Consider the following 57,671-nt stretch of genomic DNA (forward strand, 5'->3'; position numbering starts at 1 on the left):
TTATTCAAGGCAGCTTCATCTGCCGTTTCATATTTCACAAATTTATAGGTAGTTGACGGCAGGCTGCTCCAAGTCGTCTCCAATTGTTCAGCGAGCGCTTGCTCCTGTCCATACACCAGACCTATGCGAGTGGTTTCCTCAGATCCTGCCTTGTCACCCGTGAACATTTGGATCAGAAAAGGAAGATTAATCCCGATTGTAATGATCAGTGCAAAAATCAGGGTTGATACGAGAAACGACTTCGTTCTTACCTTATTCATAAACGTAAATCGGATAACGGTCCACATATTATTCATTAGATTCACCTACCGCCTTTATGAAGATTTGATTGAGTGTCGGCTCCTTCACTTCAAACCGATGGATCACGCTTTGCGACATCGCTGTATTCAAAATATTCTGGGCAGCGTCGATGTGGCTTATGCGGATGGAGTAACCATCCTCTGTCCGCTCAACAGCCGTTACGCCCGGCAGTGAATCGAGCCCCTGAACTTCACCAGAGGTGCCGAGCACCACTTCTTCTCGCGGATACTTGGATTTAATGTCCTTCAGGTTCCCCTTCACTACGGTGTTGGAGCGATGAAGAATGGTAATGTTCCTACATAATTCCTCAACATGCTCCATCCGGTGGGTAGAGAACAGAATGCTTGTGCCTTTGTCGCGAAGTTCTTTAACCGTCGATTTCAACAGTTCAACGTTCACCGGATCCAGTCCGCTGAATGCTTCGTCCAGAATCAGGATCTGCGGATCATGAACCACTGCTGCAATAAAGCCCATCTTTTGTTGATTACCTTTAGACAGTTCCTCAATCTTCTTATCGTAATAGTCAGGCACTTCAAAGCGCTCCAGCCAGTACTTCAAGCTCTTATCGGCGTCTTTGGCTGACATGCCCCGAAGCTGGGCCAAGTATGAAATCTGCTCGCTGACTTTCACTTTCGGATATAACCCGCGCTCCTCCGGCAAATAACCCATAATGTGACGAAGCTCCTTGTTGTAAGGCTTCCCGTTATACAAAATCGTTCCATCATCCGGGTAGATCAAGCCAAGCACCATCCGCATGGTGGTTGTTTTACCGGCACCGTTCGCACCGAGCAGGCCGTAGATTTCTCCTTCCTCAACCTGAAGCGAAATCTGGTTTACGGCTGTTTTGTCCGCATAAATCTTAACTACATCCTCTAATTGCAATCGTTGCATATTGTGAAACCCCTCTCTATCCTAGTTCTGCACGTTGGCAGGAATATTACCTTCAATCCATAGTCGAAGCACTTCATCCAGCTCCAAGGAACGGGCCCGAATAAACGGTATGCCTGCAGACTGGAGGATCTTTTCTACTTCCAAACATTCCGTCGTTATAAAAGAAATCGTATTCGCTGTCTCTTGTTTGCTGCTAAGAATACCAGGCAATTCCTCTACGATGGAAGCATCGCCTTGAATCCAACATTCCTTCCAATTGTCGAGCAGCGAATCCTTCTCCACCATACCCAGCAGCTTTCCATGATGGATAAGGATCACATAATCCGCCAGCCGCCTGATTTCATCCACCACATGAGTGGACAGCACGATGGTGGTATCCATAGATTTCATCACCTTGTGCAGCTGGTCGATCATCAGCTTCCAAGCGAAGGGATCCAGACCGGAAGAGGGTTCATCCAGAAGCAGGAGTTTCGGCTTCGGTGCAAGAGCCGCTGCAATCTCGAATTTGCGCCGCTCCCCTTTGGACATCTTGCGAAGTTTTACGCCCCTCGGGACATCAAATCGTGACAGAAGCTCATCGAAAAAGTAACCATCCCAACTGTCATACCAAGATGCTCGAAAGCTGGCCGCCTCATCCACCGTCATATGCTGTTCTTCTGAGCTCAGCTGTTCGGGAACGAACCCCATCTGTTTACGAATCGAGACGGGGAGCTCTCTCGGATGGGATTCACCGAACCAGGTGATCTCCCCTTCATCTGGAAACACGGTCTGCATCATCATGTTCAGCAGCGTGCTTTTCCCCGAGCCATTAGGTCCCACCAGCGCAACGATGTATCCTTGAGGTATCGATATTTGGATGGGTCCGATGGTTTTCGTTTTCCGCCGTTTAATGACATTACGAATTTCAATGATATGCGGTTCCATTGATTGCTAGCGACCTCCTCTTGCTTGGTATTTATCCCGAACAACTTCCATGAATAGTTCCTTTAATTCATCTTCATTAAACTGAACAGCAAGCCCCTTATCTACCGCAATCTTTAATGCCTCAACGACCGAATCGCGTTTATATTGTTCACGGGCCCGATCACCGACACCAGCAACAAAAGTTCCCGTTCCTTGTCTCGTTCGAAGCAGCCCTTCATTCTCTAGATCCTGATACACCCTGCGTACCGTAATGACGCTGCAGTTCAGATTCCCGGCAAATTCCCTGATGGACGGCAACAGCGTTCCCTCCTCGATCTGACCGCTGATAATAAGCGAGCGCAGCTGTGATTCAATCTGGTGATATAAAGGCTCTGCGCTATTTTCATTAATCTGAATCGGAATTCGCACCTTGTATCACCTCTCTTCTTCCTTGTACATAAGCGGCGAACCTCCGACACCAACGTGTATGTGTTCTATATAAATCATGTGAGATCCCTTGTCTGCTGCCGGGTGTACGTGAATTTACTCATGAGCAGCATGGCCGCCAGTCCGATGATGAGTGATCCCCACATGACCGGTGATATCAAGCTCCATCTGATGGATGCGTTAGCAATGAAATCGGTTAGGCTGTAACCCAGCAAGTTAAACAGAACGACGGATCCTGTGGTTAGCACCATCACCACAAGGGTGTTTCTGAAGTACGCCTTGCCGCTGCACATATGCTCCCAATAAATATAGGGCCCGGTCATTAAAAATCCGATGCCGATCCATGTCAGCATGAATGCGATATAACTCGGGATATCCATTGCGGATCTGATATGATCACCTATCGCATACATGACCCCAAAAAACACGATGCCGTTTATGGCATAAGCTATCAGGCTGTTTATAATGCGGCTTACGAAAATCGCGGAGGCCGGCACCGGTATGCTGCGGTAAAAATACAGCATCCGCGTATACGAATCCTCGCTCAGATAACGGAAGGATCTTCTGCTGAAGAGGTATCCCAATAACGGAGCGTAAAGCACCAATATGAAGTCAATGAACGGGTTGCTGCGCTCATACAAATGTTCAAACTGATTGTCTATGATAACGCTGGCGGCAAATCCCATGTATACCATGAAGAGAATGGTCCATAAAATCTGCAGCTTGTCGCTTGCAAAATCCTTCTTTACGATCTTCATTGCATTATGGAGTACTTGTTGCAACGCGCCTCACCCTTTCCCTCGTATATACAATCAATTTCTATACAATCAATTTCGTAATCATTGCAGTTGTGCACTTCCACTGTGCTTAGTGTGATTACTGTGCTCACTGTGTATATCTTTATATACAGTATATAGTCTGTATCTAAACAGTGTCAATAGAATTTGTAAATATTTATGATTTTCCTGGTTGATGGCAGCGACCGGAGTGGATACACTCCCACACTTCATCCTGCAAATGAGTCACCCCGCCCGCCTCCATAAAAAAAACACCCGCCAGATCTCTCTGACGGGTGTTCTCCCACACTTACATTCCAAATATGACTTTCCATACAGGCTGAGTATGACCGCCTGGATACAACAGATACAGCAAGGTGTACACGGCCACACCGGTAATTGCTGTAAAGAACCAAATAATGGACGTAACTCTGCCCCATTTACGGTGCTTGGAATATTTTTCCTTGAGTCCAAGAGTCAATGTCGTAATGCCAAAGACCGCAGCGACGGTAGCCAGCACAATATGGAAGATCAGGAATACCTGATAATAAGGCTTCAGTTCATCCGGTCCGCCCCACGACGTATTGCCAATGAATATAGTGCGCGATGAATAGATGATAAAGAAGATCACCGCTGCCACCGCTGCCCAGATCATCACTTTTTTGTGAGCTGCGCGTTTGCCTTTAATAATAAGTCCCCAACCGATAGCTACCAGCACGGCGCTTATCACGATAAACGTAGTGCTGACCGTGGGAAATATAAAATACCAATCCATATGGATCCTCCTTCATTAATCCTTATTAAGCTTGATTCAGGTTACCCGAAGGCACCTCACCAGGCAAAGGATCGTCTTCCTGATTCTCTCGTTTGTACCAATGGAAGAACACATAGGCCAGCATCGAAGCGAAGATGATCTCCTGGAAGAATTTCATGATAATCCCGCCAACACGCTGGTCAATGGCCGGCTCCAAGTAGCCGAAAAATTCGGGTCCTCCGAATTGGCTGAGTAATGCTGAGGTGTCACCAGACACACAATAACCCATCGCATTCGCCCATACAACCGGGTCACTATATGTAGCGTACATCGGCTCGTTTGCGAAAATAATGAGCCCACACGCCGGTGTCAGCAATACCATATTGAGGAAGATATACCCCATCTTCATAAGCCCCGAGGACTTGTCCTTCTCCGGAATCGGATTCAATATGGCCCACCACATGAGCAGTGAGGCAATTAACAGAATCAGATAGTACAACCGATGCACCCAGAAATTCAACATGACAAAGTCATGGATTACTGGAATGTGATAAAACGAAAACAAACCGTTAAACACTACTGCTGCCACAATCGGATGCGTGAGGAAGCCTAGCTTCTTAAATGGATTTATCCTGTCGAAAGCACGCCACAGCCAAACCGGAATGCCCAGAATCAGGAGTGGTGTTGCCATGAGATAAGACATCGCCATACTCACCATATGGAACGAGAACATTGTATGTCCAAGCAGATTAACCGGTCCACCTTGGGCAAGATAGAACGTAATCATCCCCGCAACAAATAAAGATTTCCGCCCAGCCGAAACCGGAGCACTTCCCTGGAATCGATGGCTCAAGGGACCGGTCAGCAAGAAATAGCCAGCAGTCAGGAGCAGCATAAACGCCAGGAACATGGGGGTCCATTTATCTGCAAAACTAAAATATTCTAAGCCCAGCATGCAAAAACCTCCCCTAAACGGGTTAAATTCTGTCGAAATTGTGACACCTTCCTACGACTTAAAAAAAGAGGGGGCTGAAGTAGCCCACCTCTTTTTCATTTTACCACCAAACCCAGAACAGTGCCATGACAATACAGGTACTTGCTACGAAGAAGCCGCCAATCATGAACAGGATTGGCATCAGATGCCCTTTGTCCTTTAAGTGCATCCAGTAACCCATTTGTACGAACACCTGCAGCACAGCCATAACCAGCAAGATGATGATCGTAAATGCTGTGTTGATGCCACCGGCTGCGACGGCTGCGAAGGCAATTGCCGTCAGCACGATGGAGAAGATAAATACTACAATGTGTTTCTCAGGGCCCTCCACGCGATGGCGGTGTTTAACTGTCGGCCCCTCATTAGCATTAGATGATTGGTTCGCAGTCATTCCTTAGCCCACCTTTCCAAGAAGGTATACGACCGAGAAGATGAACACCCATACAACGTCGATAAAGTGCCAGTACATGGCAGAAACATATACCTTGGGTGCTGTAACAACGGTTAACCCTTTTCTGTACAGCTGAGCAATCAACAGGCTGATCCACACGACCCCAAAAGCAACGTGAGCACCGTGGAAGCCAACCAGCGTATAGAATGCAGACGAGAATGCACTCGTCTTCATATTAAATGATTCATGTACAATATACTCGTAGAACTCATAAATCTCAAGGCCAAGGAATCCAAGACCCAGTGCTACGGTTACGATGAGCCACAACTTCAGCTTCTCGATATTGTGACGGTGGAGCGCCTGAATGGCGAACACACTGGTCAAGGAACTGACAAGCAATATCAGTGTTGCTGCTGCCGTAATCGGCAGCGAGAACAGCTCAGAAGCCGTTGGACCTTCATTGTTCTGGCCGCGAAGTGCCAGGAATGTTGCAAACAACGTACCGAAGAGTACAGCCTCTCCACCAAGGAAGAGCCAGAAACCAAGAACCTTATTACGGCCTTCGAGTGTTGCCTTCTCCGGCTCGTGAGGAAGTTCGCCGTTTACATGTTCAGCGTGACTCATGCTTTCCCCTCCCCTTCCAGTTCTTCAACTTCGATGTGATATCCATGATCATCGTACAGGGAACGAGCGATCATTGCAGCGAACGTAATCAGAAGACCAACAATCAGAACAATGTATTTATTGAAGATTAAGCTCATGAACGAATTCGAGAAGTCCTCCGTGCTAAACATGAAACCAAGACCCGCGATAAACAGACCCAGTGACATCACAAACGGAAGGATGCTTGGCGAAGGCATATGGATCGGACCAACCGGCTCGGATGGTGTCATCTCTTTATTGCCTGCCATCTTCTCTTTCCAGTAAGCATCGATACCGCGAACGAGCGGAATTTGCTTAAAGTTGTACTCTGGTGGTGGAGAAGGAATGCTCCACTCGAGCGTACGGCCATCTTCCCATGGATCCGCTGCTGCACCCACCGGTTTTCTTGAAGTTGCAACAACGTTGGCCAAGAAGGCCAACACACCGATACCCATCAAGATTGCACCGATGGTACTGATGAAGTTGAGTTCATCGAAATTCTGATTCGGCAAGTACGATACAATCCGCCGCTGCATACCGAGCAAACCAAGGAAATGCTGTACAAAGAATGTCATATGGAAGCCGATAGCGAACAGCCAGAACGTCCATTTGCCCAGCGTTTCGTTCAGTACGCGACCGAACATTTTCGGCCACCAGTAGTGCAATCCGGAGAACAGTCCGAATACCAGACCACCGACGATTACGTAGTGAAAGTGAGCTACAACGAAGTACGTATCATGGAACTGGAAATCTGCAGGAGCAGATGCCAGCATGACACCGGTAACGCCACCCATAACGAAGGTTGGTACGAAACCGATCGCGAACAGATTGGCACTGGTGAAACGGATTTGACCGCCCCACATCGTAAAGAGCCAGTTAAAGATTTTGATACCCGTAGGAACCGCAATCAACATCGTAGCGATGGAGAAAAGTGCATTTGCTACAGGTCCAAGACCTGTCGTAAACATATGGTGAGCCCAAACCATGAAGCCCAAGAAGGCAATCAGGATGGTTGCAAATACCATCGAGCTGTATCCGAACAAACGTTTACGAGAGAATGTCGGGATAACCTCTGAGATAATACCGAATGCCGGCAAAATCAGAATGTATACTTCAGGGTGACCAAAAATCCAGAAAATATGCTGCCACAATACGGGGTTACCGCCGCCCGCAACATCAAAGAAATTGGCACCTAGCAAACGGTCAAAGCTGAGCAATACAAGGCCTACTGTAATTGCAGGGAATGCGAACAGGATCATAGCCGATGTAATGAACGCCGTCCATGTAAACATTGGCATTCTCATGAAGGACATTCCAGGTGCACGCATTGTAATAATGGTTGCCAGGAAGTTGATACCGCCGATCAACGTACCCAAACCTGCTATCTGCAGCCCGATGGTATAGAAATCCACACCGTGTGTAGGCGAGTAGTCCGTTGAGGATAGCGGTGGATAAGATGTCCATCCCGCATCAGGCGCACCGCCCATAATCCAGCTAAGGTTAAGCAACAGTCCACCGAACAAAAACGTCCAAAACCCGAGTGAGTTCAAAAATGGAAACGCAACGTCCCGCGCACCGATCTGAAGCGGAATGACCGCATTCATCAAGGCGAAGATAACTGGCATAACACCCAGGAAGATCATCGTTGTTCCGTGCATCGTAATTAATTCATTAAATACTTGAGCCGATACCAAATCGTTCATCGGCTTGATCAGCTGCAAGCGAATGAGAATCGCTTCAATACCGCCAATCCCGAAGAAAAAGCCGCCCGCTATCAGGTATAATATACCGATTTTCTTGTGGTCAACGGTTGTTAGCCAATCCATTATCCCCGTGTAGCGTTTGACGCTATGGCTATGAGCATGAGCGTGAGCCAAGGTTTGTACCCCCTTTTAAAGTTCCTGCTGTATTAATAATCCAACTTATAATTGGCTAAGTAATCGGCAATTTGCTCGATTTCTTCATCACTGAAGCCGAGATCCTTCGGATTAGGCATCGTGTTACCAGGTTTTACAGCCTGTGGCTCCATCAGCCATTCCACCATGTTGTCTTTTGTCGGCTTTGTCCCTGGATTGCCGCTTATGTCGTTCAGCAAGATACTCGCTACCGTCTCACGTGATCCAATGCCAGTCAAGTTAGGACCCATGGCTCCGCCTTGATCGCCAACAGCGTGGCAGGAGAGACAGTTGGTCTTAAATTTCTCAGCAAGCGCAGCGTCTGCAGGAAGCACGGCAGGTGCTTTCATTGCAGTGACCCATTGCTCAAACGTTGCATCATCAACCGCTTTCACACGGAATTCCATGAAGCCATGGGAAGGGCCGCACAACTCTGCGCATTTACCAATGTATGTATCCGCTTTGTCAGCAACCAGAGTCATGTAGTTAACGCTGCCTTCTGTGTTCGTATCCATCTTGCCGCCGAGCGATGGTACCCAGAAGGAGTGAAGCACATCATTCGTTTTTAATTGGAAGGCAATTTTCTTGCCTACAGGAACAACCAGCTCTTGAGCGGTTTTCACACCGTGGTCCGGATAAGTAAACTCCCACCAGAACTGGTGAGAAGTAACTTCCACCTTAACTGCTTCCGGATCGTTCCAATCGTTCGCTCCGTACGCAAACACCTTTTGAATAGTAGGAACTGCAAGCACGAGCACCAAGAGCAGCGGAATCGCCGTCCAGATAATCTCCAGCTTATGGTTCCCTTCCACTTGTTCAGGAATTTCATCTTGTCCTTTTTTTCTACGGAACTTAACAAGCACGTATGCGGCAATTCCAAATACCACAACCATTACGACGATCATAATCGAAATGGAGAGCTTAATTAAATCCAGTTGACCTTGTGCTACCGGACCTTGTGGTCTTAAGACCGACAAATCCTCTCGGCCGCAGCCGGATAACACCAAAGCAAACATGGCCATCAAAGGAAGAAGACGCTTTACAGCCTGCCACCGTTTCATCATTGATCTACCCCACTTTTCCGATTTTCGTAGACTACCATCCGGCGCAAACAGCGGTAATCTACCTGCACAATCACGGATGAAGTAATCCTGTCAATTAAAGCAATCACTTATTAAATATAAGTTCATGGGTTGCTTTTGTCAATCATTCACAGGGAGTTCACAAATTGTTCGAAAAGTCGTCAAAGTCGCGCCGTTACTGATTTTGCAATCGCTTTCAAACTCGTTTCACACTCCCGTGACCCATGATTCGACATTCTGCACAATGCCTCAGCGACAGTCTTTATAGCTATATATACAGTCATTTCCGTCTTTTTGAATCTGTATGCAGCGGCTGTGCAGGAGCTACATTCACCCCTGAATCTCCATGCTAAAGGAGGTGTTCCAGGCAAGCTGCATCATCCCCGCCAGGAATACCTCCTATTATTATGCTATATTTCTCTGCACTTTAATCCGTCAGAATGACAGGCCCTTCACGTGTGATAGCAATCGTATGCTCATATTGAACACCTATTGATCCGTCCGCGCTGGATATGGTCCAGCCATCATCTCCCCAGAACACTGCACCTGTGCTCCCCAGAGTGAATACCGGTTCGATGGTAATGACCATACCTTCTTTAAGCTTCAATCCCCTTCCAGGAACTCCATAGTTCAGCACATCAGGCGGCTCGTGTATGGCACGGCCGATTCCATGGCCAACCAGCGATTTTACGATCCCGTACCCTTCCCTTTCGGCAACCTGCTCGATGGCATGACCCACATCACCCAACGCAGCGCCGTGACGCGCCGCCTCGATCCCTCTAAACAGCGCTTCGTGCGTATGCTCCATCAGTTTTCTTACCTTGGGAGAAACCTCGGCTACCGCATAGGTCCATCCTGAATCCGCCAGCCATCCGTTCTTATTCACCACCATGTCGATGGTCACCACATCACCCGCCTCCAGCGGCCGCTGGTCGGGAAATCCATGACAGACTACATCATTAACCGATGCACAGGTTGCGTAGGGAAATCCTTTATACCCCTTTTGCTCAGGGACAGCTCCGTTCTTCTCCAGAAACTTCTCCACCCTGGCATCAATCTCGCTTGTCGTAATCCCTGGTTGTATGATCTTAGCTATTTCACGGTGGCACGCAGCCAAGATGCGTCCCGCCTCGCGGATATATCCGATTTCTTCCTTTCGTCTCAGCTGTATCCTCACATCTGCCACTCCCTTATATCCTTATCGGATCGACTGCTAACAATATATGAAGGGACAGATGCAAAATACCCTCAAAATAGTGGACTTTGCACGGAAGTTCGAGCCCGATGTCTATCATCGACCGCAAACGCAAAAAAACCGCCTTCGGGACATTTGTCCCAAAAACGGTTTAACCATATTCTCTAAATGGTTCATATTATTAGTTGATAACAAGATGAACATGCTTGTGATATTTCTATAGATATCAGGTGCTTATTACAGGTTACGAAACGGAGGAATTCAGCTTGCCAAGTTCATGCTCAACAACAAGTGTAAGCTCTTCTTCATAGCCCCCCATAATATGGTACTTCCGGACATACTCCTTTACAAATTTTTTCGGATCTTTAGGCCGGAAAATTCGTGTCATTTCCCGCAGACTTTCCTTAACCTCATTGTGACCTTTCGTTGCCATGATGGATCCCTCCCAAAACGTGTGGAATAAAATTACTCCGTTTAAAGAGAATGCCGAAAAGATCTACCTCATTAAGTTGAAGCCATATTGCAGTTCTAACGGTGATGATTAGGTTGATATTCAGCAACTTACCAATGCACCTGACACTATACATACCCTTACAGCATGCAACTGAATCATTAATATATTATATCATATTCTTCTGTTTGTTTCATCTTTCCCAAAAAATGTTTTTTTGTACGATGAATTTCATGGCTCATCAATTACGCCCGGAATTGGTTAAGATACATTCATACGATCCATAAAACGCAATCAAATCGCAGATTTTTATGACCATGCAATTAGCTATTATCATAAGATTCCAACATAAGGAGGCCCTTCCTATGGCAGAAACACGCTCTATCCTGCACTCCCCTTATTCTTCCGGCTCCCCGATTCCTAGTGCGGAACCGCAAGACTTGGGGCTCCAGCATGAGATCCTGGATCAGGTCGACAAGATCATCCAGAAACAATATCCGAAAATGCGCAGCTTTCTGCTGCTGCATAGGGGCAAGCTCGTATATGAACGCTATTATGGCGGGCACAGTGTTTCTTCGCTCAATGATCTCAGGTCAGCCACAAAGAGTTTTACATCCATATTATTTGGCATTGCCCTCTCGCGCGGCGAATTGCCCGATCTGAATTCATCCATTAAAGACATCTTCCAGCGGTATATTCCCGAACGCGCTCATCCTCTCCTGCACAAGGTTTCCCTTCATCATTTACTGACTATGACCTCAGGCTTTGCATGGCAAACGGGCAAGAAGCTGGGAGAGCCCCTCATTCACCGCTTCCACCGCAACCGGAAATGGACGAGCTTTGCGCTTTCCCTGCCTGTGGTTGAGCAGGAGATGGGGCTCTTTCAATACCGGAGCACGGATTCACATCTGCTCTCCGTCGCCATTAGCGAGGCCACGGGAATGGATGCTTACGCCTATGCCAGGCAGCATCTATTCGGTCCCCTGGGCATTCACCATGCTGCATGGTCTCCAAGCCCTGAGGGCCACAGCATGGGTCACGTCGGGCTCTATCTCACGTCAAGGGATATGGCCAAATTCGGTTTATGCTGCCTGGACGGAGGACGATGGGAAGGTGAGCGTCTCATTCCGGAATCATGGCTGGAGCAAGCACTTACTCCCCAAGTTAAGGGCTATCCTGCTTTTGGCGATTATGGATTCCAGTGGTGGAACGGCATGCAGAACGGTACGCCCTTTGCACTCGCACACGGCCATGGTGGACAGCAAATCTATCTTTTTCCCAAGTTGGATACGGTCGTTGTATTTACTGCCGATAGCAAGGTCAGCCGCTGGAAGAATCCTCGCGTGCTGCTGGAACGCCATATCCTTGATGCTATCCAATCCAAATCCTCACCATCGTCGGATGACTCTAACTAGTTTGTTAAATTGGGCGGCATATTTAAAGAAGCGACCATTATTTTCAAGCCTGTATTTGACTTTCATGCACCTTTTAGCGGATAGTACCTTCTCTTTCTGGTTACTTTATGCGATATGAATCATTTCTAAAATCAAGCCTGAGAGGAGCATGCGACATGTCCGGTAAAGACAAAGATCTCCATCCGATTTCAAACGAAGAGGTTGAAGTGGACGGAACGTACACCAATGAATGGGGTCGGGAGGAATATTTGAAGCGCGGCGAGGAGTTCCCGTTTGATCCGCAGAAGGGCTCTACGGAGTGGAGACTGGCTGAATATGATTTTGACAACCATCATCAAGGCAGAACAGACGAACGTCTGGTTCCAAAAGAGAAGGGCCCGGATAAACAGGTGAATGCCGAATCTCCGCTGCGCCATGATGTCGAAGTTGATTAATCCCTTGTATACCGGCAGTGTACAGAGATGGTTCATCAAGTCCTGACCATAAAGGGTGATACCACATGCGAAAATCGAAATGGGTTCTGCTGCTTATCCCCATTATAGCCGTGGGCGCCCTATGGCTTGCAGCTTATATCGGGAAGCCGGAATACGCCTATGTACCGCCTGAACACAAGTTGGAAAATGCACCACAGCTCCAGGCCCAGCAACTGGGCTTCATTCGCCAGTATGATCTCTGGGGCAAAACACTTACGGTTCCCGGTTCTGCCCTTCAGGACCAGGATCCTCGCTTATCCGCGGCTAACGGAGCTATCGAAATAACGAAAGACATGCTTGCTCTGGGGCGCCGCACCCTTTATGAGGAGACCTTTGGTAATGAGGTATTCTTAACCGATATTCTGGGGATTGTTGATGGCCCAATGAAGCTGGGTAAAATCGCCAAGGCTATCGCTGAGCTGAAGGGAAAGGGCACGAACAATTTACAAATCGAGCTTGATCAGGATGTTACAATTGGTGGCAAATCCTTCCGCAAGGGAGATAAGATTGACACTGGCTTTGATGTGGCCAAAGGAGCTTATGCCCCGATCGGTGTCAAAATAAAATATGACAAGGGTAAAGCCCGTATCGGAGTCACCTGCATGGCCTGTCATGCTACCGTCAACCGCGAGACGGGAATGGTGGTGGAAGGCGCACCGAACTCTGATCTAAACTTGGGTTTCATGCTGGCGCTGGCACCTAACAGCTCGGCATATTTTACCCATACGGATGTCACGAAGCTCGTGGATTTTATTAAGAACGAGAACCGTACCGTCATCAATTCCAAAGGAAAACCCGAGGCACTGCCCGATCCAGCAGCACTGGAAAAGGCGGTTGACGACAATCTCATGAAATGGGCACCCGGCAATTTCGATACTACCGTTGATCTTATCAGCGATGTGACCCAAATTCCCGATATGTTCACGAAGGGTGATCATCCGTTCAGCTGGAGCGGCTTCGCTATTGCGGGCCCTTTCAAGGGGCTCAGCACCTTCAGCAACAATGTGCATGCACAGAATACGGATACCTTGAGCCAAAGCGAGATCAGCGAGCCTTTATGGGGGATCGACAAGGAAATCTATGTGGGCACCATTTTGCAAAATGCAGCTCATCGCAAGTTCCGCTACGACCCAAAGAGCGGGCTGAAGCCAACCGAATTCTTCAACCGGCTGGACCCGAATCCCGGCACCCCCGGTGTCAATGAAGTAATCAAGATTCCGAACTTCCCGAAGGTTTCGGCAATTGCGCCCAATGGACTGTACATCAGTTCGCCCGGATTTCATGCCGGGGAGCAGGTTAATGCCATGTCTGCCTATCAGAATAAGGTGCGTCCGCCAGACACAGATTCTTCGGCAGCCACCAATGCCAAGACCATCCATCTCGGAGCGGAGGTATTCAAAAAAGCACAGTGCATCTCTTGCCATGCAGGTGATTTTTTCACGAATAACCGGATTCTGCCTGCTGTCGAAATCGGCACTGAGCCTGCAAGGGCCAAAGCCTTCCACACCACGCAAAACGCTTTTGGCGAAGCTGAGTTCTATCCTCCCAACACTCCCGTACCCCTCCCTTCGGATGCGAAGGTGGTCAAGATTCCCCTGGACGGAATCGACCCGAAGCAGATCGAGCTGGGCTTCGGCCATCATCAATCCGGAGGCGGTTATAAGGTCAAGGGGCTGATAGGGCTGCGCTGGTCTGCACCGTATTTGCATGATGGCGGAGTGGCCGTTGGCCCGGAGCTGGGACAAATTGGCGTAGCCGAAAGCGTTATGAAAGGCATTCAGCCGGATCCTTACAACAGCCTGAAGGCCCTGATCGACCGGAAGCTGAGAATGCAGGTCATTGAAGCGAACCGCAAAGATGCACGGCTAAGGGACACCCACATTACGGGTCAGGGTCATGAATATTGGGTGGACGAAAGCAGCGGTTTTACCAAGGAGGAGCAGGATGCTCTCGTGAAGTATCTGCTGCAATTGAAAATGAAATAATATCGGTGCACAACCATCATACTTTGTCCAATCGCTTCATAAGGTAAGGTATAAAGCTTGCCCTACCCAGAACCGGTTTTTAAGACAAGGAGTTGATGAGATGTCCCCTTTCAAATCGTCCACAGGGCTTCCCGAGAATCTGGCCGCAACACTCTGTTATCTTCTTCCCATGGTCGGAGGAATTCTGTTTCTTTCATTAGAAAAAAGAAGCCGTTACGTCATATTCCATGCCCTTCAGTCCCTGCTGGCCTTCGGCATCCTTGCCGTCGCCCACCTGCTGTCGAGCGCGGTGCCCATCATCGGCCTCCTGGCTTCCGCCCTCCTCGCACTGGTTGGCGTGCTGATGTGGCTGGTGCTTATGGCTAACGCCATTCAGGGAAAATGGTTCAAACTGCCCTGGATCGGCAATTTTGCCGAGAAACAAATGCAGCGTATCTGACGTGAGCTGCTCCATTACGACTGGATACATTATTGCATATGTGAACAACAAAAAAACGGCCTCGCTCCTGCATCTGGAGCGAGGCCGTTTTGGTTGTTCGGGACCGCTGCTGGGAACGCTGTTAGAGAGCAGGCTGAATTCGACCCGTATGCTGGAGCGAAGTTGTTCTTAAGTTCGGGACTTTTTTTAAATTGACCCTCTTAAGGGTGCAGTTCACCCTTTATCCGTGCTAGTGCTATAGGTAAATATGGCGTAACGGACCTAGTAGACGTTATTTTCAAAAAGCGAGCATGTTTTGAGATGTAACGGACCCTGGAAGCGTTATTTGACAACTAACGGTGGGGATCAAGCCCATATGGACACTTTAACGACTACTGTGTCCGTTAGAGTTGAGGAAGTGGCGATATCCTGTAAATAAGGGATATGAGGTCCGTTAGCTAATAGCTCCTGATTCGAGGGGACATCAACTATCATATTAGTTACTATTCATGCAGCAGCGATCACTTTAGTTACTATGCAGAACAAGCAGCATTCTATTGTGTTAGTTACTTATTACATTCAGATCACAACAATCCATCATTAGTTACTATTCATGCAGACACGCCGCAGCTATCACTTTAGTTACTATGCAAATCAAGCAGCATTCTAGCGTGTTAGTTACTTATTACATTCAGATCACAGCAATCCATCACATTAGTTACTATTCATGCAGCAGCGATCACTTTAGTTACTATGCAAATCAAGCAGCATTCTAGCATGTTAGTTACTTATTACATTCAGATCACAGCAATCCATCACATTAGTTACATTCATGCAGACACGGGGCAGCCATAGCCCCCAACCCATCATTCAAAGAAACCCACGGGTCCGCATAACACCGGGTAACGGTAATAACCAAAATAACCGTGAGTAATATTGAAGAGAATCACGGATAGCGACTCGCCGTCGCTATCCATCTGTAATGCCGGTGCAGCGATCCCGTCAGTCCATAATAAAAGGCAGAGCAAGATATGGAATCTTGCTCTGCCCTCTTCTTTTTGAAACCCGAGTTATCCAGCTGCTTCCACAGGCACTCCTTATGCGGCATGCCCTTCCGCAGTATCACCTTGCTCTGTACGAGTAGGCTTCGTATAGTTCAACCCGTTAAATATCAGGTTCAGCACGATTGCTGTCAAGCTGCCTGCAACAATGCCGTTATCTGCAAGAATACGGATGCTGTCCGGCAAATTAGCGAAGAGATCCGGTACAGTCGTCACGCCAAGTCCCATACCCACAGAACAAGCGATGATGAACAGGTTCTCATGACGGTTCAAGTCAACCTGATCCCCCAGCATGCGAATACCGGAAGATACAACCATTCCGAACAATGCAACCATGGCCCCACCGAGCACAGAAGGAGGTACCAGTTGAGTCAAAGCCGCAATTTTCGGAACAAACCCGATCAGGATCAGCAGACTGCCTGCTACAACAATCACGTCCCGTGTCTTCACGCGACTCATCTGGATCAAACCAACGTTTTGAGAGTAAGTGGTGTAAGGGAACGAGTTGAAAATACCACCTACCACAATAGCGATTCCTTCTGCACGGTAACCGCGCGAAAGATCTTTGGAGGTAATATCTCGGTCTACGATTTTGCCAAGCGCCATAAATACACCCGTGGATTCCGCCACACTGACAATCGCCACGAGAATCATCGTTACGATCGGAACGATTTTAAACTCCGGAGTTCCAAAATAGAATGGCTGCGGAGCACGGAACCATCCCGCTTCACGCAGTGGCGTCAGATCCAGGCCCCCGAACATAGCAGCAGCAATGGTACCGATAATCAGACCAAGGAGGACGGAGATGGAACGCCAGAACCCTTTTGCAAAACGGTTCATAATAATAATGAAAACCAGCACCCCAAAGCCAAGGCTAAGGTTCAGCATACTGCCAAATTCTTCGCCGGCATTCGCACCGCCCCCTAGATCCGTCAAAGCAACAGGTATCAGCGTCAAACCAATGATGGTTACAACAGAGCCTGTAACGACAGGCGGAAACACCTTAATCAGCTTGCCAAACAGACCGGAGAACAGAATTACAAATAAACCGGAAGCAATGATCGCTCCGTAAATAGCCGACATCCCGTGCTGCTGTCCGATAATGATCATCGGACCCACCGCCTGAAAGGCACAGCCCAGCATGACCGGCAAGCCGATGCCGAAATACTTGTTGCCGAACACCTGCAGCAGAGTTGCCACCCCGCATGCAAGCAGGTCGATGGCGATCAAATACGTCAGCTGCTCCGTCGTTAAACCGAGCGCCCCGCCAACGATAAGCGGTACGATAATAGCCCCTGCGTACATTGCCAATACATGCTGCAGACCCAGTGAAAAGGTTTTACCCGGATTCCGATTCTTATCAAAGATCGGATCTTGCACCGCTTGTTTCTGCTGTTCCATGACTTCTTAATTCCTCCCAATAAATTGTTGGCTTGGTTCTATGCGAATGTCACTACACCATCATCAAGTGATGCAATACGTACAAGCGATTCGACCCGGTAACCCGCTTCAGCCAGCAATCGCCCTCCGGGTTGGAACGCTTTTTCGATGACGATACCGATGCCTGCCACTTCAGCTCCCGCCTGCTCAACGATGCGCGCAAGTCCAAATGCCGCCTCGCCATTCGCAAGGAAATCGTCCACGATCAGCACTTTATCGCCTGGCTTGATAAATTTCTTCGCTACCGTAATTTCATTCGTTTCCTGCTTGGTGAAGGAGTACACTTTCTCCACGAATATATCCTCACGGAGCGTCAGCGACTTCTGCTTCCGTGCAAAGATGAGAGGCACTTCCATCTCAAGCGCGGTCATAATGCCGGGTGCGATGCCGGAGGATTCGATGGTCAATACACGCGTCACATTCGCTTCCTTGAACAACCGTGTAAATTCCTTTCCAACCTCTTTCATCAATACCGGATCCATCTGGTGATTCAGGAACGAATCCACCTTCAGTACCTGTCCGCTTAATACAATGCCTTCCTCTTTCACTTTGTTCTGCAGTAATTGCATGATGCTCCCCCTTAAATTTTGTTCACATTCCAAGCAAGAAAAGCCCACTTCCTCCTCTCACCGAAACGCCGGGAAAGAAACAAGTGGGCATAAGCAACAAAAACGCACCGTTAGCCAACCGGTCCATTGACCTGGCTTGTCCGCTGCTGCTGCCATAACCCGTAGTCCAATCATTTCCGGTGATCGGGTAGAAACATGCAGGCCTATTCCTGCACCTATACGAGAAAAGTATGATATCCAAATATCTTAGAATGCTTACGTATAAATGTTGAATTTCCGAATGGTTGAATTTCCGAATGAATGAAGTATAACGCATTCCGTATGAAAAAATAAAGTGAAAATTTACGGAAATTAAAAACGTACGCTTCCTGAACTGAAACCTGCAAATGAAAAAGCCACCCTCGGGTGGCTTCCTCAACAGCTTTTCTGCTGCGGTCATTTATTCAAAGGTAACATGGATCTGTACGATCTCGGAACGAGAGCCCAGCCGAATCGGCGGTCCCCAGAATCCATAGCCTGAAGAAACGATGGAATGCATCTGTCCTTTTTGCAGGTACCCCCAATCATTCTCGAACAAGGCCTGGGTAATCAAATGTGCCGGGAAGACTTGCCCGCGATGCGTGTGGCCGGAAACGGTCAAATCAACGCCCTGCTCCTGAGCCTCGCCCAGCGCATTGGGCTGATGATCCAGCAGAAAGACAGGCTTGGACAAGTCCGCACCCTCCATGATCGAGGATAACGCAGCTCGGTCCTGATCCTGTTTGTCACGCCTGCCTACAAGCGTTATGCCCTCCACCGTCTGCTTCTCATCATACAATACGGTCATGCCACTCTGTTCAAGCGCCTCGATCAACTCCGGAATTTCCCCTTCGAAGCGATCATGGTTCCCTAGCGATGCATACACACCGTAAGGTGCCTGGATGCCAGTCAGAATCTGATCAATGCCTTGGTGCAAGTACGCATCCAGATCGTCATCAATAATATCGCCCGGGAATAACACCATATCGGGCTTCAGGTCATTGATTTCCTTCACCATTCGCTCGGCATGGGCCTTGCCTGACAGTACGCCGAAGTGCATGTCGGATGCCATGACGATATTCAGCTGCTGAAGTGCGCCGGCGTCCTTGGCTACGTGAATGTTATAAGCCCGCACCACTGGACTATATGCATTAAAGGAGCCAAAGCCAATCAGAATGACCATCAACAAAAGCACGATGGAACCAGCAACCTTCTCCATGCCGTCTCTCCGCAAGGCCGTCATTCTCAGCAGCCATAACGTGATATGCATTAACGGTAGCAGAACGATCAACACATAGAATATAGCCATCCAGTAGGAGCCGATAATATTCAGCACCGTAAGGTTACCGAGAAACCGTCCGGATATAAACGATGTCGATACCACGGTCAGCACGGCAATATACACCATTTTGAGCGCAAGGGAGGGGCCGGGTTTCATCCAGCTCCATACGCTTCGCCCGATATAATAAACCAATAAGCCATAAATTATAATCGCTACAATTCCTACAAAAATAAACATCGTCATCCCCTTCCGTAACATCCATTATAACAAGTGGATTTTATAAATCCCAGCGGACGCCGCGGAAGGGGGAATTTCCGATCTATTTAGTTGGGGTACTGATGATGAATGACCCGTATTTTGCAGTTATAGACCTGTTCTTTGTTTAGGGAGCAGCTCATTCAGAAGCGACTTAAGATTGCGATCTTCCGTATACCGCTCTTGACCCAGATCCAGCTCGTTCACCCGGATATACGTATAGGTTTCGGCACTATTCTCCGGTCTAAACAGCAGCTCGTCATGGGGATCAGGCACCACCTGGTATTCCATTTCATGAAACATGTCGAGCAGCTGCTGGCCTGTAGGACTCTTGCCTTTATCAACAAAAATCAATCCCCGCAGCTTCTTAGGCCCTTCCTTGTGTCCGACTGTAAAATGAACGATGCATTCCATGCTCATTCATCCCCCTTCTCTTGGTTGTCGTGGTTGTCGAATAAATCTGTCTCTCTCATGATCTCCTGTCATCTCAACCTTCATTCTAAAACCCATACCGAATCTTAAGCAAATAAACGCCAAGAACCTTCCCGGCGTTCATATCCTAATATGTCTACTTCATTGTATGATAAAAAATGATAGCCATCTGTGAGAAAAGTCACTTCTGGTCAACTGAATATCGCAGGCCTTTGCTCAGGCTGTGTTGCGGCTGGCTTCGTCTACGATTTCTGTGGCGTCCACTTCCAGTTCCTCCAACACATCCGAATGTGTCGAAGTGATGCTCTCCTCCGTGGATTCAAGGTCTGCTTCTGCATTCAGATACTGGCTTTGAATGAGGCCAAAATGATCTCCATAGCGCTCTTCCAGCTGTTCGCCCATATCCTGTTCAAGCTGGAACAAGACCATCTCCTGGGTAAAATGATGCAGCAGCAGCTCTGCCATTACCGGATGCTCCGTGATCACGGCCCCTGTATCATAATCTCCTCCGCGCATGCCGAGTATGCACCATTGCCGGTCTACCACAAACGAAAATTTCCGGCCGCCCCCTCGGCGCTCCGCAAGGCCGTTCCATCCTGACCATGCCAGCGTTCTAGAGAGCCCCTGGTCAGGTCCGTCACAGGCCCACAGAACCTTGACTCCGCGCGCTTCGGCCTCAGCTAGCGGTTCGCGCAGAAGTGCGGCTTCCTCACGCCATACGTCAACTACAATCTCTCGCTGGGCCCGCTTTAATTCCCGGGCTAGAACATCCAGCACGGCTTGGTCGCCTTCCATGCTAAGGAAGGGAGCTGCCGTTCCGCTGCCCCGCGGCAGGCTCTTCTCCACAAAAGCCAGTGATGCTTCCACGCGCCCGGATATCATCCGCGTCAATTCCTCCGGCTTCAGCGAACGGTAACGAACAGGTTCTCCGCTCATACGCTCCAGTGCCCCCTGCCGCTCCAGGCGCTGCATGGCTGCATATACGTTAGAGCGCGAGGCTCCCAGGCGTTTAGCGACCTCATAACCACCCGCAGGCCCATACTCGGCCAGGTCCACCATAATCTTCGATTCAATCTCCGTAAATCCCAAATTGCGCAGATGATGCAGCAATTGTTCCATAATATTAGTCCTCCCATAGATGCTCGAACGCTTGCTCATTCATATATAAAAGTCTTCTCTCGCGCGCAAGGGCATGATCGTCCGATCCCTACATCTTAAATCTGTTCAGCGCCGCAGCGCGGGCACCATTTGGAGCCCTTTGGCAGGTCGACACTGCAGATTTGACATTTCACCATATCGCGGGTTTCCTCATCGTCGCCTACATAGTCCTGACTTTGGTTATTCTCCTGCCAGAAGCGTATCCTGCGATCAAGCTCCAGCTGTCTCTCCCGCTCACGCTCAAGCTCCTCCCAGTGACGGCGCTCCTTCTCCTGCTCTTCCTGCTCCAAGCGCAGCTGATCTCCATCTACCGCCGGTTCAGACAACTCGATATCCTCAAGCTCACGTCCACGATCGCGATCATGTTCCGGCTCTGGCTCCGGCTCATACGAATCGACCTCGTATGGATCCGGATTCTGACGGTATTCATAGGAATGAAGCTCTTCCCGTTCCTGCTGTTCTTCGGCAGCTGCATATTCATGATCATCAAACAACATGCTCTTGCGCTCCTGCTGCTCTTTAGGTTCTTCCGGAGCCGATTCTTCCGGATTCATCAGATTAGCAAGCTTGTTCCCGCAATAAGGACAGAAATTGGCATCCAGCGCAACGACCCGGCCGCATTCGCAGACACGCTCATTCTTGAGCACCGCAATCCGGTTCCGGATCGCTTCGATTTGTTCCTGCAAACCATCGCAGGTCTGGGCGAGCTCCACCATTTCCTTTTCCGCGATGGTCATATCCTGCAAGCGGTAGCCTTCATAGAAAACTTTACCCATCTGCAAGTAATAGGAACTCCGCTGTTGTTCAATTTCCGCAATTTGGCTGTTCAGTTTATTCACTTCCACCACGTGCTGGGCTTTTTCAGTTGCACGATTGGCACCATCTTTTAGCTTTTGCAAAATATTCATTCATGAATCCTCCTCTTTCGCATATCCCGAGTCTTTCGACAATCGTCGGCTCATTGCCATATCTCTTCATTATGGTTATAAACGATTTGTAGTTAGCCATAAACCGGCTATCCCATGTTTCTTTGCAGTTCACAGACTAAACCTCGAGCCATCATATGATCTCTTATCGTCCAGTATACTGCCGTCATGGTTATACTATCATACCAAATTCCATGCCTCATGTGAAAAAGGAAGGGCCTTCCAATCCTCTCTCTTGATTCATCCACGTCCTGAACGTGTATATGATTAGAAAAATGCACCGCACCCTAAAGGATACAACTTGCCTCTTAGCCACACCCTATTTCCGTGCAGCGCATGCTGCCGAAGTCTGGAGGGATATTATTATGACAAACGATAAGAAGACCTATTATGTTTCAGTCAATCACAACCTGATCCAGGATGTGCCGAACGATTCGAATGAATATGTTGTATATATGGATGATGAAGAGGTTTCGAAGCTGCGGGGGCTGCTCCATGAGGTCAGCAGCAGTGACCGGTACGCTTTTAAACGCACCTTTGTCCCTTATAAATCAGCAGATCATGATGACGCCGCGGAGGAATACGATGAACGAACGATAAACCTCTATATCTTTCTCCATGAACATGGGGATGAAACCACTCGCAAAACCATCGAGGATATGAACATCATAGGCAAGCTGAAGGATACCGGTTACGATGATCCTGGTTACGAAGACTCGCCACTGAATAAATAGCCGTTAAAATCCACTCAACACGAATGAATCCCGGAGCAGCTGCTCCGGGATTCATTCACGTAACAAGAACATTGCCCGGCCTTCCTCAGGTCCTGTTCTACTTTATAGATTTGCAGGGCGGGGGACAAGGATAAAAAGTCCCGTTTATCCTACGACTATTAGCACAGCTTACAGTTTAATGTTCGCCTCATCGAAGTATTCCTCCAGCGTCAAGCCGCTATCGGCGATGTCAGGCGCCAAGTCCTTGCCAACATAACGAATATGCCACGGCTCGTACACATAGCCCGTAATGTCCTCGGCCCCGTCCGGATATCGGATGATATATCCGAATTCAGGCGCGCGGCGTGCCAGCCATTGGCCTTCCTCCGTATGTCCGAATGCTTCCTCCAGCGCATTGCCTGCGCTTGGACTGGACACATCAATGGTTAGACCCGTTTGATGCTCGCTCGTACCCGGCACTGCGCTAACACGGTTAGCCTCTGCCTCCCCTTTGGTACGAACGTTATTCTCATATATTGTTTTCTGACGGTCATAAGAACGGTATCCCGATACGGCGCGAAGCTCAATACCGTCCGCTTTGGCTGCATCGAACAATTCTTCGAGTGCATCCGCCGCTTCTTTTCTCAGGTTCCGCTTCTCATGCGGCTCATCAAAAGAAAATGGAACATTCGGCTCCACGAGATCACTGGGTTCATAACCATCCGGCAGGCTGCGCTGTTTATTCACAACCACCGTCACGGCCTCCGCATTCGTTACGACTTGCTTGCCATTGCTCTCCTGAATGGTGGCCTGAAGTGCATTCTCGCTGCGCTTCGCCATCACCGGATCTGCTGGCTGATTCTCAGGCGATGTCTCTCCGTCACCCGAGCCGCCTTCAGGAAGCGTATTTCCTTCCTGACCTTCCGCAGGCGATTGCAGCTCCTGCCCCTGCTCCTTGCCGGAACCCGCATCATCCGATTGACACCCCGCCAGAATGGCCCCTGTCAACAGCAGCGATGACAGCATCACGCTTGTAAATCGTATTCCTCTTCCCGACAATGCATTCATCTCTGCTTCTTCCTTTCCCACAGTTTGTCCTGACTTCATTGTACCTTATCGGGAATCAGCGGGACAAACGAGCGGCTGGCGAATCATGGCGGATATACTCCGATTATGTCAGTTATACGGCAGCTTATCGCGTTTTACGGCACCATCCTTAGCAAATCCCATCCAAATTTATGATGGATTCCCCAGCTAAGGCAACCTCAAACTGCGGCGCTTCTGCTCGGCTTGCTTGGCCGCCCCGCGGGCGATCAGGCCGAGCGCCTTGGAAGCGCCGCGGACGCCGGGCAGCAAGCTTGTCCAGTCCCCGACTGGGCCAAGCTGATCTGCCGGAGGCGGCGGTGACAGCTGTACCGCCAGCTCGCCAAGCTGAGGGCCGGGCCGGTGCAGCCGGCCCTCGGCCGCGGCTTCGGCCACCCATTCGCCGGGAGAAGGGCCAGACGGTCCCTTCTCCTTCGCGCGCGTGGCCGTCTCTGCGGCAGAGCCGCTTGCCGGCGGGGCTGCTTTGGCCCAGGCAGCGAAGACGCCGGCCAGCACCGCTTCCCGCGGCAGCCCCAGCAGCGTCAGCTGCTGGAGCGGCTCTGCCGCGATGTGCGACGCTGCGGCAGCCAGCAAGGCCGCAGCGTGCCCGCATGCCGACTGGCCGCAGGTGCAGTCGGCAGCAGCGGCGAGCGCAGCGCCCGGCAATGGCGAAGGTGCCAGCTCATCGAGCCAAGGGGCACCTTTGCCTGCGAGCAGGCGGTACAGCGCCTGCGGGTCTTCCTGAAGATAGGCCAGTACCGCCTCACGGGCAGCAGCGTCCAGCATTTTTACATGAACGCTGACTTCGCAGTCATCTGGTGATTCTTCGGCTCGCTTCACCTTACCCTTGAGCAGCCCCGGTTCGAACACCAGCTCCATCGGTTCGGATGCTCCTATCGGTTCCATAGCCCACACCTCCTGCAGCCCATCCTTATACTTCAACAGGCTGATTATTACGCTCTATTTAATCCAGGTTACATCCAATCCTGCTCCTGCAGCTCAATAAGCTGGCGGAGCTCGCCGTCTGACATTTCCGTCAGCCACGTTTCTCCTGATCCGACAACCTGTTCGGACAATGCCTTCTTCTGTTCAATCAGTTCATCGATGCGTTCCTCCAGCGTTCCTTGAGAAATCAGCTTATGCACCTGCACATTGCGATGCTGACCGATCCGGAATACACGGTCCGTTGCCTGATTCTCAACCGCCGGGTTCCACCATCGATCATAGTGGAGCACATGATTCGCACGGGTCAAATTCAAACCGACACCGCCGGCCTTCAGCGACAGAACAAAAAACTCCGGTCCTTCGCCTGCCTGAAATGCCCGGACCATCTCATCCCGTTCGCGTTTGGGTACCCCTCCATGAAGAAAATACGGTCGTTTCCCGTATTTGCGACCAAGCATGCTGACCAGCAGCTCCCCCATACCAACATACTGGGTAAAAATCAGCGCCGATTCGCCGACATCTGAGATGCTGTCGAGAATCTCGAGCATGCGTTCCATCTTGCCGGAGGACTCTGCGCGTACCGCGCGGCCTTCATCCCGTCGAAGCAGCTGCGGATGATCACATATCTGCTTCAGCTTGGTGAGGGATGAGAGCACAAGCCCCTTGCGGGCCATGCCCGTCCGGCTCTCGATCTGCCCCATCATGTCATCGACGACCGCTTGATACATCGCACCCTGAACCTCGGTCAGCGGACAATATGATTTCAATTCGAGCTTCTCCGGCAGATCCTTGCGAATATCCGGATCACTTTTCAGTCTGCGCAGCATAAATGGAGAAACGAGTTTGTGAAGTTCACGGAATTTCTCCTGCTGTCCCTCGCCCGGCGCATAGCGCTGACGAAAGTTGTTAAACGATCCCAAATACCCCGGATTGAGAAAATGGAATATGGACCACAGTTCGGCCAACCGATTTTCCACCGGCGTTCCCGTCATCGCTATGCGATGAGGTGCAGACAATTTCATGACACTCTGTGCCTGCTTCGTACGATAATTCTTAATATATTGAGCTTCATCAAGCACTACACTCGACCACTGGATTGCGGATAAATCACTGCCGTCCCGGCCCGCCAAATGATACGTGGTCAACACGACATCATGATCAGCTGCCTCCTTTAGGAAATCTTCCCCGCGCAGACGGCGGACGCCATGGTGCACATGCAAGGTGAGACCAGGGGCGAACCGCTGAATTTCCCGCTGCCAATTGCCCAAGAGCGAAGTCGGACATATGATCAGCACCGGACCGCCTGCGGATTCGGTTTGAAGACGCTCGAGCAGGCAGGTAATGACCTGAACCGTTTTTCCAAGTCCCATATCATCCGCGAGGCAAACCCCGAATCCCAAATCGCGCATCACGCTAAGCCACTGATACCCCCGCTCCTGATACGGTCTTAATTCCCCGTGCAGCGAGGAAGGAATCGGCCGGGAAGGCAGCTTGCGAACCGTATCTCCATCCAACAAGGATGAGAGCAGTCCTGTCGTCTCCACTTCCTCGATGAACAAGCCCTTCCACAGGCGTTCCCCATCCATATCTGCGCTAAGATGCATCCATTCTGCAAGCTCCATCTCGCCCTTCTCATGGCGTTTCATGAAGCGTAACACCTGATGGATTTCCTTCAGATCGACCTCGACCCATTCACCGCGAAACTCCACATAAGGCAGATTCTGTTCGGCAAGAGACTTCAATTCTTCCCGTGTGAGGGATTGACCTCCCATCGCCGCCGATATCTGAAAGCTGACCAGATGTTCCATGCCCAGCACAGGCAGGGGATGCGCTTCGCCAGGCAGCCTGGCCTCGGGCATCATTTTGAGAGATAAGCCGACGCGGCGCCGGCCTTCCCGGCTCCAGCGAGATGGCATTTGAACCGTGATACCGCTTGCCGTTAGCTTGGGAACCGACTCCTTCATAAACGTGGACAAGCGCTCGAGCGTTAGTGTTACGCTATCCGGAGCGCGTCCATACAAGCCTTCGGCCAGCTCAGGCGCCAGCTCTGCGGCTTCTCCCAGCTTCATTAACAGCTGGAGCTGAATCGAAGTATACATACGGCCGCGGATCACTTGATCCGGCTCCGGGTTCCCCCAGATGCTGCGAACAGGCATTAATAAACCTTCATCCTCCTGGCTGCGTACCCAGAAGGAAACCTTCCAGTCCTTCCGGCTGTCTTCGAGCGGCGGCTCGAGCCGGAGTCCAAGCGCGAACGTTCCGTTCTCGGGAGGCTGATCCTCCCCTGTAGGGTAAGGGAACACCGTTCCCCCAACACGTTCCACTGCTTCCTCCAGTTCACTGACTTCCTCCGCCGTGCCTTGAATGGGAATATCCCGGCTGACCGTCAGCAGACCGTTCCACCACAGCTCAGCCAGTGGAGATTGTCCCCGCCGGTAGTTCGCCAGATAGGTCCGCAGCTTATCCTCCGAATCCTGGACAGCGACTCTGGCCTGGCTGTCGATGATTCCGCACAGGAAGGAATACAGCACAATGGCCCCTGCTTCCTCCCGGGTAGATGGATCGCTCCCGGCAAGAGCAGCTGGCGTCCCAATCCCGATGGGCGGAATATTCGCCGCAAGCAACAAAAAGCGCGAAGTATCCTCCGCAGACAGCTGCGGCTTCCATACCGCTTTTATATTCTGCATCGTTGTCCGGCGCCTTCCTGCTGAAGGCACCTCCGCTGTACCCGGTGCAAACTTCCCTTGCAGGAGCAGCTCCAATGCAAACCTGCTGGCTTGTACCCAATACTCCATCTCTTCACCGATAGTCAGACCCTGAGCCTGATAATACTCGGTGTCCAGTGAGAGAAGCATCTGAAATGCGTCTCCCGGTGAGAGTGCGAGCCCTTCCATTGTCCGTCCGCCAAGCGTCTTCCGTTCCGGACGCCGCGTGCTTTTCGATCCGAGGACTTTGGACGGATATCTGAGCTCGGCAAGCCGGAGGGAAGCGTTAGCAAAGGGACGGGTTCCATCCGGTCTGTGAAAGGTACGGACCACGCGGCTCCATGCATCCACTCTGGGCTCCGAAGTCTCACCGGAAAAACAAAAGAATACGTCACCTAACCATACGCCATAGAGCGGTTGATTCATCGTTGTCTCCCGTCTTTTCCTGCTTTATAGATATTATTACTATCTTATACGATAGCTGCATAATTTCAAAACGATCAGGAATTTTACTTACTCTAAAATAACATCATCCTTTATCATACCATGTATTGGCTATTGCGTTGTGATCTATGTATTGCAGAATTCTTCTATTATATAGGTTCAGGAAATATCCTAATTATATAAGTTTGTGAAAGATCCGCCTTCTTATACAGTACAGATACCCTCATCATCAAAAGGCAGGATTTCGAATCGCGGGTAATTTTATGCGACCCCTTTTGCCTGACACTCGTATGTAGATCATACTTTTTCAATTTTGGGAGGTTATTCATATGAGCAGTGTTGCTGGTGTCGGCATATTCGGTATCGGAGCTATGCTGGTAATGTTATTATTCTTCGTTCTTCACATTGTCATCTGCGTATGGGGTTACAACGATGCCCGGCGGAAAGGCCGCAGCCCGGAGTTTGCGCTCCTGGTTGTGCTCGGATTACTGTTCTTCCCCGTTGTTGGTTTAATTATTTATTTACTGATTCGAAATCATTATTAACAATGCCACTTGATGACTTGGTTGGTGATAGCTCCCCGCGCTTCCACCCTACCTGATCTGGCCCTGCTCATTGGCTGTTAAGCTCTCAGATAGACGTAAGCTGCAACGGACTAAGAAGACGTTAATTCGTAAAAAATGGCTCTCGTGAAATTCTAGCGGACCTAAGCGACGTTATTCCGGGTAAAAAGCGGCGTTTGAAGAGGAAAACAACACATTAACAGCTACTGAGTCCGTTAGAACTGAAAAAAAGCCCAAAAGGGTAAAATAACGGCTAGGTGGTCCGTTAGAGTGGAAACAAACCAAAGGGATGGAATAAGCCCGGCTAGATAGCACCGTAGCGTGGAAGCAAACCAAGGTGATGGAATAAGCCCGGCTAGATAGCACCGTAGTGTGGAAGCAAACCAAGGTGATGGAATATGCCCTGCTAGATATCACCGTAGCATGGAAGCACACCAAGGTGATGGAATATGCCCTGCTAGATAGCACCGTAGCGTGGAAGCAAACCAAAGCGATGGATTAACCCACCAGATAGTCCGTTAGTGTAGACTGCTATTTAACTTCCACTACTGCGCACGCATGATCCTCTGCCAGTCAGTCAATGCGAGGCTCTTCATTCTTAATCAGATGCTGCTCGCTCGAATGAAACTTGATTACACATGCCATTGTGCTCAATAACCGAGCCCTGGGCTCAGGAATAGCCCCCATTGTTACTCTAATTTTCATTCCCTCATATGCCGCTATTGGTGCAATCTTGTCCTTGACTCGTTTATTTTAGTTTTCTTCGCATCCAAAAACCAAAAAAGCGTTGCAGGGCTGAGCCCTGCAACGCCTTTTCAATGGATTTAACCCTCAATGACCAAGGTCATCGTCATTATTACTTCGCTTTCAGGCTTTCCCACGATTTCTGAATGCCTTCAAACAATTGATTCTTGTCCACATTGCCGGCTACGTATCCTTGCATCTGGCTTCCGAACTCATTCATGCCGCCATCCGGGAATTTATTGAACTCCCAGCTGAGGGCTTTGTTCTCTTGGCTGTATTTCATCACATCGTTACCCAGGTCGCCAAGCGTCTCGCTGTTCGCTTCAATGCTTGTCAGTGCCGGAATGAATTTAAATTCTTCCGTAATGTAACGTTTACCTGTCTCGGAAGTCACGAGCCAGTTCAAGAATTCTTTGGCTTCATCCTTCACTTTGGACTTATTGTTCACTACCCAGTTGTTCGGCACGCCGATTGGGAGTTTATCGTTCTCTTCCGCATTATCGTTGATTGGCATTGGCAGAAGGCCAATGTTCAGATCCGGGTTGATTCCGTCGATTTGCACTTGCGTCCAGTTCCCGTTCTGCGTCATCGCTGCTTCGCCACTGGCAAAGGTTGTGATCTCTGTATTGTAGTCCGTTGTCAACGGGTTCTTCTGCCCATATTGAATCGTCAGGTCGAACAGACGCATCCATTCGTCAAATTTCGCGTTGCCTACCAGCTTCTCCGTACCTTCATTCAATCCTTTAACAAAAGCATTAGGATCTGGCTGATGCGCAAACGGAATGTTCAGCAAGTGGTTTGCCAAGATCCATGTTTCCTGGTAACCATTGGCGAATGGAGTAATGCCAGCCGCTTGCAGTTTTTTAGCCGCTTCCTCAAGCTCGGTAATGGTCTTAGGAAGCTCGGTGATTCCTGCTTTTTCAAACAGATCTTTGTTGTAGATGAACCCGTAACCCTCGATGGTCATGGGTTGACCGTACAATTTGCCGTCTTTGGTCATCGGCTCTTTAGCCACGTCAACAACGTCTTTCACCCACGGCTGATCTGACAAGTCTTCCACGTTCTCGAACCAAGTCTCAAGATCGCGATATCCGCCTACGTTGAAAATGTCCGGCTCATCGCCAGAAGCGAATTTGGCCTTCAGTGCTGCACCATAGTCGGAGCCGCCACCAACCGTTTGAATGTCCAGCTTGATGCCGGGATGCTCTTTCTCATACTCGGCCTTCAGCTTGTTCAGAGCCTCGGCTATTTCTACTTTGAATTGGAAGATCTTAATCGTTTTTGTTCCACCCTCAGTTCCGCCTTCAGCGCCTTGATTCTCCTCTTTGTTGCCTCCGCACGCTGCAAGAAGCGTGGAGAAAGCCAGAACCATGACCAGGAGCAGCTTACTGTATTTCTTCATTGGTGAATCCTCCCTTTTGTCTTCTCTAATCAATTGGTTTACATCGCTTGATGATAGCGTTTACTTTTTCAGTATAATCAACCTTTTTTCGTAAGATCAGGTATTATATTGATCTATCAGGGGGAAGGAATTGACCGATTGACTCCCGCTTATCCCTTCACCGCTCCCTGCGTGATTCCCTCAATGATGTATTTCTGCATAGCCAGGAAGAAGATAATGACCGGCATGATCCCCAGCACAAGCGCCGGAAGCGCCAAATCCCACTGCTTTGTATATTGCCCAAAAAATGCGAAAGTAGCAATCGGAATGGTCCGGAGCTCCGCGGACTGCAGAATCAGGGATGGAAGCAGGTAGTCATTCCAAATCCACAAGGTATTCAGAATGATGACTGTAACAAACATCGGTTTCATCAACGGAAACACAACCCGGAAGAATACCCCATAGCCGCTCGCTCCATCCACCGTTGCGGCTTCTTCAATCTCTACGGGGATCGACTTCACAAATCCATGGAACAGGAAGACACTCAGCGGGACCCCGAATCCAAGGTAACAGATAATCAAGCCGTACAAGCTGTTATTAATGCCGAGCGTAGCCGTCACTTTCACGAGCGGGATCATGATCGACTGGAATGGAATAACCATGGCTGCAACAAACAAGGCAAACATGAGCTGATTAAAACGCGTGTTGCGGCGCACCATTTGATACGCAGTCATCGCGCTTAACATCGCCAGCAGCAGGTTGCTTACAACCGTAACGACCAGCGAGTTCCAGAAGGCCAGCGGAAAGTTAGTAATGTTCCATGCCCGTGAATAGTTACTCCATTCAAACGCGGTCGGAAGACCCGCGGAATCCGTCAACAACTCGCCAAAGGTTTTGACGGAGTTCACAAACAGGAAGTAGAACGGGACCAGGAAGAGCAGTGCCACGATGATCATAATGATCTCGGTGGCCAAGGTGTTCAGCCGGTATTTTTTCATAGTCTCCATTAAGCCTCAACCTCCTTGCTCTTGGTGAATCGAACCTGCAGACTCGTGATGATGGCAACCACGATGAAGAAGATGACCGCCTTCGCCGTTCCGAGTCCGAGACGGTTATTCGTGTATGCCTCGTTGTAAATATTCATGGCCACCGACTCCGTAGAGCCAAACGGTCCGCCCTTCGTTAGGGAAAGGTTCAGGTCAAACATCTTGAATGACCAGGAAATCGCCAGGAACAAACATACGGTAACAGCTGGCATCACCAGTGGTATAATGATCGATCGCAGCACTTGTCCTCTGCTTGCGCCATCAATCTCGGCAGCCTCCAGAATATCCTTGGGCACGTTGTTGAGCGAGGAAATGTAGATAACCATCAGATAGCCCGCCGTCTGCCATACGAAAACGATTACAATTGCCCAGAACGCAGTTCCTTTTGTTCCGAGCCATGGCAGGTTGAAGAATCCAAGATTCGTGGCATTACCGATAGCGGCAAACCCTTTTACAAAAATAAACTGCCAGATGAAACCAAGCAGCAAGCCGCCGATTACGTTAGGCATAAAGAAAATCGTCCGCAGCACATTCCGTGTCTTTAGCGGTTTGGTCAGGAAATACGCAAGTAAAAATCCGAGCAGATTCGTAAGGATGACACCCAGCACCGTAAATCGGGTAGTGAACCAGAAGGCATCACGGAATTTATCATCATTGGTAAAAATGGTAACAAAGTTATCAAAGCCGACCCAGTCGATTTTGCTTGACACGCCATTCCAGTTCGTGAAGGAATAATAAAGCCCCAGCAGGAATGGAATGATCATGATCAGGATGAAAAAAATAGTGGAGGGTCCCACGAAAAGAAACTGCTGAAGCAGCGCCGAAGATTTTTTTCGATTCATCCCTTGATCTCCCCTTTTCGTTAAGTTTGTTGTATGATGTATAGCCATTATGCGGTAACCTGTTAACAATAAACACGGAGAATCATGAACCGTTAGGTGTAAAATATTGACCATACGCGCTTATGCCCATTCGATCATATTCGATAATCCAGAGGTGATCCATCATGAAATATCGCAGCATCCAGACCCGTCTTATCCAGTTCATGCTTGCAGTCACAACCATTCCCCTCCTGCTGTCGCTCTTCATCACGTTTACGCATACACGTGAATCAGTGAAGGAACAGACAGTGAATGAAAATGTTCGGCTGAATTATCAAGGAGCTACCAACCAGATGAACTATTTACGCGGCATTGACCGGGCATCGCTCTCCGTATATTCCGATCCCCATTTTCTGCGCAACCTTGCCCTAGACCCCGATAATTACCGGGTAATTGCCGAGCTGTACGCAACCTTGCAGGCTATCCAAACCGGCACACAGGACGTCCATCAGATTTATCTTCATAACGATTTGACGGGACAGTCCACCCAAATATCAAGCAACCTGCCTCGCAGGGAATTTCGGCAGGCTCCTTACCGCACCATAGAGCAATTTGGACAGGGCAATACCGCCATCGAGCCTGTACATCAGGTGCACAGTTACGGGTTTCCGCCGCGGCCCGCGGATATCCTGGATTTTGAGGTCATCACCTTCTATCGATCCATAACCAACGTACCGTCACCCGACCAATATGCCCTCATGGCCATTGATGTGAAACTTGACAGTATTTTGGCCATTTGCGATCAACTGTATGCTAAAGAAGAAGAACAGTTATACTTGATTGATGACAATGGCAGCATCATATATAGTCCGGATCCGGCACAAAGAGGCCAATATTTGAACGATCCGGAGCTGATGAATGTAATCGCTCAAGCGGACAAGGGATATTATGACGGCAACGATGCGATGATCATTTATGAAAAGCTTGATCTGCCTTATGCCCCCTGGACACTGGTGAAGCAGATTCCACACCAGACCCTGTACAAGAACTCAACGGAATTAACAAGCATCAACGCGATTATTGCAATATTCGCGCTATTGATTGTCATATTCGGTACGTTATGGATTTCTATTCGAATTACCAAGCCCATCAAGCAGCTCACAAGTTATATGAATCAAGTAAAAACAGGGCGGCTTGACGTGAATATCGATGTGACAAGTCCGGATGAGATCGGTGTTCTCTCCCGCCGCTTCCGGAACATGATGGATACTATCAACAACCTAATCCTTCGTGAATACAGACTGGAGATCGCCAATAAAACCAATCAGCTGAAAGCACTGCAGGCCCAGATTGATCCGCATTTTCTCTATAATTCGCTTCAATCCATCGGCACCTTGGCACTCCAGCATAATGTACCGCGAATTTATTCCCTGCTCTCTTCGCTGGCGAACATCATGCGTTATAACATGCGCAACAGCGAAGCCAAAGTAACATTGCAGGATGAAATCAATCATGTACGGCTCTATCTTGAGCTGCAGAAGCAGCGGTTCCGGGATCAACTGGAAGTGATATGGGAGCTTGATCCGGAGAGCCTAACAGCTCCGGTTCCGAAAATGATCCTGCAGCCGATTGTAGAGAATTATTTCAAACACGGCATGAATACCCATGCCGGGGTCGGCCTCGTATCGATTTCTTCCCGTATATCCGAGGATAGCCGCTTAATCGTTGTGATCGAAAATAATGGTTCCTCGATCGATGAGGAGGAGCTTGCCTTGATTCGGAGCAAACTCGCCGCCGCTTACGATCACTATGATCGTAACGACAACGGGAACGATTCTATCGGGCTGTTGAATGTATTGATGCGATTGAATCTCTACACCAACAACAATGCTGAATTAATAATAGAGAACGCGTTGCCACACGGCGTCATTGTTACGCTCAATATCAACGCATGGGAGAGTGAACAGTAGAATGAGAGTATTGATTGTAGATGACGAGCAGCATGTACGGGAAGCGATCGGGCTTCTGGCTGACTGGGAGCGGCATGGTATAACCGAAATCGATCAGGCCGCTGACGGCGAGGAAGCCGTGAGATTAATTGAGGAGACCAGCCCGCAAATTGTTATGACCGACATGCGAATGCCCCGTAAAAACGGACTGGAACTTCTGACCTGGCTGCATAGCACCAAACCGGACATCAAGGTGCTTGTCATTAGCGGCTATGACGATTTTGAATATGTACGACATACGATTCGCTCCGGAGGCATTGACTATATCCTGAAGCCCGTGGAGCCGGACAGCTTGAACGAGGCGTTAAGCAAAGCGGTGCATACCTGGCAGCTAGAGGAAGAGAAACGGCAGCGCATCACCACTCAAAATATTGAAATGAATCAGATGACCCCGTTCTATATGGACCGCCTACTTTCGGATCTCGTGAGCGGATACGGGAACAGGGAAAGCGTCGTCTCCCAATTACGGAATCGGATTAGGCTGCCCGAGGCCGGTACTGTATGCAATGTAGCGGTGCTCAGCGATGTTCAATTTGACGAAGCCTTGCTGTCGAAATTTCGCAACAGGCGGCACCTGCTCTCTTTCACGCTTATCAATATCTGCAATGAGCTGCTGAAGGATCAGGGGGTTGCCTTCAGACACAGCGATAAGCCCGGCGAAATCATCCTGCTCTGCTGGCATCCGAGGCTTCCCTTCAACGACCTGCTGGGGAGGATTAATGACGGCTTTTTCTCTACCCTTCGCAGGCGCTGCCATTTCGGTGCGGCGGAAGCAAGCGCCTTTCCCAATGATCTCCCGAAGGCTTATCAAAATGCCGTCCAAGCCTTGTTCAGCCGCAATCTGCTGACGGGAACATGCCGAATACACCGTGAACGCGCCGTCGACAGCGAAGGCTCACGGACGCTGCGGCTCTCTTCCTATGAGGAGAAGTTCAAGCTGGCCGCTCTTAGCGGAAGCAAGGAACGCATGGAAGCTGCCACGGAGGAATGGCTGCAGGATGTACGCGATCGGGATCTTGTATCCCCGGAGCATCTGCTCCGGTGGAATTCGGAATGGGACTGGATACAGTATCACTGGACAGAGAGTGAGGTGAAAAGCACGCAGGAGCCGATCGAAGACGCTGAAATCTCGCAGGATCTTCCATCCGCTCTGCCCTTTGGCGAGGAAGGAATGATCTGCTGGGATCGCTGGCGTGAACAGATCAGCGGCAGGCTGCATGCGGCATCCAGGGTGCTTACCCAGATCCATTCAAAGGATAACCATATCATCCATGACATCGCCCACTATCTGGAGCATCACTATCACGAGGAGATCTCGCTGCAGCAAATCGCGGGGAGATTCTTTCTGAGCAGGGAATACATTTCGCGCAAATTCAAACAGGAATTTGGCGTAACGCTATCCGATTTTCTCGGTCGGATTCGCATCAACAAAGCCAAGACGCTGCTGCTTAACCCCCAAATCCGGATTGCTCAAATCGCGGAGATGGTCGGTTATCAGGATGAGAAATATTTCAGTAAAGTGTTTAAAAAAATGGAAGGCTTCACGCCGAACGAATACCGTAAGAAGCATATGAATTAACGAGTTGCCTGCTGCCTCTCTCGGGAGGCACTGGCTCGATATCGATTCTTTTGGGTATATTCTATATATTCCAGACTGATACCAGGAGGAGATCGTATGTACCGCAACAATCCATACCGCTGGTGGAATCTTCTGTTTTTTGCCGGGGTTATCACCGTGAATGTGTTATCGGGAATTCTGCCGCTTGGCGGCAGAACAACCGGGGAAATATCGGATATGTATTATACGGCGATCACTCCCGCGGGTTATGCCTTTACGATATGGTCCGTCATCTATGTGCTGCTGCTCTTTTTTGTCATCTACCAGCTGCGCCGTGATACCGGAACCCGGGATACTGTCAGATCCATCGGACCATGGTTTATACTAAGCTGCGTCTTCAATATGGCATGGCTGGTATTGTGGCATTATCTGTATATCGAGTGGTCTGTCATTGTGATGTTATTGCTGCTGTTAACCTTATGGGTACTCTATGTCCGCACGCACTCCATAAGCTATCCAGCAACAGGGGAGAAGCTGTTTCTCCAATTACCGTTCAGCCTTTATATCGGATGGGTGTGTCCTGCCTTTATCGTGAATGTTGCAATCGTGATTCAGAAGAATGGCTGGAGCTTTCTGGGTCTGAATGAGACCCCCTTGGGGATTGTCCTGCTCTGTATCGGGGCTCTGCTCGCCATTCTCATCGGCCTCCGTTACCGTGACAGTATCGTACCGATGGTCTTTACGTGGGCATATATCGCCATTGCAGCCGAGCATCGGGAGACGGACGCCATCTTGATGACAGCCTTTATCCTTTCTGTTGTCTTGTTCGTATATGCCGTATGGCTCTTCTTTACACGAAACCGGAGAAGGTCACGGTATTAAGTGAACCCCCCTCGCTAAGCAGTTAAAGCGTCTTGCTACCAATAAATCGAGGGTAAGTGTCATAACTTGGGTTGAATTGATCAAGCCAAGGGGATTCCATTTCGAGAGACCTATTCAAGCGATCTTAGAATTTCTCCAATAATCCCCTTGGATTGATGAACACCGGAATCGATGTTTGTCATAATGATGCTGCCCTTGCCTTGATACGGCTTCGCTGTCAACAGGCATTGGAATCCCACACCCCAACCAAGTGACGATATTTCAACTTCCTGCTCACTCCCATCCAGAAAAACTCCAAGCCCTGTCCAGTCTCTGCCACCTTGAGGAGTAATCCATTCTTTTGCCTTGCCCTTAGAAATCCCTAGTATACTCTTGCTCTTCAACGAATTCATCAATTCGATCACCAGAACGGCCAGATCGGCTGGCGTGGTCCAAAACCCTGAAGCTGCTGGGTATGGATACATGGGGTACTTGCCTTCAACTAATCTCCCGTTTTTGTGGTGACCGCATGACAGCTGTCCATTCATTGATTTGTAGGAAGACGGATTCATTTTACTATTTCTGATATGTAACGGAGCAAATATAAGTTCATCTAACAGTACCTGAAACGGCTTTCCAGATACGTCCTCTATTACTTGTTGGATGATGCAGAAACCTGTATCGGAGTAAGCAAATTCACTACCAGGCTCATACGTGACATTAATCGCTTCTCTGCAATAGGCTGACCTTCCCTCTAACAGCTCCACCATTGAAGGTGAACCCTGTACGGAATTCCACACGCCAAAACTATCTTCAGGATCCAAGATCCCTGATTGATGACTGAGTAATGTTCGAAGGGTCACTTTATGATGTTGCGTACATTCGCTCTCAGGAACCTTCCAGGAAGAGAGTTTAACATTAACATCTTCATCTATATCCACAATTCCTTGATCAGCCAACTTCAACACGAGCATGGATGTAACAAATTTACTAATGGAGCAAGCGTTAAACATAGAATGGCTAGTTACCCTGCGATCGGTTCCCGCTTCCAGAATACCGTAACCTTCCGTCATACGAATGTGACCCTCCTGAATTCTTGCCATACTCAATCCTGTCACCTGATATCGTTCCATCCATTCACGTATATTCCTGTTGATATCAGACCCCATTCCCATGGTATTCCCCCATTCCATCTATCCTCTTACTAGATTCCAATCCATTATAGAACATACGTTCCTTAAAATCAAGATTAATGGGAATTAATTCATAAAACCAAACAAATAGGAGCTCTGCCAAGGTAGGCAGAGCTCCTATCATAGAATTGCTTATTTCTTAACAGCGATAACTTCGATTTCAACCAGTCCGTCCTTCGGAAGACGGGCAACCTCCACGGCACTGCGGGCAGGATACGGCTCTGCGAAGAAACTGCCGTACACTTCATTCACGGCGGCAAAATCATTCATATCCTTCAAGAACACAGTGGTTTTAACCACCTGTTCCAGGCTTGTCCCGGCCGCTTCAAGAATCGCCTTCACATTGCTAAGGGACAGCTTGGTTTGCTCCTGTACCCCTTCGCCGAATTCACCTGTCTCCGGGTTCAGACCAAGCTGGCCTGATGTATACACCAATCCGTTAATTTCAACAGCCTGGCTGTAAGGCCCGATGGCTCCTGGCGCTTGGTTCGTCGATATGATATTTTTACTCATCGTTCATCACCCTCTCTATGTATTCCTATCTGTGTACATTGTAATCTGCCACGGTGACTCTGGCAAATCTAATCAGCTGCCTCGCCAAGTACATGAATGACTTCGTTGGTGTAGATATGATGGCCTTTCATATCCGTTAGCCCTATGTTGACCATTGACTTGGCTACCTTTACCGCCGGAATGGCGCGGTATGGAGCGAGTTTCGGACCTCTGAACGCAAAATCGAAGGCTGTCATGAGAACCGAAGCGGCTCGCTCCCCAAACCGCTGCTCGGGCCTGTCACCCAGCAATAATGACGGTCTGAACAGATGCAGTCCTCGAAAACCGATCTCGCCCAATCTTTGTTCCGTTTCCCCCTTGGTCCGCAGATAGAAATTACGCACCTTCGGATTGGCTCCAGCGGAGCTGACCGCCATAAACTGTCTTACGCCATGCCGCTTAGCCAGCTCTGCGGTTTTGATGACATAATCCACATCCACTTTGCGGAACTCCTGCTGGGAACCGGCCTTCTTAATCGTTGTCCCCAAACAGCAATACACGCTATGGACGCCGGAAAAAGCATCGCTGTATCGATCCAGCCGATCCCACTCCACCAGGATGGGCTTCAGCTTGGGATGTGTAACATCCGGAAGCCTTCGAACGAGCACGCGCACCTCGTCAAGCTCCTCACGGCGCAGCAGCTCGTCGGTTACCAAACGGCCTACAAGTCCCGTGGCTCCGACCACAAGGGCAATCATTCCCACCTCGAGTCTCCCTCCTTCCGTTCATGATATTAAATATAAATTAGATGAAGGATCACCCGCAAATCGCCACTCTTCTATGGAGAACGAAGAACTCTCCGCCCAACCGTCAATGCGATCAGCACCATCAAGACGCCCACTGCGGTTTGAAATCCGTATTGAGATACCCAGTCCGGCGCATTTGCGATCCCCTTAAATATAAAACCTCCCAGCACAGGGCCCAGGAAAGAAGTAAAACCCGTTATCGCCGAGTATACAGCAATAAACATCGGCCGTTCGCTTTTTGGCGTATCCCCAATCATAAAGTTGAAGGCCAGCTGGTTAAACCCGCCTACTCCGGCACCCAGCAGCATATGCGACAGCAGCAGCACCGGAATAACCGGCAGGACTGACAGCAGTCCCCATGACAAGCATGAGCCTGCAATAAGCGGCAGCGTCCAGTAGAGCAAGGTTCTGTTGCTAAAGCGCGCGTTCAAATTCCCCCACACATAGAAGCCGATCATCATGACCATGGTTTGTGCAACCGTCATGATGGAAACGACCGAATACGAAATATGCAGAACATCTAGCATGGCGTATGAATATAGCGGGACAATCAGCGTCTGCAGAAACAACCAGGCTGCCAGAAATAACGTTGACCTAATGAAGGTGGAGTCCGCAAGTGGCTTTCGGATCATCGCTTTAAACTGACGCTCACTCGAATGCTCGAATGGAGGGTCCGGATACAAGAAGAATAGGGACAAGTTCGCGGAAATTGCAATCCATGAAATGATAAACAGAATTAGGAAGCCCTCGCTGCCAGGATAACGGTCCAGGATCACCCCCCCGACAAACAGGGTCAAGGCCCCCAGCGCATTCAAAATCGTATTGCGTATGCCAAAATAACGTCCCCGTACCTTCGCTGGCACCATATCGCTAATGAGCGAAGTCCAGAGCACGCCGGATACGGTATTGGCTATAAAGGCGGCCATGTACAAAACCATAAACACCGGAATCCACCAGCGTTCCGGGAAAATAAACGGAATAACGCCCGTGGCCCCCCATAAGATGCGGTGCACAAAGACGAATACAATCATGGCCTTCTTGCGGTATTGCAGGCGCTGGATCAGGTACGCTACTAGAATCTGAAGCACGTTGAACAGCGTTGTGACGGCAAGAACGAATCCAACCTCGCTGGACTCCGCGCCCAGGAACAATAAGTACCCTGTAAGAAAAGGCCCTCCCAGCAGCGTCTGCAATATGATCGCCGGGACCCCTTCCCATGTTGCCGCTATCAAATTTCTGCGCTGGTATGAAACCTGTTTACGCGGCTTGTGAATAACCTGGACAGCCTTGATGATGATGCACTCCTTCGATGTCTTAGAATGGGCTGATCAAACTTCCTTTTGACCTCATTCTACACCGCATTACACCTAAGTCAATATGACTTTTCAAATATAAAACTCACATGATTTTCTTCATGCCTAAGGGCTTGATACCCCGGCTTAAGAAGACACAAAAAGAGTGCAAATCAGGCACGATTTGCACTCTTTTTCCAAGCGGTTATGAAACTGGTCAACGGTTTCCATTCCCTGCGGAGCCAGCCGGATGATTCGGCAGTTTCCTCCGCCATAAGCCCCGCGGGGGAAGCCGCCTGTTGACTGTCTTTGACAGGGAGAGCTTCCTCGTTCATCATCTCATAGTATCCCAAATGATAGGTGCTGACCATGTCTCCGTGTAAGGTAAACGCTTTGCCGTCACGAATATCAATCAATTTGCCGGTCACAACCCGGGATTCCAGCATGATCATTCCGCCTCCCTTATCCTCTGAATAGACTAGTCACGGAACCTGGTACTCCAATCTGTATATTCACGCTCTGCGTCATCTTTCGAGTGACCGTAGCGTTCCTGTATCTTCCCTACCAACTTGTCCTTTTCTCCAGCAATCACGTCGAGGTCGTCATCGGTCAATTTGCCCCATTGCTTCTTCGCTTCGCCCTTCATCTGCTTCCATTTCCCTTTAAATACGTTGCTATCCATAAATATCAGCTCCTCTTAGAGTAATGAATGATGAATTCTATAATTGCCTGTACTTGTGTATACCCGTCACGAGTTTCTCTGAATCCTGGCAAAGGATGTCATGCGCAGATTCTTCCTCTTTCTTTCTCCGGTGGCCTGCAATTGTGAAGATATAGAAAAGCTGCCACCGTGGATCTCGACAGATCCACGGGACAGCTTTTTTTACATCTTCCTATTCAAGGCTCCTTGTTTCTTAGGTACCGGATTCAACCGCCTATCATCCTTTCAATTTAATGACCGATGCCTCCCGATCTCTCTCTTTGTCCTTCTCTTCCTCTTTATCATCGCCAACAAGCTCTCTTGCGGAAGCTTTGAATTCGAACAATGTACGGCCTACCGCCCGGCCAAGTTCCGGCAGCTTCGAAGGCCCGAACAGAATGAGGACGACAACCAAGATCATCATTAATCCGACAAAGCCGACATTCTGGAACATTTGGACTCAACTCCTCTAATTAAGTAATAGGACTCTGTTTGACTCCTAAGCGCTGGATTTGTTATTTCTTTTTTTTCAACTATCCTGCTCCCTATTTCTTCTTACTCGGAAACACGGCTACCGCCTCAATCTCAATCAACCAATCGGAATTAACGAGACTGGCTACTCCTACGGTGGAACGAGCAGGCTTAACCGGATTCTCCTTCGTATTAAAGAATTGGGCGTAAGCATCAAACCAGCCGGTATAATCAAAACTTCCATTCTTGGCTGCATCCGGGGTCAGGTACACCCTCAGATAAACAACATCCTTCATTGTCAGTCCCTGCTCCTTCAGCTGCTTCTCAATCTCCTTCAGGATGCCGAGCCCCTGGGTTTTGGTGTCGCCATAACGTTCGTACACCGTTTTGCCATCCTTGTTCAATATAGGGGGCACCGTCCCGCTGGTATAGAGGTAAGAAGACCCTTCCGGCACAATTACCCCGCTTGAGATAGAAGAAGTAGGACTGCCGTAAAATTTAGGAGCGGGCGCTGCCTTGGATGGCTTCTTATGGACAGTGGCACTGTCTGCATACGCGGTGACGCTTACGGCACTGAATAACATGGTCAGAGCCAGTAACGTCTTCCATTGGTTTTTCATTGAATAGTCTCCCTTCAATTTAGGCTTTCATGACACGCTTATGGATATCGGTTACGACCTCACGTGCAGATTCGATGGCTCCTGCCTGCCAGGCCGTGATATAACTGATGTGCTCCCCTGCCAAATAAACGCGGTTATCCGGCTTGCACAAGGTAGGATAGTAGGTTTTCCTGTCGTTGGCGGAATAGGACACCCAGCCCCCTTCCTGGTACTTGGTCTTCTTCCAGTCGATGGAGTAGGAAGCCTCGAACTCCTTCAGATACTGCGGATGGATTTTGGCCCCTTGCGTCAGCGCTAGTCTCTCGCGCTCTGCGTACGACATGCCCCCAAGTTTGTCGGCAGTCCCCCCGTATGCATAGTAGCCGAGCAGAATTCCCTTTTTCCCGAAATAATCGGTCGGAGGATAGTAGATTTGCGTAATATCCATATTCGTGAGGCTGCTGCCGCCGTAGAGATCATCGTCTTCCTCCCAGAATCGCCGCTTGAACTGCAGACCGATTTTACCCGCGGAGGCGTATCCGACACTGCTGATGGCCTTGGACATCTCCGGCGAGAAGTCTGCCGGAATCTTCTTTAGTACCGTCAGCGGTATGGTACAGATACAGTAATCCCCTCGGAGCTCCTGATCTTTGCCGGAATTGCCATCCTTATACACGATCCGCACCCCCGAGGAGGATTGGCGAATCTCCTTCACCTCTGACTTGAACTTGATTCGGTTGCCAAGCCGCTTCTCAAATGCCTTCACGATGGCATCCATGCCGCCGACCGGATGAAACATCATCATCTGCTGGTCATAACTGTACTCATTGCTGAAATATTTACCGAAACCTGAATGAATGATGGCCTTCAGATCGAACGGATCCCGGAGAACCCCCGCATCCAGCCGGCTTCCCGGCTCATCCTTGTAACCGCCGCGTTCCGATCCCTTATAGAACAGGTCCGGATTCAGGTCCCCCTCGGCCTTCAGATAATCTACGAGCTTCAGCTTCTCTTCCGCCGTAAGCGGCAGATCCAGCGCGTTTTGATTCACCGCTTTGGCAAGCATCTCGGCAACATAACCGCGAACATCTGCCTTGGCCGCACGTTTAGGGACCCGCTGCCCGGATAACGCGCCAACGTTCTCGTTATAGTAATAGCCACTCTCATTCACATTGTTGAAGGGCTCGATGGCAACACCAAACTTCTTGCAATAATCAAGCGTGACATGAAACTGCGGGATCCGCATCGGGCCTGCATTGAAATAAAGTCCGTTATCAAAGCGGGAGGTCTGGCGACCTGAACCAATCTCCGCCACAGAGGTCCCTTTGCGGATTGTCCAGTTACGACCACCGGCGAATTCCTTCGCTTCCAAAATCGTACAGTCATAGCCTGCCAGCCCAAGCTCATAGGCTGCCGTTAAACCCGCTATCCCTGCTCCAAGAATGATGATTTTTTTGCCTCCACGGCCGCTAAGATTTAAGTCATTCTTACCGGGAGGCGTATATTCCGCTGCTTTCAACGTTTCAGGCGATAGGAGCCCCATCGTACCCATTAGACTGAAGACGGCAACAGATCCTCCCACTTTGCCAACGGTCGTCAGAAATTGTCTCCGGGTCATCTCTTTTTCTTTTGGTTGTTCTTTTGTAGCCACCCTCGTTCACTCCTTCGCTAGTTGTGCTGGATTGGATTCATGAGCCGATCTTAGCAAAGAAACCAAAATTTGACGTAAATTTTGTCAGGAATCCTAACATTGTTTTTTTATTTTTGAAAAACGATTGCTTTTTTCACTTCTTTTTCATAAAATCATGTCATAAATCCTTCCAAACGAAATGCAATTGCCCAATTATTACCGTTTTATCTTCTTTCATTTTTAATCCCAAGCCATTTAACAAAAGCTCAGGGTTAATAATACTTACATAGGAGGTAAAGTTCATGGAGAGTAAGGTGATGAGTATTGGGGTGGTTTGCGAACTGACTGGATTGACGGAACGACAAATTCGGTATTACGAGGAACGAAAGCTTGTTTTTCCGGAGCGTACCAAAGGAGGGAATCGCCGATATTCTTTTGAGGATGTGGAGAGCATCCAGGAAATTCATCGAAAAATGCAGGAGGGATTTAATACGTTTGAACTCAAGGAATTGAAGAAAAAACAGCGATGCACACCCATCTTCCGATGATGAACAAGGAGTGATCAAGACTATGGAGATCAAGAATACCATGACGATGCTGGAACATATCGCCGAGTTAAGGAAACGGATCCTGCAGGTGGCCGCCGTTTTTATACTTAGCATGGTCATCGGACTGATTGCCGCGCCTTACGTCTTATCAGTGCTAAAGCATCATTCGCCGGCATTTCAGGTAACCTGGAATGTATTCTCACCCTGGGACGGCCTGCGCATCTATATGAGCATCGGTATCGTCCTGTCGCTGCTGCCCACCCTGCCGTTTGCCCTGTATCAAATATGGCTGTTCGTTAACCAGGGATTGAACAACCGCGAGCAGAAAGCGGCACTCCGGTTCATCCCCTTCTCGGCCTTATGCTTCATCATAGGAGTAAGCTTTGCTTATTTTGTGGTTTTTCCCATGAGTCTTGCCTTTACAACGGGAATCAACAGTCAGATGGAGCTGGTGGAAACATATGGCGTCTCTCAGTACTTCGGGTTTATGTTCAATATTATGATCCCACTGTCACTGGCCTTCGAGCTGCCGGTTGTTGTCCTGTTCCTGACCCGGATCGGATTATTAAGCCCGGCTATCCTGCACACCATGCGGAGGTATGCCTATGTCATTCTGGTGATCATTGCAGCACTGATCTCCCCGCCTGATCTCGTCTCCCACCTCATGGTTGCTATCCCCCTGATTGGCTTGTACGAGATCAGTACATGGCTGGCAAGCCGGATGCACCACAAGCAAAAGCATGCTGAAATCGATGAAACGGAGATAGACGCAGCGAACCAGATGATATGACGCTTGTGAGCCAATACGGGAGACACTTCCTATGTTAACGCGCCTTGCTGCTGGTCCTGAGTCCAGGGAGGACAGTCTCAATCACCCGCACATCATAAAAAGGAGGCCGTTTACCTAACAGGTAACGGTCTCCTTTTTTAGAAGCAACGAAAACAAGTCTTGCATTCGCCGCTTGCCCTTAACGGATTGAAATGACCTTCTTCTCCGTTTTCATATATTTAACGAACATGCCCGCATAATCAGGATCCCACTGGGTTCCCCTGCCAGCCTCCAGTATGTTCAAGGCATCCACGGACTTCATGCCGCTGCGGTACGGTCGATCAGAGGTCATCGCATCATAAGCATCAGCCACCGCAATGATCCGGCCAAACAGCGGGATTTCTTTCCCCTTCAGCCCGTCAGGGTAACCGGCTCCGTCGTACCGCTCGTGATGGGAACGCACCCCTTCCAAATAAGGGGCCATGGCGTCAGCCGGCTCGATCTGCAGCAGAATGTTCTCTCCTTGTGCCGGATGGGCTTTCACTTGATCGAATTCCTCTGCCGTCAGCTTTCCTTCCTTCAACAGAATATTGTCGCGGACCCCGATTTTTCCGATATCATGCAGCAGTGCCGTCTTATGCAGGATATCGACCTCCTTTTCGCTCAAACCAGCCAGACGGCCGATTAACACCGAATATTCCGCTACCCGAAGCGAATGTCCCGCTGTATAGGGGTCTCTTGCATCAAGCGCTGCTGCCAAGGCAGCAAAATAGCTGTCCAACAGCTTGCGGTTTCGCTCTTCCCGCACCTGAAGCCCTCGAACCATCATATTAAACCCTGCAATCAAGTTGGAAAATTCATCGGAATACAGATTGGAGGTCTGAATGAGGCGGCCTTCCTTAATCTCATTCATTGCCCTGTACAACTGCCGGATCGGGCGCTGTAAATCCTGAGTCAACAGCCAGGCGCCAACATAAGCAAAGCCTACGCCCAGCAGCAAAATGAATCCTGCCCATCCCCAGTACTGCTGGGCTATGATCTGACTGAGCCCCTCCAGCCGAATCTGGACCGCGAGACTGAACAGAAACAAGGGAAAGGTACCGATCAGCATCGTACTCAGCAGAAATTTGGTTCGAATTGCCATGAATACATGGCCTTCCAATGAAAAATCCACACCATAACGAGACAACGCCTGCCGCCTGATCTCCTTGATTAACGGACGGATTGCAGCTATCGTCAGAAAAAATTCAATCATTGCATGACAGCTGGCAAGGAGAATAGCTCCAAGACAAGCCAGCCATATGTAAAAAGGGGGAAAGTTCAGCTTCCCCTGCTCCATCATCCAAACAGTAAGTACTATGGCCGGAAGGGATAAACCCAATAAATGAGGACCGAATATACGATATACTGCCATTCGCGGCATCCGATGAACGCTCAAATATGCTTTTTCCAACACTTCCAGATCGATGTTGTCTTCATCAAATCCCGCATGAATCGGTCGTAAGTGCCTAAGAAAAATTGTCAGCTCTGATGCAATCATAACCATAAACGAAATAGCGAGAATGATCATAAGACGTGCGCCTTCCTCGAACGGGATGTCCAAGGTCGTAACCATCAATACGCCACCCACAACAAGCACAGCTGCAGAGGACCCAATCATATAGTTCCGGATGAGCTGCTTAAGAAAAGACTTATACAGTTGCATGGTACGCCTACTTTCGTTGACAGATAATAAATATCGGCGAGGCATATTCATTGTAAATCAGAACTTATTCGACATTATGCTACAATTTTAAGAGGGCATCAGCGGAATTTGCAAGAAAAATTTGTTAATATGAATATCGTTGGAAATCGGAAAAAAATCAAGCGCTTTTACACAACATTCTAATACATGTTTGAATATCTTTGCTTATTAGAACATACTATGATATAATAAGTAATTGTTACATGAAGTTTAACCCCGTTAGTTCCTCGAAACATGGTTATTTACATCTCTGTTGAAGTGAAAATTCCTATTTTAATGACCCTAAGAGTAAGAGTTTTATGGAACGTTTTTCTGATTCACACTGGAGCGGTCATCGGAGCCGCAAGGACGAAAGAGAGGCAGGGCTTTTGTTGTTTTAGAATGATTCTTGAAGAAACTTCAAATACGGAACCAACTGTGCAGCCAGCCCATACTGGTCGTCAGGGGTTAAATTTTATATGCGCATTTAGCGCCAAATCAAGGACTCGGCCTTTGCCGGGTCCTTTTCCATGCCTCCCTTCGCACGCCCTTTTCGAATACCGAAAGACAGTGACAGCCGCCTAAACGGCTGCATATGATACCGAAGACGATCATTCGGAAGGAGCGTGTTGTTTTGAAAAAAAAGAAGAAAAGCGCTGTGTTTTCAACTGCCCAGTCCTACATGATAGATCCCAATACAAGAGAGCTTGACCTGCTGGAGCGCACGAAAGAGCACAGTCACCATAAGGAAACCGACAGAGAGGCCCACATTCTATCATCGGCTCCTGTTGCGGATCTGGAAGAGAATGCCGTTGGCATTAGCGAATTGCAGCAAACGAACGAAACCATGGACGAAGACATAATCAACCAGGTTATATCGGACCAAAATTCCCTTTTGCAAACTGCCCCAGATTCAGATTCGACCAATGAAACCCCTGCCTTCGATCTAGCATCACAAGCTGTCGATTCCAGCAATCCTGCTGCTTCGGATGTCGATCTCAGTTCTCCTGCAGTATCGGATGCCGAGCAAGTGCAGCTCATAACGGAAAAAGAAATGCCAGGAATCAAAGGAGCATTCATATTCACTGAAGATATTGGTGAATTTGCCATAACCGAAAACCGGATCGCTTCCAAAGCGGTCACAGCATCCAAACTGGCGCGCGCATCGGTGGGTCCCGAAGCTATCCAGGACCATAGCGTTACCAGCCTTCACCTGGCCGACGAAGCGGTGACCTCGGGTAAAATCGCGCCATTATCGGTCACGGGAGATCATCTGATGGATGGTATCTTATCCACGCGCAAGCTTCGGGACGGCTCTGTGAATGCCAGTAAAATCAAGGATAGCAGCATCACTTCACAGAAGCTGGCAGACCACGCTGTGACTGGCGATAAAATCGCGGATGGTGCCATATCTGCCCGTCACCTTGAGCAGCTTCTCATTACAACCGAACTGCTTGATAACCACGCGGTTCACGGGGACAAAATCGCATCAAGCGCCGTGGAAACGCGCCATCTCGCGAATGAGACCGTGCACAACTCCAAGCTGGCCGACCTTGCGGTTACCTCTTCCAAAATCCGTGACGGTGCCGTCACCGGAAATAAAATTGCCAACGATGCCGTAAATGGTTCCCACATCCTGCCGCAGAGCGTTGACAGTGAGCATCTGGTGAAGAAGGCCGTCACAGAAAAGCATATCGCACTCGGCAGCATTGGATCAGAGCAAATCGCGACTGGAGCTGTTAACGCTGCACATATCAAAGAAGGTTCGTTGAACGCCCGCCATCTGGAGGATGGAGCCATTGGATCAGAGCAAATCCAGCCGGGTGCCATAGGACCGGTCCAAATCAATAAAAACGCTGTATCCACCCACCATCTGGCCGATTTCAGCGTAACCAGCTCCAAGCTCGCCGATCAGTCTGTTCATACGGCAAAGCTGGTTGAGCAAGCCGTTACGGCTTCGAAAATCGCAGATCAGAGCATTCTCCCGCACAAAATCGCCAATGAGGCTGTTCAAACCCGCCATCTGGCCAAGGGAGCTGTGGAATCGAGCCAAATTGCAGCAGCGGCTGTTCAAACCGAGCATTTTGCTGCACAGGCAGTGAATGCAGAGCATATTGCAAAAGGCAGTATCCTACCTCAGCATTTGGCTCCTCAAAGCGTGCCTGGCACTGCCATTCAGTCCAAAACGATAACGGACCAGCATCTGGCTGACGGAGCTATCGGGAAACGGCATCTTCAGGCCGCATCCGTCGAAGAAGATACGCTGGCACCCGAGAGCGTAACCAGCCAAAAGCTCGCGCTTGGTTCGGTTGGCGGGGCCATTATTGCACAGGATGGCGTGACCTCCAGCAATATTGCCAGCCAATCGATACAGCAGCAGCACTTGGCCGCAGGCAGCGTAGGTACGAGAGCCTTGCAAGAAGGGGCCGTTCACGAGTCCCACCTGGCTGAGAGTTCCATTGCAAGCCGTCATCTGCAGAAGGAAAGCGTACGGACAGAATCGCTCGGATTCGGCTCCGTAACGACAGATAAAATCGCGGCTGGCAGCATTCTGGAGTCCTCCATCGGCGATGGAGTTATTGCGCCTCGGCATTTGGGGGACCATGCAGTAACTTCTCTGAAGCTGTCTCCGGAAAGTGTATCCACGGATAAACTGACCGACCTTGCCGTAACGACATCCAAGCTTGCCGAGGGCAGCGTATCTGCTGGAAAAATTGCAGCACAAGCGGTTCAACCCATTCATCTGTCGCCTGATGCTGTAACCGCGGAGGCGATTCAGAATCAGGCCGTAACCTCAGATAAGATTGCACCGCAAGCCGTAGAGGGCGCCCATCTGGGACTGGAAACCATCTTGGGTAAACACATTGTGCAGGAAGCCATTCATGGTTATCACTTGAAAAAGAAATCCGTCACCTTAAGCCATCTGGCCGACGAAAGCCGTTCTGCAGAAGTGTTATTTGCCGATGCCAGCATTCCGGGCACTAAGCTTGAGTCACAGTCCATTACAGAAAACCACCTCTCGCCTTCATCGGTCTCGGGTACAACACTGCAAGCACATGCCGTGAGTGGCGACAAAATCAAGCCTCTCTCCATCTCTGCTGTTCATCTGCAGGAGGCGAGTGTCCAGTCGGATCATCTGGGTGTGGAGATAATCAAGACCCAGCATATTGACGAGGACTCTGTGACCGATCGCCATATTGCTTCCGGCTCCATCAACGCTGGGCATATTCAAGATGAGAGCATTGAGTCCGCGCATCTCACGAGAGGCGCTGTTCTCTCAGAGCATATTGCCGGAGAATCGATTGATGGCGGGCATCTCACCGAGGGTGCTGTTGGCTCCAGACATGTGGAATTGTTCTCGATTCAGAGCAATCACTTGGCTCCGTATTCCATCAACTCTGCACATCTCGGAAATCAGTCCGTCAGTCATGTCCACCTGCAGCCAGACAGCGTTGGAGTTGATCAATTGCAGCCAGGTGCTGTTAAATCTCGGCAGCTGGCCGAAGGCGCTGTTCTTCCGCATCACCTGCAAACCCATTGCATCGGTTCGCAGCATATCGAAGCTGGTGCGATCACAACAGAACTTCTGCAGGATGGCGGAATAACAGGAAGCAAGATTGCAGAGGCTTCCATCACCGGGGTACATGTTGCCGATGGCTCTCTTACTGGTACTCAAATTGCCAATAGTTCCCTTACCGGCGCTCAAATCGCTGACGGCTCCATCGGCAGCAGACATCTCGGCCCCGATGCTTTCGATAACTTCACCTTATTCGAGGGCTCGATTTCGGGAGAGCATATTGCTGCTGGCTCCCTTACCGGCGATAAAATTGCAGAGGTTTCCATATCGGCTGCGCATGTTGTCGATGGCTCCCTTACTGGCACTCAAATTGCCGATGGGTCCATTACCGGCACTCAAATCGCTGATGGCTCCATCGCCAGCCAACACCTGGGTCCCGATGCCTTCGATAACTTCGTATTAGACGAAGGTTCTGTGACTGGCGACAAAATCGCCAAAGCTTCTATCACTGGGGCGCATGTGGCCGATGGCTCTCTTACTGGCACTCAAATTGCCAATAGTTCCCTGACGGGTGATCAAATCGCTGATGGCTCCATCGACAGCAGACATCTCGGCCCTGATGCCTTCGACAACTTCACCTTAGTCGATGGTTCGGTCACTGGGGACAAAATCGCAGAGGCTACTATTACTGGGGTGCATGTGGCCGATGGCTCTCTTACTGGCACTCAAATCGCCAATAGTTCCCTTACCGGCGCTCAAATCGCTGACGGCTCCATCGGCAGCAGACATCTCGGCCCCGATGCTTTCGATAACTTCACCTTATTCGAGGGCTCGATTTCGGGAGAGCATATTGCTGCTGGCTCCCTTACCGGCGATAAAATTGCAGAGGTTTCCATATCGGCTGCGCATGTTGTCGATGGCTCCCTTACTGGCACTCAAATTGCCGATGGGTCCATTACCGGCACTCAAATCGCTGATGGCTCCATCGCCAGCCAACACCTGAGTCCCGATGCCTTCGATAACCTCACCTTAGTCGATGGTTCGGTCACTGGGGACAAAATCGCAACGGCTACTATTACTGGAGAGCATATTGCCGAGGGCTCCCTATCCGGCAGCCAAATCGCGGGCGGTTCCTTGACTGGTTATCAAATTGCTGATGGCTCCATTGAAAGCCGCCATCTCGGCCCTGATGCCTTCGATAACCTCACCTTAGTCGACGGTTCGGTCACTGGGGACAAAATTGCAGAGGCTTCTATTACTGGAGAGCATATCGCTGTTGGCTCCATAGCCAGCCAACATCTGGGTCCCGATGCCTTCGACAACTTCACCTTATACGAGGGCTCGATTTCGGGAGAGCATATTGCTGATGGCTCCCTTACCGGCACTCAAATCGCTGATGGTTCCATTGAAAGCCGCCATCTTGGCCCTGATGCCTTCGACAACTTCACCTTAGTCGATGGTTCGATCACTGGGGACAAAATCGCAGAGGCTTCTATTACTGGAGAGCATATTGCCGAGGGCTCCCTGACAGGTAATAAAATTGCCGATAGTTCCATTGAAAGCCGCCATCTCGGCCCTGATGCCTTCGACCACTTCACATTAGTCGATGGTTCGGTCACTGGGGACAAAATTGCGGCGGCTTCTATTACTGGAGAGCATATCGCTGATGGCTCCATCGCCAGCCAACATCTGGGTCCCGATGCCTTCAACAACTTCACATTAGTCGATGGTTCAATCACTGGGGACAAAATTGCGGCGGCTTCCATCACTGGGGCAAATATTGTCGATGGCTCCCTATACGGCATCCAGATTGCCGATGGTTCTCTTACCGGCACTCATATAGCTGATGGCTCCCTTACCGGTTCTAAGATCGCCAAGGGTTCCATCGAAAGCCGCCATCTCGGCCCTGATGCCTTCGACAACTTCACCTTAGTCGATGGTTCGGTCACTGGGGACAAAATTGCGGAGGCTTCCATCACTGGGGCAAATATCGCCGATGGCTCCCTATCCGGCATCCAGATCGCCGATGGCTCCCTTACCGGTTCTCAGATTGCCGATAGTTCCATTGAAAGCCGCCATCTTGGCCCTGATGCCTTCGACAACTTCACCTTAAACGAATGCTCGATCACGGGCGACAAAATCGCAGAGGCTTCTATTACTGGAGAGCATGTGGCTGAGGGCTCCCTATCCGGTATCCAAATCGCCGATGGCTCCCTTACTGGCACTCAGATTGCCGATGGTTCCATCGAGAGCCGTCATCTCGCTCCCGATGCCTTCGACAACTTCACCTTAAACGAAGGCTCGATCACGGGCGATAAAATTGCAGAGGCCACTATTACAGGAGAGCATATCGCCGCTGGCTCCCTATCCGGCATCCAAATTGCCGACGGCTCCCTTACTGGCACTCAAATCGCCGAGGGCTCTATCGACAGCCGCCATCTCAGCCCGGATGTTTGCAGCAACTTCACCATAGACGAAGGATCAATCACTGGGGACAAAATCGCAGAGGCTTCCATCACAGGAGCACATGTTGCCGATGGAACGATTACCGGACAACAGCTGGCTGAGGGTACTATCACGACAGAACACTTGGACTTTACTCCAATACGCGGCATAGCTGGACAGCCGAAGCTGCAGCAATTCGGAATGACTCCTTTCGTGTTTGGAGCTGATGCACTGACCGAGGTAACCGTCCAGTTCGATGAGCCCTTTGCCGGAATTAATTATGTCATAGTAGGGATGAGCAACAATCCGGGCTTCCAGATCTCCTTGAAGTCCCAGCGCGAGAACAGCGCCGTCTTGGAAGTGATCCGTCAGCAAAACTGCAATCTTGCCTACGGCTTCATGTCCTGGATTGCCATCGGTCCTTCCCTGTAACCTCCACACCAATTCAAGGAGGCTCTCCCGCAGCATCCAACGGGAGAGCCTCCTATTTCAATGACCAGATTGTTCAAGGATGCAAAAAAAGACGAGTTTTAAGCTCGTCTTTTTTCCATTAATTCAGAGATGAATCTGTGCGGAGCCCCTCACCTATTTCCGGTAATCTCGAACGTATCCGCAAGGCATAACAGCCCGAAATGAACATAATCGCAGCTGCAATGATATACGTAGCCCGCACACCGAATTGGTCGGTAATGAAGCCGAACAACAGTGTGGACACGCCGAATACCAGCGATATCAGAGCACTTTGAGCCGCATACACTTTGGGCAGCAATCGAACGGACACACTTCGCTGCAGGGTGGTTTGTAGCGAAACAGCCTTCAATTGTTCGAACATACCAAAGCCGGCCGAGAACACGAGTGCCAACCAGGGCAACGAGGTAAGTCCGAAGCCGAACGTCATGAAGCTGATGCCAAAGGAAGAGATAATTACAAACTGACGGATGTTGCGGTCAATCACCTCCGCAGCTCTCATTCCAAACAGTCCGCCAAGCATGAGCCCGAGGAAGAAGCTTGCATTGATGTAACCCCACCACGCCTCTTCCCTATGCAGCACCTCCGCTACATATACATAGATGATAGCCGCAATCCAGATCACACCCGCAATCGTCTCCAGCACAAAAATCACATGGATCGCCCGGAGTGAGGGCTCCCTCCAAATAAGTATCCACTCTTCTTGGATCGAACTCCAATGCGATACTCCGGATTTTTCCTTCTGCCCTTGGGGTGTTTCATGCTGATCCTCGATCAGCCTCATGAAAATAGCGGCGGCTGCAGCCAGAACAAAGGTAACCCCTATCACATTGCTGCCCCCAAGGGCTGCCACCAGCAGTCCTCCTACGGCCCATCCGCCCAGTTGAATCATCTGATCGACAAGCGCTATGAAGCTGTTCGCTTTCGTTAACTCGCTGGTATCCACGAGACGCGGCAGCATGGCATGGCTTGCAGGCGCAGCCCAGCCATCAAGCAATGAGATGAGGAATACGAATCCGAGAATGGCGTAGACCGTCATCTCCTGCTCACCCAGCGCATAGTCGGTCATGATCAATAGAAATAACATGGCCGTTTTTCCAATTTGAGACGAAGCAAGCAGCGACTTGAGATTGTATTTATCCATTAAAATGGGCGCAAAGCTCCCGCTTATAAACCGTGCCATCGTTGTGGCAAAAGGAATCAACGCCATAAACATGGCAGATCCTGTTATCCCATGAACGATAGCCATCAAACCGACAATATAAAATAAATCGCCGCTGTTGGCGAGTGCCTGACCCACCCAGAGATAACGAAAAGATTTCCTCTTCATCTTTCTACCCCAATTCTGTATTTAGTTGTGTTGGTTAGGGTAGAAAAACCTACATACTCTGGCCTCCAGACATTTTATATGCTTAATATAGTAACATCATTAAAGACTCCTGTTAAGGTAATGGCTTATTTTTCAGACCCTCCCTTTCCCTGCCGGTATCAGCTTTTGATGACCCTGATTTTACTGGTACATCTCCCCATTCGCCTATTTTTTGTCCCAAGCTAAAACTATTTGCCCGGCTCCAAGGTCTAATGATCAGTCAAGCGCACTCAAGTACTTGAGATGATCCAAGCCAGCCAATGAATAGATCAAACGAATTCGTGCAATGACATTAATACTAGTGCTAGTAGTTAGGGGTGAGTGAACTGAGAGCGAAAGAATCGCAGCAAAAACAGTTCAGCGAAAATATTGAGAAATGCAGAAACAAGTTATATCGGGTGGCCTATTGCTATGTCAAAAACGAGCAAGAGGCGCTGGATATCGTATCGGAGGCGACCTATAAGGGGTACCTCGCATATGAGCGGATGAATACGCCGCAGTACTTTGATTCCTGGATGACCCGAATTGTCATTAACGCTGCCATCGACCATCTCGGTCGTAAAAAACGGGTTACCTATATGGAAGACCACGCTCAAGACTATGCAGCTGCCGAGCATGCCGTGCCACTGGAAGAAAAACTGGATTTATATGATGCGCTGGACAGACTGATGCCAGAAGAAAAAACCTATATCATTCTGAAATTTTTTGAGGATCTGCGCTTTCGAGAAATGGCGGATGTGCTGTCATTATCCGAGAACACCGTCAAGACCAAGTTCTACCGCACTATCGGTAAATTAAAAACGTATCTAATCGAGGGAGAGGTCGATCGTCTATGACAGGAAAAGAACGCTATGAACACATTGAAATCCCAGCCCAGCTTGCCAGCGTTATGGAATCGGCTCAGAGAAAAGCAGCCGCACGTAAAAGATCCATGCGAATGATGAGGTACTCTTCCGTTGTTGCAGCAGCCGTTGCCCTGCTCTTCGTGATAAATATTCCGACGGTGGCTAATGCCCTATCCAAAGTACCCGTAGTGGGCAGCATCGTTCAGGTGCTCCAATTCGGAGGCGGAGGCGAAGTCACAGACGGTGTTACCGTGGGAACGGAAGCTTCCGAGGATGTGTTCAAGATTCATTTTGACCAGGAGGGCCAGTCCGTTTCCAGCGTACCTGCCTACACTGTGGATCACCGTGATGCGCCAAACCGTCTGATCTTTACGTTCAACGGGGTTCGAAACTTTGATTACGAAACCATCAAAAAAGATATGCTGGCGCTCCCGCTCGTGAAGGATGTCTATGAAAACGTCATTTTGGATGATTCGGCCATGCGATTTGTTGTTGAACTGAAGGATGGCGTGAAACATACCGTTTCCGAATATAAAGATCCTGGGTATATCGAGCTGAAGCTCACTTCTACCGGCGAGCCGGTAACACCGCAAGAGGTCTTCTACATTCGCAGTGAAGAGATGCCGCAAGGGGAATCCCTCGCTATCCTTGAAGAGATTTACATTGAAGACGATGTGACCTTCATCAAGACCGCCAGCAGCAACTTCATTGCGGTCATTGGCGGATTTGATACCCGTGAAGAAGCCGAGCAGAAGCTCAGCGAAATCTTGGCTCGTGAGAGCTACAGCGATGATCTCCGCATCGACAGCTGGATGAGCAATGAACGCCCGGACTAATCCGGATTATCAAAAAAGCACCGCTCCGACAAATGTTGGAGCGGTGCTTTTTATAGGATTCGACTTCACTCTTTAGCGTTATGAACGCGTCAGACCCGGAAGCGACTCTCCGGCTGCAGGGGCAGAGCTTCCACACGCGCGGTGTTCGGATATTTGATTCCCGCTCCGGTGTTCAGCACCACCACGGTACAGCCGCTCCAAATCATATTTGCCAGCCTCCCGTTCATGTCGTCTATTTATTATTTTAGGATATTCCGACTTTTTAACCATTTACAACAGTTTCTTATGCATACAAAAAAGCAAGGCTCCTTCCCGGAGCCCTGCTCATTCTTTCAAAAAATTCAGCTGAATATTATGCGGTTGGATGAGGATAGATCATGACTTTTACACTGGTTTCCTTCTGCGTTCTGGCTAGCTCGACGGCCTCCTCAATCTGATCTAGCGAAAACCGATGGGTGATGATGTCCCGTATGCGGCTGTCCTTGTTCTGCAGCATCTGAATGGCGGCCGGATAAGTGTTCGCGTAGCGGAACACCCCGAATACATCCAGCTCGGCATCAACCAAAGCGCCAATGTCCAACGGAATGGCATCGCGTGTCGGCAGGCCTACAAATACAATTCGTCCCCCGCGATTCACGTAACCGATCGAATCCGAGATGGCACCGGCATTACCGGATGTTTCAATGATAAGATCAATCCCTTGGCCGCCCGTAAGTTCGTACAAGCGGTCGGTAACGTCCTCCTCCAGTGGATTGATCACGCCGGAAGCTCCCATCTGAAGGGCCAGATTACGACGGTATTCAACGACGTCGCTGCCATACACCTGAGAGGCCCCGGACATTTTGGCGGCTTCGATAGCCAGCAAGCCGATCGGTCCCAGCCCGAGCACAAACACTCGATCCTCCGGGCGGATACGCCCGCGGCGGACGGCATGGAGGCCTA

At 49.6% G+C, this 57,671-nt stretch carries 51 protein-coding genes and 1 riboswitch (2 of these 52 running past the window's edge); of the genes, 14 read left to right on the forward strand and 37 right to left on the reverse strand.

The window, feature by feature from the left end:
- The 13 genes from B9D94_RS25040 to B9D94_RS25100 all read right to left on the reverse strand — a co-directional run.
- Positions 1–296 carry the 5' end (the start) of an ABC transporter permease gene (locus B9D94_RS25040; protein WP_006208096.1) on the reverse strand. 1,009 nt of this gene lie to the left of the window's left edge, so only the first 296 of its 1,305 coding nucleotides appear in the window; its start codon is at positions 294–296; its stop codon lies beyond the left edge, outside the window.
- Entirely contained in the window at positions 289–1,191 is a 903-nt protein-coding gene (locus tag B9D94_RS25045; RefSeq protein ID WP_006208095.1) for an ABC transporter ATP-binding protein, read from the reverse strand. The genes B9D94_RS25040 and B9D94_RS25045 overlap by 8 nt, the downstream gene beginning before the upstream one ends.
- Positions 1,192–1,212: 21 nt before the next feature.
- The gene (locus B9D94_RS25050; RefSeq protein ID WP_006208094.1) at positions 1,213–2,115 is read right to left on the reverse strand and encodes an ATP-binding cassette domain-containing protein; all 903 of its coding nucleotides are present in this window, start codon (positions 2,113–2,115) and stop codon (positions 1,213–1,215) included.
- Positions 2,116–2,121: 6 nt separating this feature from the next.
- Complete coding sequence (locus B9D94_RS25055) at positions 2,122–2,523, reverse strand: GntR family transcriptional regulator (RefSeq protein WP_006208093.1); 402 nt, start codon at positions 2,521–2,523, stop codon at positions 2,122–2,124.
- A gap of 74 nt (positions 2,524–2,597) precedes the next feature.
- Complete coding sequence (locus B9D94_RS25060; RefSeq protein WP_006208092.1) at positions 2,598–3,323, reverse strand: hypothetical protein; 726 nt, start codon at positions 3,321–3,323, stop codon at positions 2,598–2,600.
- 304 nt (positions 3,324–3,627) lie between these two features.
- Positions 3,628–4,092 (reverse strand): DUF420 domain-containing protein, encoded by a 465-nt coding sequence (locus B9D94_RS25065; RefSeq protein WP_006208091.1) that lies wholly within the window; start codon positions 4,090–4,092, stop codon positions 3,628–3,630.
- Between the two features lie 25 nt (positions 4,093–4,117).
- On the reverse strand, positions 4,118–5,026 hold the full coding sequence (gene ctaG, locus B9D94_RS25070; protein WP_148248257.1) for a cytochrome c oxidase assembly factor CtaG: 909 nt from the start codon (positions 5,024–5,026) through the stop codon (positions 4,118–4,120).
- A 100-nt stretch (positions 5,027–5,126) separates the two neighbouring features.
- Positions 5,127–5,456, reverse strand: a complete 330-nt coding sequence (locus B9D94_RS25075; RefSeq protein WP_006208089.1) for a cytochrome C oxidase subunit IV family protein — start codon at positions 5,454–5,456, stop codon at positions 5,127–5,129.
- Between the two features lie 3 nt (positions 5,457–5,459).
- Positions 5,460–6,080, reverse strand: a complete 621-nt coding sequence (locus B9D94_RS25080; protein ID WP_006208088.1) for a cytochrome (ubi)quinol oxidase subunit III — start codon at positions 6,078–6,080, stop codon at positions 5,460–5,462.
- Positions 6,077–7,924, reverse strand: coding sequence for a cytochrome c oxidase subunit I (gene ctaD / locus B9D94_RS25085; protein ID WP_051449340.1), 1,848 nt, complete (start codon positions 7,922–7,924; stop codon positions 6,077–6,079). Before ctaD ends, B9D94_RS25080 begins: the two co-directional genes overlap by 4 nt.
- Positions 7,925–8,007: 83 nt before the next feature.
- A complete protein-coding gene (gene coxB, locus B9D94_RS25090; protein WP_006208085.1) occupies positions 8,008–9,057 on the reverse strand; it encodes a cytochrome c oxidase subunit II in 1,050 nt (349 codons plus the stop codon).
- 445 nt (positions 9,058–9,502) lie between these two features.
- Positions 9,503–10,252 (reverse strand): type I methionyl aminopeptidase, encoded by a 750-nt coding sequence (gene map / locus B9D94_RS25095; RefSeq protein ID WP_063479737.1) that lies wholly within the window; start codon positions 10,250–10,252, stop codon positions 9,503–9,505.
- 262 nt (positions 10,253–10,514) lie between these two features.
- On the reverse strand, positions 10,515–10,703 hold the full coding sequence (locus tag B9D94_RS25100; protein WP_006208082.1) for a hypothetical protein: 189 nt from the start codon (positions 10,701–10,703) through the stop codon (positions 10,515–10,517).
- A 383-nt stretch (positions 10,704–11,086) separates the two neighbouring features.
- On the opposite strand from B9D94_RS25100, the gene B9D94_RS25105 reads away from it, so the two are divergent.
- The 4 genes from B9D94_RS25105 (at position 11,087) to B9D94_RS25120 (ending at position 15,033) form a co-directional block, all read left to right on the forward strand.
- On the forward strand, positions 11,087–12,136 hold the full coding sequence (locus B9D94_RS25105; RefSeq protein ID WP_148248258.1) for a serine hydrolase domain-containing protein: 1,050 nt from the start codon (positions 11,087–11,089) through the stop codon (positions 12,134–12,136).
- A 155-nt stretch (positions 12,137–12,291) separates the two neighbouring features.
- The gene (locus B9D94_RS25110) at positions 12,292–12,570 is read left to right on the forward strand and encodes a hypothetical protein (protein ID WP_006208080.1); all 279 of its coding nucleotides are present in this window, start codon (positions 12,292–12,294) and stop codon (positions 12,568–12,570) included.
- 65 nt (positions 12,571–12,635) lie between these two features.
- Positions 12,636–14,594, forward strand: coding sequence for an electron transport protein (locus tag B9D94_RS25115; protein WP_148248260.1), 1,959 nt, complete (start codon positions 12,636–12,638; stop codon positions 14,592–14,594).
- Between the two features lie 100 nt (positions 14,595–14,694).
- Positions 14,695–15,033: a DUF4870 domain-containing protein gene (locus B9D94_RS25120; protein ID WP_006208078.1), complete on the forward strand. Its 339-nt coding sequence runs from the start codon at positions 14,695–14,697 to the stop codon at positions 15,031–15,033.
- Between the two features lie 1,076 nt (positions 15,034–16,109).
- On the opposite strand, the gene B9D94_RS25125 is transcribed toward B9D94_RS25120, so the two are convergent.
- From B9D94_RS25125 to B9D94_RS25150, 6 genes are all read right to left on the reverse strand, one after another.
- Positions 16,110–17,474, reverse strand: coding sequence for a nucleobase:cation symporter-2 family protein (locus B9D94_RS25125; RefSeq protein ID WP_036643683.1), 1,365 nt, complete (start codon positions 17,472–17,474; stop codon positions 16,110–16,112).
- A 38-nt stretch (positions 17,475–17,512) separates the two neighbouring features.
- On the reverse strand, positions 17,513–18,082 hold the full coding sequence (locus B9D94_RS25130) for a xanthine phosphoribosyltransferase (protein ID WP_006208073.1): 570 nt from the start codon (positions 18,080–18,082) through the stop codon (positions 17,513–17,515).
- A gap of 142 nt (positions 18,083–18,224) precedes the next feature.
- Positions 18,225–18,325: riboswitch (purine riboswitch) on the reverse strand.
- 196 nt (positions 18,326–18,521) lie between these two features.
- A complete protein-coding gene (locus tag B9D94_RS25135) occupies positions 18,522–19,625 on the reverse strand; it encodes a metallophosphoesterase (protein ID WP_036643685.1) in 1,104 nt (367 codons plus the stop codon).
- 120 nt (positions 19,626–19,745) lie between these two features.
- Complete coding sequence (locus B9D94_RS25140; protein WP_036643686.1) at positions 19,746–20,057, reverse strand: hypothetical protein; 312 nt, start codon at positions 20,055–20,057, stop codon at positions 19,746–19,748.
- A 228-nt stretch (positions 20,058–20,285) separates the two neighbouring features.
- Positions 20,286–21,188, reverse strand: a complete 903-nt coding sequence (locus B9D94_RS25145) for a TrmB family transcriptional regulator (protein WP_006208070.1) — start codon at positions 21,186–21,188, stop codon at positions 20,286–20,288.
- Between the two features lie 95 nt (positions 21,189–21,283).
- Entirely contained in the window at positions 21,284–22,135 is an 852-nt protein-coding gene (locus B9D94_RS25150) for a zinc ribbon domain-containing protein (RefSeq protein WP_076153490.1), read from the reverse strand.
- A gap of 383 nt (positions 22,136–22,518) precedes the next feature.
- On the opposite strand from B9D94_RS25150, the gene B9D94_RS25155 reads away from it, so the two are divergent.
- On the forward strand, positions 22,519–22,887 hold the full coding sequence (locus tag B9D94_RS25155) for a hypothetical protein (protein ID WP_006208068.1): 369 nt from the start codon (positions 22,519–22,521) through the stop codon (positions 22,885–22,887).
- Positions 22,888–23,055: 168 nt separating this feature from the next.
- Here the strand turns inward: B9D94_RS25155 and B9D94_RS25160 are convergent, their stop codons facing one another.
- The 3 genes from B9D94_RS25160 to B9D94_RS25170 form a co-directional block, all read right to left on the reverse strand.
- The gene (locus B9D94_RS25160) at positions 23,056–23,934 is read right to left on the reverse strand and encodes a M15 family metallopeptidase (protein ID WP_076153488.1); all 879 of its coding nucleotides are present in this window, start codon (positions 23,932–23,934) and stop codon (positions 23,056–23,058) included.
- A 186-nt stretch (positions 23,935–24,120) separates the two neighbouring features.
- On the reverse strand, positions 24,121–24,855 hold the full coding sequence (locus tag B9D94_RS25165) for a hypothetical protein (RefSeq protein ID WP_148248262.1): 735 nt from the start codon (positions 24,853–24,855) through the stop codon (positions 24,121–24,123).
- Between the two features lie 68 nt (positions 24,856–24,923).
- Positions 24,924–28,025: a DEAD/DEAH box helicase gene (locus tag B9D94_RS25170; protein ID WP_148248264.1), complete on the reverse strand. Its 3,102-nt coding sequence runs from the start codon at positions 28,023–28,025 to the stop codon at positions 24,924–24,926.
- 347 nt (positions 28,026–28,372) lie between these two features.
- Here B9D94_RS25170 and B9D94_RS25175 point away from each other — a divergent pair, with 347 nt between their 5' ends.
- Entirely contained in the window at positions 28,373–28,588 is a 216-nt protein-coding gene (locus tag B9D94_RS25175) for a PLDc N-terminal domain-containing protein (RefSeq protein WP_006208063.1), read from the forward strand.
- 874 nt (positions 28,589–29,462) lie between these two features.
- On the opposite strand, the gene B9D94_RS25180 is transcribed toward B9D94_RS25175, so the two are convergent.
- The 3 genes from B9D94_RS25180 to B9D94_RS25190 form a co-directional block, all read right to left on the reverse strand.
- Entirely contained in the window at positions 29,463–30,752 is a 1,290-nt protein-coding gene (locus tag B9D94_RS25180; RefSeq protein WP_006208061.1) for an ABC transporter substrate-binding protein, read from the reverse strand.
- Positions 30,753–30,901: 149 nt separating this feature from the next.
- Complete coding sequence (locus B9D94_RS25185; RefSeq protein ID WP_006208060.1) at positions 30,902–31,738, reverse strand: carbohydrate ABC transporter permease; 837 nt, start codon at positions 31,736–31,738, stop codon at positions 30,902–30,904.
- Entirely contained in the window at positions 31,738–32,619 is an 882-nt protein-coding gene (locus B9D94_RS25190; RefSeq protein WP_006208059.1) for a carbohydrate ABC transporter permease, read from the reverse strand. Before B9D94_RS25190 ends, B9D94_RS25185 begins: the two co-directional genes overlap by 1 nt.
- A gap of 164 nt (positions 32,620–32,783) precedes the next feature.
- Between B9D94_RS25190 and B9D94_RS25195 the strand changes: the two genes are divergently transcribed.
- The 3 genes from B9D94_RS25195 to B9D94_RS25205 all read left to right on the forward strand — a co-directional run bounded on the left by B9D94_RS25195 (position 32,784) and on the right by B9D94_RS25205 (position 37,047).
- Entirely contained in the window at positions 32,784–34,568 is a 1,785-nt protein-coding gene (locus tag B9D94_RS25195; RefSeq protein ID WP_148248266.1) for a sensor histidine kinase, read from the forward strand.
- 1 nt (position 34,569) lies between these two features.
- Positions 34,570–36,186, forward strand: a complete 1,617-nt coding sequence (locus tag B9D94_RS25200) for a response regulator (RefSeq protein WP_036643694.1) — start codon at positions 34,570–34,572, stop codon at positions 36,184–36,186.
- Between the two features lie 96 nt (positions 36,187–36,282).
- Positions 36,283–37,047, forward strand: coding sequence for a TspO-related membrane protein (locus tag B9D94_RS25205; RefSeq protein ID WP_036643697.1), 765 nt, complete (start codon positions 36,283–36,285; stop codon positions 37,045–37,047).
- A 110-nt stretch (positions 37,048–37,157) separates the two neighbouring features.
- On the opposite strand, the gene B9D94_RS25210 is transcribed toward B9D94_RS25205, so the two are convergent.
- The 9 genes from B9D94_RS25210 to B9D94_RS25250 form a co-directional block, all read right to left on the reverse strand.
- Positions 37,158–38,201, reverse strand: a complete 1,044-nt coding sequence (locus B9D94_RS25210) for a serine hydrolase domain-containing protein (RefSeq protein WP_231887993.1) — start codon at positions 38,199–38,201, stop codon at positions 37,158–37,160.
- 150 nt (positions 38,202–38,351) lie between these two features.
- Positions 38,352–38,732 carry a RidA family protein gene (locus B9D94_RS25215; RefSeq protein WP_006208053.1) on the reverse strand — a complete coding sequence of 127 codons (381 nt, stop codon included), beginning with the start codon at positions 38,730–38,732 and terminating at the stop codon, positions 38,352–38,354.
- 68 nt (positions 38,733–38,800) lie between these two features.
- On the reverse strand, positions 38,801–39,475 hold the full coding sequence (locus B9D94_RS25220) for an NAD(P)H-binding protein (RefSeq protein ID WP_006208052.1): 675 nt from the start codon (positions 39,473–39,475) through the stop codon (positions 38,801–38,803).
- Between the two features lie 74 nt (positions 39,476–39,549).
- Positions 39,550–40,791: an MFS transporter gene (locus tag B9D94_RS25225; RefSeq protein WP_172964077.1), complete on the reverse strand. Its 1,242-nt coding sequence runs from the start codon at positions 40,789–40,791 to the stop codon at positions 39,550–39,552.
- A gap of 191 nt (positions 40,792–40,982) precedes the next feature.
- Positions 40,983–41,255, reverse strand: coding sequence for a hypothetical protein (locus B9D94_RS25230; RefSeq protein ID WP_006208050.1), 273 nt, complete (start codon positions 41,253–41,255; stop codon positions 40,983–40,985).
- Positions 41,256–41,287: 32 nt separating this feature from the next.
- Positions 41,288–41,491: a CsbD family protein gene (locus B9D94_RS25235; RefSeq protein ID WP_006208049.1), complete on the reverse strand. Its 204-nt coding sequence runs from the start codon at positions 41,489–41,491 to the stop codon at positions 41,288–41,290.
- A 256-nt stretch (positions 41,492–41,747) separates the two neighbouring features.
- Positions 41,748–41,963 (reverse strand): twin-arginine translocase TatA/TatE family subunit, encoded by a 216-nt coding sequence (locus tag B9D94_RS25240; protein WP_006208048.1) that lies wholly within the window; start codon positions 41,961–41,963, stop codon positions 41,748–41,750.
- A gap of 91 nt (positions 41,964–42,054) precedes the next feature.
- Entirely contained in the window at positions 42,055–42,600 is a 546-nt protein-coding gene (locus B9D94_RS25245; protein WP_148248268.1) for a RidA family protein, read from the reverse strand.
- 19 nt (positions 42,601–42,619) lie between these two features.
- Positions 42,620–44,230 carry a flavin monoamine oxidase family protein gene (locus tag B9D94_RS25250; RefSeq protein ID WP_082834288.1) on the reverse strand — a complete coding sequence of 537 codons (1,611 nt, stop codon included), beginning with the start codon at positions 44,228–44,230 and terminating at the stop codon, positions 42,620–42,622.
- A 281-nt stretch (positions 44,231–44,511) separates the two neighbouring features.
- Here B9D94_RS25250 and B9D94_RS25255 point away from each other — a divergent pair, with 281 nt between their 5' ends.
- Entirely contained in the window at positions 44,512–44,757 is a 246-nt protein-coding gene (locus B9D94_RS25255; protein ID WP_006208045.1) for a MerR family transcriptional regulator, read from the forward strand.
- Between the two features lie 22 nt (positions 44,758–44,779).
- On the forward strand, positions 44,780–45,547 hold the full coding sequence (tatC, locus tag B9D94_RS25260) for a twin-arginine translocase subunit TatC (protein WP_063478506.1): 768 nt from the start codon (positions 44,780–44,782) through the stop codon (positions 45,545–45,547).
- A 178-nt stretch (positions 45,548–45,725) separates the two neighbouring features.
- Here the strand turns inward: tatC and B9D94_RS25265 are convergent, their stop codons facing one another.
- Positions 45,726–47,231, reverse strand: a complete 1,506-nt coding sequence (locus B9D94_RS25265) for an HD-GYP domain-containing protein (protein ID WP_006208042.1) — start codon at positions 47,229–47,231, stop codon at positions 45,726–45,728.
- Positions 47,232–47,883: 652 nt separating this feature from the next.
- Here B9D94_RS25265 and B9D94_RS31295 point away from each other — a divergent pair.
- A complete protein-coding gene (locus B9D94_RS31295) occupies positions 47,884–53,643 on the forward strand; it encodes a WIAG-tail domain (RefSeq protein ID WP_216642858.1) in 5,760 nt (1,919 codons plus the stop codon).
- A gap of 118 nt (positions 53,644–53,761) precedes the next feature.
- Here B9D94_RS31295 and B9D94_RS25285 read toward each other — a convergent pair whose 3' ends face one another.
- Positions 53,762–55,009, reverse strand: coding sequence for an MFS transporter (locus B9D94_RS25285; RefSeq protein ID WP_148248270.1), 1,248 nt, complete (start codon positions 55,007–55,009; stop codon positions 53,762–53,764).
- 356 nt (positions 55,010–55,365) lie between these two features.
- On the opposite strand from B9D94_RS25285, the gene B9D94_RS25290 reads away from it, so the two are divergent.
- Positions 55,366–55,884, forward strand: coding sequence for a sigma-70 family RNA polymerase sigma factor (locus tag B9D94_RS25290; protein ID WP_006208035.1), 519 nt, complete (start codon positions 55,366–55,368; stop codon positions 55,882–55,884).
- Positions 55,881–56,729, forward strand: a complete 849-nt coding sequence (locus tag B9D94_RS25295) for a hypothetical protein (RefSeq protein ID WP_148248272.1) — start codon at positions 55,881–55,883, stop codon at positions 56,727–56,729. The genes B9D94_RS25290 and B9D94_RS25295 overlap by 4 nt, the downstream gene beginning before the upstream one ends.
- Before the next feature lie 352 nt (positions 56,730–57,081).
- Here the strand turns inward: B9D94_RS25295 and B9D94_RS25300 are convergent, their stop codons facing one another.
- Positions 57,082–57,671, reverse strand: partial view of an NAD(P)-dependent alcohol dehydrogenase gene (locus B9D94_RS25300; RefSeq protein WP_148248273.1) — the 3' portion only. It continues 472 nt past the right edge of the window; the window shows 590 of its 1,062 coding nt (coding positions 473–1,062); the start codon falls outside the window, past its right edge — the gene reads right to left on this strand; it ends in the stop codon at positions 57,082–57,084.

This window comes from Paenibacillus sp. Cedars, from assembly GCF_003184205.1.
GTDB lineage: Bacteria > Bacillota > Bacilli > Paenibacillales > Paenibacillaceae > Paenibacillus_AQ > Paenibacillus_AQ glucanolyticus.

Bases quoted from the DNA above. Each gene is read 5' to 3' on its own strand.
- B9D94_RS25045 (WP_006208095.1), bottom strand. From the start codon at position 1,191: ATGCAACGATTGCAATTAGAGGATGTAGTTAAGATTTATGCGGACAAA.
- B9D94_RS25050 (WP_006208094.1), bottom strand. From the start codon at position 2,115: ATGGAACCGCATATCATTGAAATTCGTAATGTCATTAAACGGCGGAAA.
- B9D94_RS25065 (WP_006208091.1), bottom strand. From the start codon at position 4,092: ATGGATTGGTATTTTATATTTCCCACGGTCAGCACTACGTTTATCGTG.
- ctaG (WP_148248257.1), bottom strand. From the start codon at position 5,026: ATGCTGGGCTTAGAATATTTTAGTTTTGCAGATAAATGGACCCCCATG.
- B9D94_RS25075 (WP_006208089.1), bottom strand. From the start codon at position 5,456: ATGACTGCGAACCAATCATCTAATGCTAATGAGGGGCCGACAGTTAAA.
- B9D94_RS25080 (WP_006208088.1), bottom strand. From the start codon at position 6,080: ATGAGTCACGCTGAACATGTAAACGGCGAACTTCCTCACGAGCCGGAG.
- ctaD (WP_051449340.1), bottom strand. From the start codon at position 7,924: ATGGATTGGCTAACAACCGTTGACCACAAGAAAATCGGTATATTATAC.
- coxB (WP_006208085.1), bottom strand. From the start codon at position 9,057: ATGATGAAACGGTGGCAGGCTGTAAAGCGTCTTCTTCCTTTGATGGCC.
- B9D94_RS25100 (WP_006208082.1), bottom strand. From the start codon at position 10,703: ATGGCAACGAAAGGTCACAATGAGGTTAAGGAAAGTCTGCGGGAAATG.
- B9D94_RS25105 (WP_148248258.1), top strand. From the start codon at position 11,087: ATGGCAGAAACACGCTCTATCCTGCACTCCCCTTATTCTTCCGGCTCC.
- B9D94_RS25110 (WP_006208080.1), top strand. From the start codon at position 12,292: ATGTCCGGTAAAGACAAAGATCTCCATCCGATTTCAAACGAAGAGGTT.
- B9D94_RS25115 (WP_148248260.1), top strand. From the start codon at position 12,636: ATGCGAAAATCGAAATGGGTTCTGCTGCTTATCCCCATTATAGCCGTG.
- B9D94_RS25120 (WP_006208078.1), top strand. From the start codon at position 14,695: ATGTCCCCTTTCAAATCGTCCACAGGGCTTCCCGAGAATCTGGCCGCA.
- B9D94_RS25125 (WP_036643683.1), bottom strand. From the start codon at position 17,474: ATGGAACAGCAGAAACAAGCGGTGCAAGATCCGATCTTTGATAAGAAT.
- B9D94_RS25130 (WP_006208073.1), bottom strand. From the start codon at position 18,082: ATGCAATTACTGCAGAACAAAGTGAAAGAGGAAGGCATTGTATTAAGC.
- B9D94_RS25135 (WP_036643685.1), bottom strand. From the start codon at position 19,625: ATGACGATGTTTATTTTTGTAGGAATTGTAGCGATTATAATTTATGGC.
- B9D94_RS25140 (WP_036643686.1), bottom strand. From the start codon at position 20,057: ATGAGCATGGAATGCATCGTTCATTTTACAGTCGGACACAAGGAAGGG.
- B9D94_RS25145 (WP_006208070.1), bottom strand. From the start codon at position 21,188: ATGGAACAATTGCTGCATCATCTGCGCAATTTGGGATTTACGGAGATT.
- B9D94_RS25150 (WP_076153490.1), bottom strand. From the start codon at position 22,135: ATGAATATTTTGCAAAAGCTAAAAGATGGTGCCAATCGTGCAACTGAA.
- B9D94_RS25155 (WP_006208068.1), top strand. From the start codon at position 22,519: ATGACAAACGATAAGAAGACCTATTATGTTTCAGTCAATCACAACCTG.
- B9D94_RS25160 (WP_076153488.1), bottom strand. From the start codon at position 23,934: ATGAATGCATTGTCGGGAAGAGGAATACGATTTACAAGCGTGATGCTG.
- B9D94_RS25165 (WP_148248262.1), bottom strand. From the start codon at position 24,855: ATGGAACCGATAGGAGCATCCGAACCGATGGAGCTGGTGTTCGAACCG.
- B9D94_RS25170 (WP_148248264.1), bottom strand. From the start codon at position 28,025: ATGAATCAACCGCTCTATGGCGTATGGTTAGGTGACGTATTCTTTTGT.
- B9D94_RS25175 (WP_006208063.1), top strand. From the start codon at position 28,373: ATGAGCAGTGTTGCTGGTGTCGGCATATTCGGTATCGGAGCTATGCTG.
- B9D94_RS25180 (WP_006208061.1), bottom strand. From the start codon at position 30,752: ATGAAGAAATACAGTAAGCTGCTCCTGGTCATGGTTCTGGCTTTCTCC.
- B9D94_RS25185 (WP_006208060.1), bottom strand. From the start codon at position 31,738: ATGGAGACTATGAAAAAATACCGGCTGAACACCTTGGCCACCGAGATC.
- B9D94_RS25190 (WP_006208059.1), bottom strand. From the start codon at position 32,619: ATGAATCGAAAAAAATCTTCGGCGCTGCTTCAGCAGTTTCTTTTCGTG.
- B9D94_RS25195 (WP_148248266.1), top strand. From the start codon at position 32,784: ATGAAATATCGCAGCATCCAGACCCGTCTTATCCAGTTCATGCTTGCA.
- B9D94_RS25200 (WP_036643694.1), top strand. From the start codon at position 34,570: ATGAGAGTATTGATTGTAGATGACGAGCAGCATGTACGGGAAGCGATC.
- B9D94_RS25205 (WP_036643697.1), top strand. From the start codon at position 36,283: ATGTACCGCAACAATCCATACCGCTGGTGGAATCTTCTGTTTTTTGCC.
- B9D94_RS25210 (WP_231887993.1), bottom strand. From the start codon at position 38,201: ATGGGAATGGGGTCTGATATCAACAGGAATATACGTGAATGGATGGAA.
- B9D94_RS25215 (WP_006208053.1), bottom strand. From the start codon at position 38,732: ATGAGTAAAAATATCATATCGACGAACCAAGCGCCAGGAGCCATCGGG.
- B9D94_RS25230 (WP_006208050.1), bottom strand. From the start codon at position 41,255: ATGCTGGAATCCCGGGTTGTGACCGGCAAATTGATTGATATTCGTGAC.
- B9D94_RS25235 (WP_006208049.1), bottom strand. From the start codon at position 41,491: ATGGATAGCAACGTATTTAAAGGGAAATGGAAGCAGATGAAGGGCGAA.
- B9D94_RS25240 (WP_006208048.1), bottom strand. From the start codon at position 41,963: ATGTTCCAGAATGTCGGCTTTGTCGGATTAATGATGATCTTGGTTGTC.
- B9D94_RS25245 (WP_148248268.1), bottom strand. From the start codon at position 42,600: ATGAAAAACCAATGGAAGACGTTACTGGCTCTGACCATGTTATTCAGT.
- B9D94_RS25255 (WP_006208045.1), top strand. From the start codon at position 44,512: ATGGAGAGTAAGGTGATGAGTATTGGGGTGGTTTGCGAACTGACTGGA.
- tatC (WP_063478506.1), top strand. From the start codon at position 44,780: ATGGAGATCAAGAATACCATGACGATGCTGGAACATATCGCCGAGTTA.
- B9D94_RS25265 (WP_006208042.1), bottom strand. From the start codon at position 47,231: ATGCAACTGTATAAGTCTTTTCTTAAGCAGCTCATCCGGAACTATATG.
- B9D94_RS25285 (WP_148248270.1), bottom strand. From the start codon at position 55,009: ATGAAGAGGAAATCTTTTCGTTATCTCTGGGTGGGTCAGGCACTCGCC.
- B9D94_RS25295 (WP_148248272.1), top strand. From the start codon at position 55,881: ATGACAGGAAAAGAACGCTATGAACACATTGAAATCCCAGCCCAGCTT.